We start from the raw sequence: 55,919 nt of genomic DNA, 5'->3' as shown, positions 1-55,919 counted from the left end.
GGACGACAGCGGTGATCAGACAGACAAGGCTCAGCCGGGCGAGCGTGGATCTCACACCGCTCAGCGACGCGGCCACGACGACGCTACCGCTTCCCGCGGAAGGCGTCTGTCCCGGTGGTGACCGCCGCGGGACCTGCGGCACCACGATCACCCGCCAGTTTCCGGGGCCCGCCTGCCCGGGCGTGTCGAAGGGCCGCCCGCCGAGCCGGGTGACGGCCTCGGCGTCGAGCGGTGGGAGCCGTGGGCTCTGGTCCTGTCCCCGCGCCGACAGGTTTCGCTGCTGCCGAGTCGTGCCGTCCGGAGCAAGGTAGGCGACATACACCTGGTCGATCAGGCCCATGCCCGGGATCCGCGGAGCCTGCGTGCCCTCTTCGGAAACGGGCGATCGAGTCAGCCCCGGGGGAACGCGCGACAACAGCGCCGCGAGTGGTCTCAGCTGCTCGTCCACCCGGCTGACCAGATGGGAGCGGAGGGTGGCGATCGCGACCACGCTGCTGACCATCAGGCCGGCCGTCAGCAGGGCCATCGTGATCAGCAGGAGACGGCCGCGGAGCGAAAGGCCCTTCGAACGTCGTCCCGGTTTCCTGGAATCCCCGGGTACGGCTGCGCCCACGGTCATGACCTGGGCCTGTGCAGTATGTATCCGACGCCGTGCATGGTGCGGATGAGCTTGGGCGGGGTGGTGTCGACCTTGCGCCGGATGTAGCTCACGTAGGTGTCGACGATGCTGGAGTCGCCCGCGAAGTCATACCGCCAGACGTGCTCCAGGATCTGGGCCTTGGAGACCACTTTCCCCGCGTTCAGGATCAGGTAGTGCAGCAGCCGGAACTCGGTGGGCGACAGGCGTACCGTATGACCGCCTTTCATCACCTGACGGCCGTCAGGATCAACCTCCAGATCGCCCACCCTCAACGTCCGGTCGTCGGGAAGAAGTCCCGTGCGGCGCAGCACGGCCTGGATCCGGGCGAGTAGCTCCTCCAGGTTGAACGGCTTGGTCACGTAGTCGTCACCGCCCAGCCGCAACCCGTTGATCTTGTCTTCCGCCGTGTCGCGGGCGGTGAGGAACAGGACGGGGACCTGACCCGGGTGGCCGCCGCTCAGCGGTCGGGGAAGCTCCCTGAGGCGGCGGATGACCTCGAAGCCGTCCATGTCCGGCAGCATCACGTCGAGCAGCACCAGGTCGGGCGGTTCGCGCCAGGCGACGTCCAGGGCCTCGGACCCGTTGGCGGCGGAGTTGACCGTGTAGCCGGCGAAACGCAGGGTGGCCGACAGCAACTCCCGCACCACGGGCTCGTCATCGACCACCAGCAGCCGGTACCCGTCCATTCGCCTTCTTCCAACGGCCGACATCTTCCAAGCGCGCTCCCTCCTGAGGATAAGGACCGGCGCGCCGCACTCGCCGTGCGAGATCGACGCCGCCACTCCGGCGAGCACACCGAGAGCCGTGAACCCCGTGATGACCGTGACCGTGGCCAGGACAATCCACGCGCATCAGATGTCCCGCGAGCGGAACAGGACGAGCGCGGCCAGCAGCAGGGCGAGCACGGTCGTGGCGAGCACGGTGAATCCCGCGGGGGCCGACAGACCGTCGATGACCGGGTTGAGCGTGAAGAGGCGCATGCCCGCGGCGGTCGGCCAGTATGTCAGAACCCACCTGGCCAGCCAGTCGGGGAAGAGGGACGCCATGGCAGGCAGCATCAGCAGGAATGATCCGAGGGCGATCGCTCCCGCCGTCCTGCGGAGCAGGAACCCCATGGCGACGCCGTACAGGCCGATCAACGTCATGTACAGGCCCGCGCCGGCGATCGCACCCGGTACGCCCGGATCCGTCAGGGCAGCGCTCGGGGCGCCCTGAGCGGCGAGCATCGTCTGGCTGATCAGGAAGGATCCGAGAGCGATGAGCGGCCCGCTGGGGAGCAGGATCATGGCGACGACGGCGACCTTGCCCGCGAGGAGACGTCCCCGTCGTGGCACGGCGGTCGCGCTGGTCCGCATCATTCCCGAGGCGTACTCGGAGGTGACGGTCAGCACGCCCACCGCGCTGACGAGCAACTGCGCGAGCATCAGGCCGCGGAACGCGGTCGCAACGGGGTCGAAGGACGTCTGATCTTCGGCGGAGGCACCCATGTAGGCTCTGCCGTTCGCCGTGCCGAACAGGAAGCCGTAAAAGAGAGCGGTCACGAACGCGCCGGCCAGCACGTATCCGGTGGCGCGGACGCTGCGGAACTTGGTCAACTCCGAGCGCAGGACATCGGCGGAGAACGTGGTCATCGCCCGGCCCCTTCGAGAACGCCGAACTCCACGCTGTCGCGGGTGAGTTCCATGTACGCCTCCTCAAGGGAGGTCCGGTGCGGAGTCAGCTCGTGCAGCACCACTCCGTGAACCATCGCGATCTTGCCGATCTCCGCGCTCTCCATCCCCGCCACCACCAGGGCACCTTCCGTTCCCGGCCGTACGGTTGCACCGGCGTCACGCAGCCGGTGGGCGAACTCCTCAGCGTCCGGTGTACGCACCAGGACGGTCCCCCGCGAGTTCGACCGCATGAACGCCTCGAGCCCGATGTCGGCGATCAGCCGGCCGCGGCCGATGACGATCAGATGATCGGCGGTCAATGCCATCTCGCTCATCAGATGGCTGGACACCAGCACCGTCCGGCCCTCGGCGGCGAGATCCCGCATGAGGGTGCGGATCCACACGATGCCTTCCGGGTCGAGCCCGTTGACCGGCTCGTCGAACATCAGCACCGGCGGATCCCCCAGCAGGGCCACGGCGATGCCGAGCCGCTGGCCCATGCCCAGGGACAACCCGCCCACTCGCCGACCGGCTGTCTCGTGGAGGCCGACGAGCCCGAGCACCTCCTCGATCCGGCTCCGCGCGATGCCGTTGCTCTGGGCCAGGCACAGGAGGTGGTCGAACACGCTCCTGCGCGGGTGTACGGCACGGGCGTCCAGCAGCGCCCCCACCTCGTGCATCGGTGAGGGAAGGTCCGCGTAGCGGCGCCCACGGATCGTCGCGGTGCCACTCGTCGGCGTGTCGAGGCCCAGGATCGCCCGCATCGTGGTCGTCTTGCCCGCGCCGTTCGGGCCGAGGAACCCGGTGACCGCACCCGGCCTGACCTCGAAGCTCAGATCGCTCACCGCCGCGACCTGGCCGTAACGCTTGGTCAACCGCCGTAACTCAATCATGTGACGGAGTCTGGACCAGGCGGCTGCGCGATCTCGGAGAGGATCTGTGAGTCTTCTGTGAATCATCCGGCTCGCGACGGCGTCGAGGCAGCGCTCAGGTGATGCCGGGTCCGGAGCTCACAGGATATTCACACGGGGTCGACGGCTTCGAGGAAGAGAACATGGTCGAGGACCCGCGCTCGTTCGGTGGTTCCCGGCGGCGGGCGGAATCGGGCCGGACGTCATCCTTGGACAGTCGTTGTGAGATCAACGCGGGCGTTCCCTGGTTCCGGGGGAGCACGGTCGCCGCGATGATGACGCTGTTGACGATGGTTGCGGTGACGGTTCGGCGGGAGGTGTGCCGGCTTCGTGACGTCGGGGGTCGAGGAACATCGGAGCGAGAAGCGGTGCCAAAGACACGTGATCATGGTCTTTGGCGTGACGATCAGCCGGGCCCGGTGGTTCCGGTGATCAGTGCGAACAGCGGCAGGCCCATGTTGTGGACGGTGTGGACGGCCACCGCAGGCCAGATCGACCCGCTGCGGCGCATCGCCTCGGCGGCGATGATGCCCACCACGAACGCCGTGGTCATGGCGATGTTGACGCCGTGGAAGAGGGCGAAGATCGTCGAGCTGGACAGGACGCCGACGACGGGCCCGTAGCGCAGCAGGGCGTTGGTGACGACACCGCGGAAGAGGAACTCCTCGCCGACGGGGGTGAGGACGGACAGGAAGGCGAAGGTCAGGATCAGGGGCAGCACGCCGCCGCCGGCCGCGTCGTGGTACGGGCCTTGGGGATTGGCGTCGAACCCGGTCAGGGTGATGACGGCGTAGTTCACCACGCCTTTGAGCACGAACGCGATCACGCCCGCGGCCGCGCCAATGCCCAGCTCGGCGGGCAGTGCGACCACGTCACGACCTCGTCATGACATTTCCTGGCCGGACGTATGACGCAGCGTCACCGGTGGCGCCACGAAACGCGGAGAACAACGGACACGCGGCGCTGCTCGCTCCTGGAGAGCCACCCATGGACACCGAAGCCCCGCGCATCCCGCCGACGGCCGCCGCGACCGTCTTCCTCTCGTGGACACCCCGGCGTGGCGTTCGAACGCGCCCGCGGGCGCACGCCACCCGGCGCCACTCCTCATGATCGATTGTAGGGTGAGGCGTTCGCTCCCATCCCCTCCGAATCCCCAGGAAGCGTCCCGTGTTACGTCGCCACCGCTCGGCCCTGCCCGCCCTGCTCGTCACCGGTCTGTACGGCGCCGCGCTGACGCTCGCCGTCATCGTCGCTATGGTCTCTGGTGACCTCGGCCCGTTGTGGTGGCTGACACTGTTCGCGACCGTGACCGAAGGCGTCGCGGCGACGGGGCAGAACCTGCTCCTCCTGGTCCTGGCCGGGCTGTCCTGGGCATGGGGGATCTGGCAGGTCCTGCGCGGGCCGCTGGGCGGGCCACCCCAGCAGGACCGGAACACCCTGCGGTTGCGGGTGGCGCTCTACGTCGCGACGGCCACGACGTGGCTGCTTTACGGCATCGAGTCGTGGATCTGGGCAGATGCGACGGTGATCGTCTCTGCGGTGATGTGGGTGGTCGTGCTGCTGTTCATGCGGGTGCTGGACGGCGACCGGCCGTACATGCGGGGCGCGGGGGTGCTGGGGTACGGCGGTTTCACCGTCATCGGCGTGCTCGACCTCGTCGGCCGGCCCGTCCCGGACGAGGTGGAAATGATCTGCGGCCTGGCCGACCTGGCCTGGACGGTGCTGATCCTGCGGGCCCAATGGCGCGACGACCGCTGGGAGACGGCGACCGTCGCATACGGTATCGCCGCCCTGGTAGTGCCCATCTTCCTGATGCTGGCGGCATTGCCGTTCCTGGAGGAGGAAAGCGGCGCCGAGGCTCTCGGTGCGGTCTCGAGCGTCCTGATGATGATCTGGCTGGCCCGCTCCGCCCACGACCTCGCCGCCCCGAACCACCGACCGGCCACCCGGACCGCGTCGGGGGCATGAGCCGACGAACGGCCGCGTTGCCGGCCATCGCCGCCGCGCTCGTGTCGGCGGCGATGGCCGATGTAGCCGCAAGCTCCGAGCCACCTGCAAGTCCTGCAACCGGGACCGCCGCCGCCGTGGCGCATCTCCGTGCTCCGGCGGCGAAACGATCACGGCCATCCCGGGAAGCGATCTTCACCAGGGCGTCATCGTCCCTGCTCGATCACACTCGTGAACGCCCACAAGACCGAAAGGCTCGACTCCAGATAGTGGAATCGGGCTTTCTTGCTGTATCTCCGGTTAGCTCCACCGGTCTTGTCCGGGCAGCTTGAGCCACATGTCGGCCTGACCGTTGATCGATCGATCGGTCGTCGGCCGGCCGCAGGCCCGCTCCGGCGAAGCAGTAGGCCTCGGCTTGGTGGTGGTAGAGGTAGGTGGCGAGGATCTCCTCCGCGGATTCCTCGGAGCAGACGCTGCCGCCGCCGGGGTGGGTGTCCCATTCCTCGATGGCGCCGTCACGGGCGACGGCCCCCTGGTTGCCGCTCTTGGGATTGGCGAACAGCCCGTGGCAGACGGTGCCCACCGACAGGCGTTTCATGACGCCGGGGTTGGACGCGGCGTATCCACACGGCTGAAAGACGACGCATCCGCCGGGCACGTCGGTGACACCGATGAGGGCCAAGCCGGCGTCGAGATCCGCCCAGGGATCCTCCATGATCTCTTCAACGTCGGCGTCATCGGCCGGTACGGCCTCCAGGCGCCGTACCGCCTCGGCAGCGGTGATGCCGGCGACGCAGGCGAGGCTGTGGCCGTCGTCGTCGAAGCGCCCCAACGCGGAGATCAGGCGTCTGGCCCCTGCCACGGCGGCGGCCTCCCAGGAGGCTGGAGTTTCGCGGTTCTCAGCGGGCGCGTCGGGCTCGCCGAGGGCTGGTGGGTGTGGCGCCACTGGTCGAGGAAGGGGTCGTTGGTGACGGTGACGAGCAGAGTGATCAGGATGGTCCGGGCGACGCGGCCGTGGGCGAGCCGGTTCTTCGCATCACCAAGGCCGAGGTCGTGGCCTTCGAAGCGGGTATCCGCCTGGCGAACCGCTCGCCTTGAAGGCGTGAGTCCACCCGGCGGTTCCAGGAAACGATCGATCTTCCTGCGGGAGGCGATCTCCCAGTGCGCCCGTTACGCCAGGTCGTCCACTCTCGTGAACACTCATGCAAGCCCTGGACGAGTGCTCATTCGCCTGGCGCGTGCTGCCGCAGGAAGTCTCGCGCCGCGGCCTGTGCCTGGCCCGCTTTCGGGCTGAGCCAGAAGCCCAGGTGATCGTCGTGTTCCATCCAGTGCCATTTTGCGCCGGGTATCCGCTCAGCCGCGAACTTCCCGTGGTCGAACGGCACATCGCCGTCCTGCGTGCCGTGGATCAGCAGTGTCGGAGCCGAGATCCGCTCCAGCGGCAGCCCTCCGCGTCGGGCCTGCACCGCGTCGTTGTCCGTGCCCTCCCAGCGCTTCTGGTAAGGGAACGTCGTATCGAACATCGCTTTGAAGAGCTCCCGCACCTGCGGCGTGTTCATGATGTGCGAGACGCGCTCCGCCCGTTGCCCGTCGGTGTAGGTACTGGTCTCGTTCAACGTCCCCGCGACGACGGTCTCGAACGAGACCTCCGCCGTCAGCCGGGCCAGCTTCTGGCCCACCGTGTCCAGGAACGCTCTCCGCAGCGGCGAGCCCGTCCCGGCAGGCCGCGGTTTGCTGACTCCGCCGACGGAGACCAGTGCCCAGATCCGATCCGGATGGCGCGCGGCGAAGGTGTAGCCCACCGGGCTTCCTGCCGAGACCGCGAGGACTCCGACCCGGTCGATGCCGAGCTCGTCCAGCAGCGCCGCGAGCAGGTCCGCCTGCTCCTCGTTGGTCCGGCCGCTCTCCAGCGGCGTTCCGAGGTAGCCGGGCCGTGAGGGGCTGAGAACGCGGAACCCGTCCTTCTGCAGCCAACCGGCGAACAGCCGTCCCTGGTCGGCTCCACCGAGCCCGGCGTGAACAGACAGCAGCACAGGGCCTTCGGTGCCGTACAGGTCGTACTCGATCGGGCCGAGTCGTGTCATGGCGGTCCGCAGATCGATCCGGATGTCACGGAGGATCGGCCGGCGTGGATCGGTGTGGATGCCGCCGTCCCAGAGGACGAGCCCGGCGACTCCCAGCGCCGGCACCCCGATCAGAACGGCGAGCGTCACCAGGACGATCCTGACGACTCTTCGTTTTCCCATGGCTTCACATCCTTCGGGTATCCGGGTGGGGGCGCCGCCGGTGCCGTGGTACCCGATGCCGGGGCGCGGTGGCGGCCCGAGACGGGGCTGCCCGCCGTATCTCCGGATCAGGTGAGTCGCTGAGCTCTTTCAACGGGTCTCGGGCCGGGCGAGGACGGCGATGCCGATTATCAGTGCGAAAGCCGACAGGGCGGTCAGAGTACGGATCGTGTGGAAGAGCTCCCACTTTTGCAGGATCTCGGAGTGACCGGCCGGGGCGGAGGCGGCGGCCCATCGCCTGATGTGGGCGTGCAGCGGGACGTTGCCGAAGACCGTCACCAGCAACGAAGCCACTGCCAGGGCACCGGCCCCGAGCGCCAGGCGCCGTGGCAGGCCGCGGCAGACGACGGCCAGGCCGAACGAGGTGAGGATCGCCAGAGCCATCGCACTCTGCATGACCGGCTCGTTGACCTCCATCATCGCGGTGTGGAAGGTCAGACGCACGTCCAGTGGGACGGTCCTGAAGGTGGGGACCACGTTGGCCGCGCCGTACCCGAAGGCTCCGGCGAGTATCCCGGTGGTCAGCAGCGCGGCCCCGTGGACGTACCTGGCTGGGGTTCTCATGGCCGTAATCGTCGCTCGCCCGCCGACGCCGGTCGTCGCACCGCGGGAGACTTCCACCCCTACGGCACCGGGAGGAGAAACCGTCCCTCTACGACAGCGGGAGTAGGCGCGCGCGCCATGGCGTCACGCGGATGGGAATGTTCCATCTCGCCCGTGAAGTGCGGGGGGTTCGATCCGAGCGGGCGTGTCAAGGTGTCCGATCAACCGAGGTCCGCGTCGTGTACCAGGATCGCCGCCTGCACCCTGTTGGCCACGCCCAGCTTGGCGAGCAGCCGGCTGACGTGCGCCTTCACCGTGGCCTCCGCCAGTTTGAGCTCCCGCCCGATCTCCGCGTTCGACAGGCCGCGGGCCAGTGCTCTGATCACGTCCTCCTCCCTGGCGGTCAGCGATGCGAGCCGGTTACGCGCGGACTCGGCGCGGGAGGGTGCCCTGCCGGCGAACGACGTGATCAGCCGCTTGATGACGGTGGGGGACAGCATCGCCTGGCCCGTCGCGACCGTGCGCACGGCGGCGGCCAGCTCCCGGGGCGGGGTGTCCTTGAGCAGGAATCCGACCGCGCCCAGTCGTAGCGCCTCGTGGACGTACTCGTCCAGGTCGAAGGTGGTCAGCATGATCAGCTTGGGGGCTTCGGGCGCGGCCAGGATACGTGCCCCGGCGGCCAGGCCGTCGGTGCCGGGCATGCGCACGTCCATCAGCACGACCTGCGGCCTGAGCCTGCCGGCGGCGGCGATCGCCTCGTCGCCGTCGCGGGCCTCCCCGACGACCACCATGTCGCCCGCCGCCTCCAGGATCATCCGCAGCCCGGACCTGACCAGCGCCTCGTCGTCGACGATCAATACACGGATCATGTGGCCGGGATCCCGGCCACGACCTGGAAGCCGCCCTCGTCCCGCGGCCCGGCCTCCAGCCTGCCGCCGACCAGCTCGACGCGTTCGCGCAGGCCGACCAGTCCCCAACCGGAGCAGGGCAGGTCGCCGGAGGCGCCGGCCGAGGGTTCGTTGCGCACGACGACCTCCAACTCGGCGGGCCGGTAGCGGACGAACACGTCGGTCCTGGCGTCGGCGGCGTGCTTGTGCACGTTGGTCAGCGCCTCCTGGACCACGCGATAGGCGGTGCGTTCCACCACGGGACCGAGCGGGCGCGCGGTCCCTTCGTCGTGACGGGCTACCACGATGCCCAGCGCGCGGGTCTGGTCGAGCAGCCGGTCGAGGTCGGCCAGCGTGGGTTGCGGGCCGCGTACGGAATCCTGCGATCGCAGCACGCCGAGCACCTCGCGCAGGTTGCTCAGCGCCTCCCTGCCGGTACCGCCGATCAGCGCCGCGGCCTCGGCCGTGCGCTCGTCAGGGGCGCTGACCTCCAGGGCGCCGGCGTGCAGGACCATCAGCGACACCCGGTGCGCGACCACGTCGTGCATCTCCCGTGCGATGCGCGCTCGCTCCTGAGCGCGTGCCTGCTCCGCGCGCAGCACCTGCTCGCGCCGCAGCTGTTCCGCTCGCTCGCGCAGCGCGGCGAGCACCTGCCGCCTGGCGCGGACCCACAGCCCCGCCACCAGGGGAAGTCCGAGCATCGCGCCGCTCGTCAGAATCACGTTGGCCGGAGTGCCCGCGACCAGCGCCCGGTACCCACCGCTTCGGTGGGAGACGAGAGCACTGAGCGCTAAGACGGCGACCGCGCTCCCGACGTAGAGCCACAGGTCACGGCGGCGCAGGCGGGTGCCCGCGTAGTAGGAGGCCGCGACGGCGGCGGGCCACATCACCAGCCACGCGTAGGCGACGGCGCCCACCGCGGCGAGCGGTCCCAGGGAGCGCCTGGCGCGGGCCGCGGCCACCGCCGACGCCGCGGCGACGGCCACGAGCACGGGACCGGGCAGCGTCGACTCGACGCCCACCGAACCGGCCGCCGAGGCCATGGAGAGAAGGAAGACCGCCGCGCCGAGCGCCCACGGTGTGATCCGCTCGATGATCCCGGCGTCGCCGTCCGTCATGATCAGAGGCTATAGGGCGACCCGGACAACGTCCCCCTACGAAAGTCGCGGGTGCCGGGTGACTTTCGCCGGGGACGGTACGGCCGCGCCATGCCGCATGGTCGGGGACATGAGGAAGACAGCCGCCGCGAGCGTGCTCGCGTTCTCCGTGTTCTCGGGGCTCACCGGTATCGGTACGGCGGACGCCGCCGCGCCCGCCCCCGCCCCCGTCCTGCCCGCGCCGACGGGCGGTCACGCCGTCGGGCGGTCGGTCATGCACCTGATCGACTCCAGCCGCCCCGACCCGTGGGTGGCCGGCAGGAAGGCGCGCGAGCTGATGGTCTCGGTCTGGTATCCGGCGCGGAAGGCCGTGGGCCGGCCGGCCCGGTACGTCACGCCTCGGGAATCGGAGTTGATCATCAAGAGTGTGCCGCAGCTGAAGGACGTGCCGCCGGACACGCTCGCCAGGACGAAGACGTACGCCCGCGTCGACGCGCCCCCGCTGAGGCGGAGGCAAGGATGGCCGCTGGTGGTCCTGTCGCCCGGCATGACGTTGCCTCGCGCGACGATGACCTCGCTGGCCGAGGAGTTCGCGAGCAGGGGATATCTGGTGGCGGGCATCGAGCACACCTACGAGTCCGTGGCCACCACGTTCCCCGATGGCAGGACCGTCACGTTCGAGGCGGGCAAGGGCGGCCAGACCCCGGAGCTGGGGGCGAAGGTCGCCCGGGTCAGGGCCGCCGACACGACGTTCGTACTGGGCCGGCTCGAGAGGAGCGAGCACTGGAACCGGCTGATCGACGAGACGAGGATCGCGATGGTGGGGCATTCGGTCGGCGGTCAGAGTGCCGCGCACCTCCTGCCCGTGAGCCGGAAGATCAAGGCCGCGGTCAATCTGGACGGCTCCTACAACCCGCCGACGCCGGCGAAGCCCCTCGAAAAGCCGTTCATGATGATCGGCAACCCCAGGCAGGAGCCGAACAGCGGTGGAAAGAAGGGTTCCTGGGACCTGTTCTGGCCGCATGTGACCGGTGACCGGAAGCGCTGGCTGACCGTGACAGGCGCCGAACACATGAGTTTCGTCGACTACGCGGTGCTGCAGGCACAACTCGGGCTGCCGGATCACCCGATCGACGGCGAGCGCTCCATAAGGATCACCCGCGCGTACGTCACCGCCTTCCTCGACCTGCATCTGAAGGGCAGGCGTCAGCCGCTGCTGGACGGGCCGTCCACCGGTTACCCCGAGGTGAGATTCTGGTAGACGGCGGACCACGACCGCTTCGACCTCCCCGACCGGGTATCACCCCAACCGTCCCGAACCGAACGCGTCCCGGGAAACGATCGCCTCCCGTACGAGGAGCGATCTTCCAAGATCCCGGATCTTGATTCGCGTGGGGGACAGGAATGACAGACCCCCGCCGGAAACCTCACCCGCGGACCGCTGTTGGACGCCGAGCGCCGCCCGGACCGTGCGCACGCCGCGGTGCGCCGGGCGCCCGAGCCCGGGGGCCGGACGCGTCCGTCGAAGCGGATCGAGCCGGCTACACCTGTGCGGACACGTGCGGGTCGCGGCTCGACACGTCAGCCGGCACGGTCGAGGCGGGCGCCGTCGTCGTACGACTCGCGGGCGTCGAGCAACTCGTCCCAGTGCTCCTGCGTCCAGGCGCAGGCGATCGCCATCGGCCCGAGCATGCTGTGGCCGAGTGGGGTCAGCTCGTACTCGACACGCGGGGAAGCGCCGGCGTGGGCGGTGCGCTTGACCAGCCCGTCCCGTTCGAGGGAACGCAGTGACCGGGTGAGGACCTTGGGCGTGACGCGGCTCAGCGGCACGCGGAGTTCGGAGAACCGGCGCGGCCCGTGTTCGAGGCAGCGGATGACGAGCGCCGCCCACTTGTCGCCGAAGCGGATCGGATTGAGCGAGGACGGGCACAGCTCGTCGAACATGTCGGCGGGCAGGGGTTCCCTCATGGCCTCACGATAGCCGGTATCCCGGCGGTAACCGCAGCCCCCGATAGCGTCCGCGAAGCGGCCGGGCGGATGGGATCCGGCCCCGGTGAAAGGTGGTCCACCATGAACATCGTGGTCTTCGGCGCTGGCGGCAGAGCCGGTAGGCAGGTCGTCGCCGAGGCGCACCGGCGCGGGCACCGGGTCACCGCCGTGGTGCGTGACCCCGCGGGCCACGGCGACCTGGCCGACGTACGGGTGGTGGCGGGCGACGTCACGGACGGGACGAGCGTCGCGGATGCGGCCGCGGGGCATGACGCGGCCGTCAGCGCCGCCGCGGACCTGTCGGTACCGCCTCACGAGTTCTTCACCGCGTCGGCCCGTGCCCTGACCGGCGGGCTGGCGAAGGCGGGCGTGCGCCGGCTGGCGGTGGTCGGCCTCGCGTCGATCATGCCTGGGGCGTCGGGTGCTCCCCTGATGGACGAGCCCGGTTACCCCGACGAGTACCGCGACTTCTATCTCGGCCACGCGGCGGGACTCGCCGTGCTCCAGGGCTGCGACCTGGACTGGACGTACGTCGCGCCGGCCGGCGACTTCGACCATGCGGGCACGCGCACCGGCCGGTACCGGATCGCCGATCACGCGGATCCGGCCAGCAGGATCACCTACGCGGATTTCGCGATGGCGCTGCTCGACGAGATCGAAGCCCCTCGCCACCACCGCGCCGCCGTCAGCATCCGGGAAGCGTGATGCCCGAGGTCCGCGACAGCCCGGATCCCTGGATCGCCGAGCACATCCGTCGTTTCCGGGAGACCGGCGGCCGGCCACGGCCAGGCGTGAACGATCTGCTGCTGACGACCCGGGGCCGGAGAACCGGCGAACTGCGCCGCACCGCGCTGGTCTACGGACTCGACGGCGAGCGCTACGTCCTGGTGGCCTCCAACCGTGGCGCGGACCGCCATCCGGCCTGGTATCTGAACCTGCTCGCCGATCCGTGTGTCACCGTGCAGGTCGGTACGGAGACCTTCGCCGCGCGAGCGCGTCCCGCCGCGGCCGCGGAGCGTCCGCCTCTGTGGAGCCTGATGGTCTCGGCGAGACCGGAGTACGCGGCCTACCAGGAGCGGACCGCCCGTGAGATCCCCGTGGTCCTCCTGGAACGCCGGTGACGACCGGGCACGGTGCTTCCGGGACGCTCCGGGCGGCGGCCGTCGTCCGACCGTGGACGGGTGCCGCGTGATCCGATGAGGCGATACCGTCCCATCATGGAATGGGCTGGCTGGCGGCGCGGTGGAAGGGACGTCACCGACGCGGCGGTGGCGGTCGCCGTGGCGCTGCTCATCAGATACGCCATCGTCGATCCGCCGGGGTCGTCGTCACCGTGGCCCGCGTGGTCGGCCTGGCCGGTGGCGGCGGTCCTGAGCTTCCCGATCGCCGTCCGGCGGCGTCGGCCGTGGGCCATGCTCGCCGTCGCGTGCGCCGCGGGCGCGGGGGTGACCGTGGCCGGCGCCGTCGCGGCGGGCGCGATCTGGCTGACCTTCGTGCCGACCGTGCTCGTGCTGTACCTGGTCGCCACCACCGTTTCGATCGCCTGGTCGGCGGCGGGCCTGGCGGCCTGCCTGTCCGCCGCGGTGACCGCGATCCTGATCTTCTACGCGCAGGTGTTCCCCGGTCTCGAGCTCGCGGCGACGCCCAGCGAGATGCCGGCGGCCTGGCCGATCGAGATCGGTACGATCGGTGTGCTCCTGACCGTCGCCTGGGCCGTCGGAACGGCCGTGCGCTGGAAGCGGGACACGACCGCCCGCCTTGTCCGTCACCTCGCCGACGCCGCGGTGACCGACGAGCGCAGGCGCATCGCCAGGGAACTGCACGACGTCATCGGCCACAGCATGAGCCTGATCGCCGTCAAGGCCACCGTCGCCAACCACGTCGCCGACGCCCGCCCGCAGGAGGTACGCGCCGCGCTGGCCGTCATCGAGCAGACCAGCCGCAGCACGCTCGCCGAGATCCACCGGGTGCTCGACCTGCTGCGCTCCGACGGCGATCCCCAGCAGGACCCCGTACCCGCGCCCGGCGTGGCGGACCTGCCCGAGCTGGCCGCCCACGCCCGCTCGGCCGGAGTCGAGGTGGAGCTGACCGTCCGTGAGGAGGCCGGCCTGCCCGCCGCGGTCGCGATGTCGGTGTACCGGATCGTGCAGCAGGCCCTGACCAACGTCGTCACCCACGTGGGGCCGACCCGCTGCGCGGTCACCGTGGACGTCGGCGGGCGGGAGGCCGTGATCGAGGTCGTCGACGACGGCCCTCGCCACGGCCGGCCGCCGCGCGCGGGCCACGGCGGACACGGCGGTCACGGCGGTCACGGCCTGATCGGCATGCGGGAACGGACCAAGCTGTACGGAGGCACGTTCGACGCGGGGCCCCGGCCCGAAGGGGGCTTTCGCGTGTCGGCTCGACTGCCCTACGCCCCGGACGGCACCGCGGCATGAGCACTGACGGCATGAGCACTGGCGGCATGAGCACTGACGGCATGAGCACTGGCGGCATGAGCATCGACGACATGAGCACCGACGACATGAGCACCGACGACATGAGCACTGGCGGCATGAGCACCGACGACATGAACACTGACGGCGTGAGTACCGGCCCCGCATCGCACGACTCGTCCCCGCCGGTCCGGGTCCTGCTCGCCGAGGACCAGGTCCTGATCCGCGACAGCTTCAGGATTCTCATCGACGCCACACCGGGGCTGGCCGCCGTGGGCGAGGCCGGCACCGGCACCGAGGCCGTGCTCCTGGCCCGCCGGCATCGGCCGGACGTCGTCCTCATGGACATACGGATGCCGGACATGGACGGCATCGAGGCGACCCGGCGTATCTGCGCCGACCCCGACTGTGCCGGGGTGCGCGTACTGATCCTCACCACGTTCGACCAGGACGAATACGTGTACGCGTCGCTGCGGGCGGGTGCGAGCGGCTTCCTGCTCAAGAGCGCCACGGCGGCCGAGCTGCTGGCCGCCATCCGGGTCGTCGCCTCCGGTGAGGCGCTGCTCGCGCCCACCGTCACCCGCCGGCTCATCACCGAGTTCCTGCAGGACCCTCGTCCCACCCAGGTCGTACGGGGCCTCGATGACGTCACCCCGCGCGAGCGCGAGGTGCTCGCCCTCATCGGCAAGGGGATGTCCAACGCCGAGATCGCCGAGCACCTGCATCTCACCGTCGGCACGGTCAAGACCCACATCGGCCGCCTTCTGGCCAAACTGCGGGCCCGGGACCGGGCCCAGCTCGTCATCGCCGCCTACGAAGGCGGGCTCGTCACCAATCCGCACGGCCGCCGGTGACCGGTTCGCCCTTCCCTGGACGAGGGCACGCCTCCGCGCGTTCGTCGGCTCTGTCGCCGCTCCTGGGGTGGCCGGCTTCGGGGCCGGAGCGGGATCCGCTTTCTGAGCGGACCGAAGCCGGCTCGCCCGCAGCCCCGCCGCTTGGTCGACTTCACTCGCGTGTTCCGTCTTTCGGCCTGGACCGAGTTCCAGGGAAGTCTTCCGGTATGGACTGAGATCCAGGGAAGTCTTCCGGTATGGACCGAGTTCCAGGGAAGCGATGTGCCGGCTCAGCGGCGTACCACCGGTCCGGATCGTCATCCTCTCGGGCCGAAGGCCGTCATGAGGACATGCACGCCGATGAGGACGGCGACCCAGATCATGGCGCGCCTGGTCGGCGGGGGACCGCCACGCAGCAGCGAGATGCCCAGGGGGATGAAGGCGAGGCAGAGGCCGCCCACGGCGATGAAGGACTGTGGTTCGGTGCCTTTGAGCGTCCCGAGCGCGAGCGCCGACATCAGGCCGAGCGCGATCGAACGGCCCAGCCCCAGGGCGCCGGAGCGGTAGGCGCCGATGGCCAGCACGACCCAGCCGAAGAAGGCCGGACCGGACATGGACCTGAACGGGTGCCAGACCGTGTCCCGCCATGCCAGGTAGTAGCCGTCGATGCCGGTGAGCATGGTCTGCAGGCCGAGGGTGTCGGTCAGGTGAAAGGCCAGGTGATCGGTGCCGAACTGGAAGGTCCGGGTGAACAGGCCGACGATCACCAGGCAACCGCCCCAGATTCCCCACAGCGGGTTGGTGGCGGCGATCCTCTGCGCCAGCGTCATGACCGCCGGCCACAGCAGCACGAACCCGCTGGCGAAACAGACGTAGGCGGCGGTGATGAGGGCGGGATGCTGGGTGTAGGCGGTGAGCTGGTAAGGGACGAAGTAGTAGAACGGGGAGCGCAGGAGAGTCCCGGCCATGATCAGGGTGGGGCCGCCGATCAGCGAGATGGCGCTCACCCATCGGCCGGGAAAGGGGGGTTGGCGGTCCAGGTTGGCGGCGGCGTTGGCGGCCCGCCGGTCCGCGCCGGTCTGCCGCCATCGCGTGACGCGTCCGCGAAGATCAGTGCTCATGGGTTGCTGCCCGTCCTGTCCGTGTCGGTGTGCCCGGACCGGTATGTCCGGGCACACCGAAATGGTGAGGGACGACGCGGGGGGCGCGCGTCTGGCTCGGGTCGCATCTTGGTGGGCGGGCACGAGCAGGGGGTGCGACCCCAGACGGATGCGGGTATCTGACCGTGGGCAGATGCCGAGTGATGCGTCGGGGCGATGACTTCGCGTCGTGGAGTGGCGGCGGGCCCATGTCGTAGCGGACGTCCAGGACAACCGGCGGGCGGGAGTCGATTCCCGGCCGCAACGCTACGGACCGGGCCGGAAACCGAGTTCGCTCTGCTCAGAGCAGATCTGCCGCAGGCAGATCGTGTCGACGCCGATCCGGATCGCCCCACATGATGGGCGCATGGGCGAAGAATCGAAACTTCCACTGTTCGACGCGCGGGTGAGACGTCAGCTTTACGATGGGCGCGTTCTCGTTCTCGACGGTCCTCTCGATGACGACAATGGGACATTGCTCGCCACGCAATTGATAGCACTCGCCACGCAGGACGAGTCGGCCGACATCGCATTGTGGATTCACTCCCCGGGCGGCTCGGTTCCGTCGATGCTTGCGATCCGTGACATCATCCGGCTCATTCCCTGTGATGTATCGACCCTCGCGATGGGCATCGCCTACAGCGCCGGGCAGTTCCTGCTCTCATCGGGTACCCGGGGGAAGCGCCGCGCCCTGCCGCACGCACGTGTCCTGATGCACCAGGGCTCGGCCGGAATCGGTGGCACCGCGGTCGACATCGAACTGCAGGCCGACGACCTTCGGCATACTCGTGACACGGTGCTCGGTCTCATCGCCGATGACACAGGTCAGCCCGTAGAGCGCATATTCGAGGATTCCCTGCATGATCGCTGGTACACGGCGCAAGAGGCGCTGGACTACGGCTTCATAGACGCGATCGTCCAGAGCTTCGACGAAATAGCGCCACACGATCGCCTGCGGTCCGGATTCGGCGTCACCGAAGGAGCCGGCCGGTGAGCACGTACACGATTCCCAACGTCATCGCCCAGAATCCTCGCGGTGAGCGGATCATGGATGTCTACTCGCATCTTCTCACCGAGCGAATCGTCTATCTGGGAACCGCGATCGATGCGGGCGTCGCGAACGCGCTCGTCGCGCAGTTCATTTTTCTGGAGTCAGAGAGTCCGGATGCCACCATACAGTTCTATATCAACTGTGAAGGCGGGGACCCGAGTGCGATGCTCGCGATATATGACACCATGCGCTATATCCGCCCGCAGGTTGAGACAACCTGCGTTGGACAGGCCGTCGCGGTGGGTGCGGTCCTTCTCGCCGCGGGCGCCGAAGGAAAACGTGCCGCTCTCCCGCACGCACGGGTGATCCTGCACCAGCCGGCTGCTCAGGGGCGCGGAACGATCCCCGATCTCATCTTGCAAGCCGACGAGGTCGTACGTGTCCGAGCGGACATGGAGCGCATACTGTCACGGCACACGGGCCAGACCGTCGAGACCCTACGTGCCGACACCGACCACGATCGCGTGTTCACCGCGACCGCGGCCTTGGAGTACGGGCTCCTCGATCAGATCATCGAGGAGCGTTCACAGGCTCGTGGATGATCCCGGCAGGCCGCGCTACGCGGCCAGAGCATACGCCGCCGAGCAGGTGGCACCTCTCGACGTGCTGCTCTGAGCGGACCGCAGGCTCGTGCCGCTCTGAGCGGACCGCAGGCTCTCGGCGACGGCAAGGGTCAGATCGACCAGGGTGACATCCAGCGCGCCGGCGACCGCAGCGATCATTTCGCTCGATGGCTCTTTGACGCCTCGTTCCATCTCGGAGAGATACTGCGGCGAGACGCCGGCGCGACGCGCCGTCTCGCTCAACTTCTCGCCCCGCTCGTGACGAAGACCTCTGAGACGCTCACCGAGCACGTGCCGCCACAATGGCTCGCGAGCCGGAGACGACGTGGGATCGGTCCGATCGATCGCCGGCCGTAGCGGCGGGACAGAGGAGGCCATATCTCACCATAGGTAGATGGCGCGTTCGAGTCTTGCCGACTTCGCGCAGAGCGGAACCGTCTCCGGCTCCTCCGTCCCGCCCTCGGGGGCGGTGAGGATCGCTCGTACAGACGTGCCCCGGATCAGAGGCCGTGCCCGAGAGATCGGGGGCGGCCTTCCGCATCGCTGGGTGACCGATCGAATGACCGGTCCCGCTACGGGGAGTCGCGTCCTGAGATCGCCATCACGACCGCGGTCAGGATCGGCCGACGTGAAGGCAAACCAGGATTGCCCGCCTTTTTGTCTGTTTCATGGTGATTGGTTCCACTTTGAGGGTGTACGCATGCCTTTACGGCCATGTGATCTGAACAGAACTCGGGAGGTGTCACCATGCGCGCAGCGCGGATGCACGGCTACAAGCAGCCACTGCAGATCGACGAGGTTCCGGTTCCCGAACCGGGCCCGAACGAGGTTCTCATCAAAGTCCGGGCCACCGGGATGTGCCGCAGCGACGTCCAGCTCGTCGACGGCTACTTCCCGCTGGAGCTGGAGTTCCCCTACATTCCCGGCCACGAGATAGCGGGCGAGGTCGCCCGGCTGGGCGCGGACGTTCCCGCTTCGGCCGGCCTGTCGGAGGGGGACCTGGTGGTCGTGAACCCCGCCTGGGGCGACGGGACCTGCCGGCAGTGCCACGAGGGCAACGAGCAACTGTGCACCGGCAGCGGGGGGTGGATCGGCTTCGGGCCACCCGGAGGCTTCGCCGAGTACGTCACCGCTCCCAGCCGCCATCTCATCCGCGTCGACCCGAGCGCGGGTCTGACGCCCGAGTACCTCGCGCCGCTGGTGGACGCCGGGCTGACCCCCTACCGGGGGATGAAGAAGCTCCGCGCCACCGGAAGGCTCGGACCGGGACGCACGGTGGCCGTCAGCGGCATCGGCGGCCTCGGAAGCTACGGCGTGCAGTACGCCCGGCTGCTCGGCGACGGAGCCACCGTGGTCGCCTTCGGCCGCAGCGACGACAAACTCGCGGTGGCGGAGCACAACGGCGCCGACCACGCGATCAACACCCGGGGCAAGGTGCCCGACCAGGTACGGGCCGAACTGGCGGAGCTGACCGGCCGCGGCGAGATCGACGGCGCCCTGGACTGCTCCGGAGCCTCGCAGTCCCTCGAGCTCAACGCCGCGCTCCTGGCGTCCGAAGGAAGCCTCGTGTCGGTGGGCCTGATGGGCCGGCGCGTCGAGTTCCCGATATTCCCGTTCGTCTCCGGTGAGAGAACCTTCTCCGGGTCCTTCTGGGGCAACCACAACGACCTCACCGAGGTCCTCGCCCTGGCCGGCCAGGGCCGGATCAAGCACACCGTCACACCGGTCAAGCTCGACGACCTCAACGACAGGCTCGACGCGCTGGCCCGAGGCGACGTGATCGGCCGCCAGGTCGTCGTCTTCGACTGACACCTGAAACGTCCTCCGCAGCCCTCTGCGAGGGGGTCACTCCGGTGACCTCGCGCGATCAACTGTCACCTGTTCGGCCGTGGTCGAGCTCGCGCTCGTCGCGGAGAGTGGTCGTCGCCCGGGGCACAGCGGTTCCAGGGGTCGCCGACAGCAGTAGTGGCAGTGGTCATGCGGCTGATCTGCCGGTCGGTGTGGCCAGGCATCCGGGCGAGTGGCCAGGCGTTCGGACGATGAGCGTCTGGCCTACACGATGGGGCGATCAAGCTCGATCAAGCCGAAACCGAGCTGGCTGTACAGCTCCAGCTGGTCGTAGTATTCCCGTTGCGCAATGATCACACCGTTGGCGACGTGGTACGCGCATGAAGCACGCATGGTGATGCGACGTCCGGTTCCTTCCACCTCACGCCCTCCAGGTATGAGGAGAGGTCCCATGTGGGTGCCGGTAACCGTCCATTCCGTGACCACGGGATCGCCATGGGCGACCTCGAGCCACGCCGTCTTGTGAAAGTCCGGGAAGGCCTTGAAGAACTGCTCGTAGAACCAGGCGATCTGCTCCTGTCCTTCTGCCATGCCCATTGGTGATATGAGAACAGCGTCCGGACTGTAATGCTGGAGCAATTGATATAGATCGTGAGCATTGATCGCTTCGGACAACCGGTCTTTGAGCTCCCAGGGTTCAGGCATGTAAGTGGCCCTTCGATGATGCTGGACGAGGCGTCGGGCTCGCCGAGGCCTTCGAAGTCATCGGGATGACGGATGTTTCGGTGCTCGGGCGGCGTCGAGTCGGGGCCGAAGCCTCGACGGCGCTCCTCCAACGCTACTCAGCATCGCGTCAGGCGCTGATCCTGATGGCGTTGTACGGACACCACGGAAAGTGTCGCTGTTTCTCGACAAACCCATGAAAATGACAACAATGCAAAAGGTTCGGAATCGCCCTGGCTCGTAGTGACGGCCGGCCGTCACGAGCGTGACGCCGGTTCCGCGGCCGCCTCTGGGCAGAGGGGGGATCCACGGCCTCGAGTGTGGCGACGGTGTGGAGGTATGGGGCAGGTAGCGTGCAAACCATCGTACGGATGAGGCATCGCCCCTACCGTCGCAAGGTATGCAGACAGTGGATGTACTGGTCGTGGGTGCGGGCCTGGCCGGCCTGCGCACAGCCCGCCTGCTCGCGCGACGGGGACTGAGCGTGATGGTGGTCGACCGCCGCAGGTCGCTGTCGGCGGGCATCCGCACGACAGGGATCTTCGTGCGCCGTACCCTCGATGACTTCGACGTGCCGGATCACCTGCTCGGGCCGGGGATCCGGGACGTGCTGCTGTATCCGCCGTCGCGGCGGGCGCCGATCCGGCTCACCAGCGACCGGGACGAGTACCGCGTGGCCGACATGGCGGCCGTCTACGAGCACGAGCACCGCGCGGCGGAGTCGGCCGGGGCACGGGTCCTCCTGGGCGTACGGTACGTCGGCGCGTCAATGGGTTTCGTACGGTTCGCGGATGCGGAACCGGTGACGGCCCGGTTCGTCGTCGGCGCGGACGGCGCCCACTCCCGGGTGGCCCGTGATCTCGGCCTCGACGTCAACCGGCGCTTCCTCACCGGTGCCGAGATCGTCCACCCGATCGCGTCGGGCACGACCACCCCGGCGTTCCACTGCGTGCTGGACCCCCGGATCGCTCCGGGGTACCTGGGATGGGTCGTCGACGACGGCCGGCATGCGCATGTCGGCGTCGCGGGGTATCCGAACGCGATGCGCACCGGCATCCGCCACCTGCTGGACGCCTTCGCCGCGGACGCGCCCGGCAGCACACCACCGGCCGGACCGGTCGAGCGCCGGGGTGGTCCGATCCCGGTCGGCGGTGTGCTGCGGCGGTTGGCGTGCCCCGCCGGCCTGCTCGTCGGAGACGCGGCGGGCGCGGTGTCGCCGCTGACGGCCGGTGGGTTGGACCCCTGCCTGCGCATGTCCGAACTGGCCGCGGCGGTCACCGCCGGGTACCTGCGTACTGGCGACCAGCGCATGCTCAGCCGGTACGACGGGAACGCGTTGCGGACCCGGTTCCGGGGCCGGCTGTTGCTGCGCCGCGTGTTCGCCGGCATCCGATCCCCCGCCGCGGCGGAGGCGGCGGTGGCCGCGCTGCGCGGTCGTGCCGGTCGTGCCCTGGCGGCGCGGATCCTGTTCGGCGACGGCTCGTTTCCCGAAGTCAGCTCACAACTCGCGGACCTGGCGATCGACCACCCTCACCGGTGACGCCGGCCGGCTCGCCTGTGACGGAGCGGGCGCACGTACGTCCGCGGTGGTCCTCCGCGGACGTACGTGCCTTTCGCGCGGTGGCCGCCGAGGCCGGAACCATGCCGGTCTGATCCGCTTCCACGCACGTCATCGTCCTTCGTGCCAGGCCCCGTCTCGTGCGAACCACGGCCCAGGACGGTCTGGACCGCCGGTTTCACCGGACAGCACACGGTCGACCGCCGCCACGAGCAGTCGCGCCCTGTCGGTGCCGGTGGGCCCCACGCGCGTCCTGCCGGTCTTCCCGGCTCGGTTGCCCCGATCGATGCGACTCAGAATCGCGTCCCCGAATTTTTCCGGTGTCCGCAAGCCGCCCAGGACCTCCGCACGGACGTCCTCGTCGAGAAAGTCGTCCCTGGCGATGACGGGTAGTCCCGCGAGGGCGGCCTCCCACACCGTGATTCCCTGTGTCTCCGTGACGGAGGCGGTGGCGAAGACGTCGACCCGGCGGTAGAGGTCCGACAGTGTCCGGCGCTCCACGGGGCCCACCACGAGCAGGTTCGCTCCCAGACGCAGCCGCGCCGCACGCAGCCGAAGCCATGTTCTCGGGTCTTCGCACGGGCCCACAAGGATGAGAGCCGCTCGTGGCCGGCGCTCCACAACGTGCCCGAACGCCTCCACGAGGAAGTCGATCCCCTTCTCCCGGCTCAGACGGCCGACGTAGACGATGCGGCTTCCCTCCGAAGTGGCTTCGATGGACTCGACCAGCCCTTCCGGCGGTGTTCCTCCCCTCAACTCCGATTCCTCGACGCCGGTGGGCAGCACGAAAACAGGCCGCTCGGCTCCCAGGCCCTTCAGGTAGGAGGCGGTTCCGGCGGACGGGGCGACCACCAGGTCGGCGGCATCGGCCACGTACGCGAGGATTTCCCGGATGACGCCGGACCCGCCGGCGCGGGCCGCCTTCCTCGTCAAATCGCGGCATGACCGGACACCTCCTCCCCTCAGAACGATGTATGCGGGAAGTATGAACAGCCACGCCAGCCGATATCTGTTGAGGTAGGACTCGAAATCCGTATGCCAGGAGAGCGCGACAGGCGATTCCAGCCGGTGCGATGCGCGCAGGGACGCCACCCCGAGAGAACCGATGGTCTGGACGGAGATGAAATCCGGTTCGAAAACGCGAATGATTCTGGCGATGCTTTTCGCGGAGGCCAGGGAGAGCGGATACCCGTCCAGCGGAGTCCTGAACGACGAGACGCGCCACCGCCGCGTGCCCGTTTCGTCCGCCCAGTACTCCGAGCGCCGCCCCGGAAAAACCACTCCCACGTCGTGGCCGGCGGAGACAAGGCCGTGAATCAGGGATTCGACGGAGACCGCCACCCCGTCCATCCTCGGCGAAAAAGAATCCGTAACGATGAGGACGCGCATTCCAGGCTCCAGTTGATGCGACACATACGCATGTCGCCCCGTCCAGGACGGTGATCGTCGATTCTACAATGCGTAAAGGCGGATCGCGCATTCTTCCCACGCGCATTCTTCCCATGCGTATTCGAAATCCTCGGGGCGCGAGCGGCGGTACCGGCCCACGGCGAACGGTCCCGCCGGCAGGCGACGGCCTGGATCGTGAGGGTCGGGGCCGGGCCGCTCGCCGTCGTGATCGGCGAGCGACATCAGGGTCTCCCGGGTGGTGGGCAACCGCCGGACCTGCTCTCCGGCTTCAGCGGACGACGGGAGGCCGGTCCGTGACACCGGGCCGGTGTCGCCGCGGGGGAGCCGGCGACAAAGCAGGGGCCGTACTGGCCGGGACCGGCCCTGTGGCCGGGCATGACGACAGGTGTCGCGCTGTTCCTGTCCCTCAGTACAACGAGCCGGTCTCCGGCGCGGCGGAGTACGCCATGATCGAGGCCGGCCGGTAGTCCGTAGCGAGCCGGTAGCCCGGCGGCCGGGCCGGCCGCCCTGCTCATGGCGGCATCTCCGCGTTCACTCGCCAGAGATCTTCACGGTCAATCGCCAGAGACCGCTGAGGCGCGTGGCCGCACGGCGGTGGTGGGCGGGGCTTGAGTCTCAAGCCGCTTGAGACCCCATAGTGACGGCATGGACGACAACGAGCTGTATCCGATCGGGGACGTGGCCCGCCGGACCGGTCTGAGTGTCAGCGCCATCCGGTACTACTCCGACGCGGGGGTCATCGCCCCCACACGTGTGACCGAGGTGGGCTACCGCCTGTACGACGTCCGGGCGATCGCCCGTCTGGAGCTCATCCGCACCCTTCGCGACCTGGACGCCGGCCTGGACGACATCCGCCAACTGCTCGACGGCGAGACGTCACTGCACGATCTCCTGGTGACACACCTGGAACTCGTCGAGCGTCAAGAGCGTGACCTCCGGGCCAGACGGGCCGTGCTGAGGACCCTTGTCAAGCAAGGTGGCACGGCCGCGCAGGTGGCCCTGATGCACAGACTCGTCTCGATGCCCGATGAGGAGCGCGAGCGGCTCGTCGACGATTTCTGGAACGAGGTCGGCGAAGACCTCGACGTACCCCCCGGTTTCGTCGAGCGGTTGCGGACGATGCGACCGCGGCTGCCGGAGGACCCCGCCGCCGTCCAGCTCGAAGCCTGGATCGAGCTGGCCGACCTGGTACGGGGCGAGGAGTTCCGCGGCGCGGTCCGCTCCTATCTCCGGGACACCTACGGCACGTTCCCGGGACGGCGCCTGGCCGCCGCGCCGGTGTGGGACTTCATCCACCGGGAGGGGGCGAAGGTCGGGGAGGAGGTCGTGGAGGCGTACCGTTCCGGGCTGCCGGCGGACTCCCCCCGGGCGCGGGAACTGGTCGTCCGCATGGCGAACGCGACCGCCGAGGTCTTCGGCGGGCAGGCCACGGCCGAGTCACGGGACCGATTGGCCGCGGCCTTCCTCCTCGTCGAGAAGGCCCAACGCGAGGACTCCCAGGAGGAGGCCCGGTACGACGCCACTCATGGCAGGTATCTGTCCCTGGTGTCCGTGATCAACGGGACGCCGCCCGATACGGGCGAGGAGGGTCCCGTGCTCTTCAGGTGGATCGCGGCGGCCCTTCGTGCCTCGGCCCGGCCCGCCGTCCGCGACGAAGCTTGAGCACCTCCACGCGGCGCCTCGGACGGATCGCGCGGAACCACATCCCGTTCGATCGCCTTGGTCGGGCGGGATCCCCTCGTTCCCCGGTCGGTGCGGTCGTCGACGAAGGATCGCCAGGCCGTCAGCGGATCACCCTTGACCGGATCACCCTTGACCGGCACGCCGGTGAGCCGGCCGCGGAAACGAACCTGGAATGCGCGGCCGAGGTGTTTGTGCGGCACCCCGCACTACCGCGGCCTGCCGTCAGCGCGCCCCGTCGACGAGAGCGCGGTCGGCGGGTTGCCGGACAGGTCCGTGGCCACTTGACCTCGACTCCGGTTGAGGTTGGAGACTTCTCTGCGCCGGTGTACGGGTGGGCCGAGTGCGGGGGAGCGATTGACATGCGGGTGGTGCAGGCGACGCGTTTCGGAAGTCCGGAGGTGCTGGTCCCGGGCGAGCTGCCGGATCCGGTCGCCGGGCCGGGCCAGGTGGTGGTCGACGTGTCCGTCGCGGGCATCACGTTCGTCGAGACGCAGATCCGGCGTGGTGTCGACAAGTGGCACGACAGGCCCGCACTGCCGTACGTGCCGGGGGGTACGGTGGCCGGCCGGGTGGCTTCGACCGGGGAGGGCGTGGACCCGAGCTGGTCCGGGCGGCGCGTCATCGCCGATGTCGGGGAGACCGGCGGCTTCGCCGAGCGTGCGGTGACCGTCGTGGAGAACCTGATCCCGGTGCCGGAAGGGCTGGGGCTGCCCGAGGCCGTCGCCCTGCACACCGACGGAGGCACCGCGCTGGGTCTGGTCGAGGGAGCCCGGATTCGTCCCGGGGAGTGGGTGCTGGTCGAGGCGGCGGGTGGCGGCGTCGGCAGCCTGCTGGTGCAGCTGGCCCGGGCGGCCGGTGCCAGGGTCGTCGGGGCCGCGCGCGGCGCGCGGAAGCTGGACCTGGCCCGTGACCTGGGCGCGGAGGCCGTGGTCGACTACTCCGATCCGGACTGGACGAAGCGGGTACGCGAGGCGACCGGCGGTCCGGGCCCCGACGTGGTGTTCGACGGGGTCGGCGGGGAGATCGGCCGGGCCGCGTTCGAGGCGACGGCGGACGGCGGCCGTTTCTCCGTCCACGGTGCTTCCAGCGGAGAGGTCACGGTGATCGATCCCGCTCGGGCGCGGCGGCACGGAGTCGAGGTGATCGGGATCGAGCAGCTCTTCGGCTTCGGGCCGAAGATGCGGCACTGGGCCGAGCGGGTGATGTCGGAAACGGTGGCGGGCCGGATCCGGCCGATCATCGGCCAGACCTTCCCCCTGGAACGCGCCGCGGACGCGCACGCCGCGATCGAGTCGCGCAGTGCCCTGGGGAAGACTCTGCTCCTGATCTGACGGTGTTCCAGGGCGATGTTCCAAGGCGGTGTTCCAAGGCGGTGTTCCAGGGCGATGTTCCAAGGCGGTGTTCCAAGGCGGTGTTCCAAGGCGGTGTTCCAGGGCGGTGCTCCGAGGTGGTGCTCCGAGGTGGCGTTCCGGGACGCCGCCCTGTCGTCGCGGTACCGGGGCGAGGGAATGCCACTCACGTCCCTCCGCGCCGACCGCGTCCTGCCGTGACCGGGCCCGCGCCGACCGCGTCCTGCCGTGACCGGGGAGACCCGTACGCTGCCCGCCCTCGCGGCGGGACCGGTCGGGACGCCGTTCTCATGTGCGGGCCGGCCGGTCCCGGTTTCCGCGCCCGTCGCACCGTCGCGGGCCGGCGGCTCCGTCCGATCCGGTGCGACGGGTGGTCACCCCAGGTGGATCGGGGTCACGCGCGGAACGCGGGGCTAGCGCTGGATGGCCTTGAGCTCCGTGAACTCCTCCACACCCGCGCGGCCCATCTCCCGTCCGTTGCCGGACTGCTTGTACCCGCCGAACGGGGCGAGCGGGTTGAACCGGGCGCCGTTGATGTACACCTGCCCGACCCGCAGCCGCCCGGCGATCCGCAGGGCGTGCTCGTCCTCGCCGAACACGGCGGCGTTGAGGCCGTAGATCGTGTTGTTGGCGATCTCGACCGCGTGGTCCTCGTCGTCGTAGGGGATGACGGACAGCACGGGTCCGAAGATCTCCTCCTGCGCGATCACCGAGTCCGGGTCGACGTTCGCGAAGACGGTCGGCCGGATGTACGCGCCGTGCTCCAGGCCGGGGATCCGGCCGGGGCCGCCGGCGACGAGGGTCGCCCCGTCCGCGATGCCGCGTTCGATGTAGCCGTTGACGCGGCTCCACTGCCGCTCCGACGCCAGGGGGCCGAGCCGGGTGGCCTCATCGGTGGGGTCTCCGACGGTGTAGGCCTTCGCCGCCGTGACGAGCATCCGCACGATCTCGTCATGCCGGGCCGCCGGGACGAGCATGCGGGTCCACGCTCCGCAGGCCTGACCGTTGTTGGTCCAGGCGTAGACGAGCGTCTCGTCGACCGCGTGGTCCAGGTCGGCGTCATCGAGCACGAGGTTGGCGGACTTGCCGCCCAGCTCGAGCCCGACCCGCTTGACCGTGGCCGACGCGACGACCGAGACGCGTTTGCCCACCTCCGTGGAACCGGTGAACGAGACCATGTCCACGTCGGGATGGGCGGCGATCGCCTCGCCGACGACGGGCCCGGATCCGTAGACCACGTTGAACACGCCCGCGGGCATTCCCGCGGCGCTCGCGGCCTCGGCGAACAGCCGCGCCGTCAGGGGGGCGAACTCGGCGGGTTTGAGCACGACGGTGTTCCCGGCCAGCAGCGCGGGTGCGATCTTCGTCATGACCTGCTGGAGCGGGAAGTTCCACGGCGTGATCGCGCCGACGACACCGACGGGCTCGCGGACGACGAGGGAGTTGCCGATCTCCTCGGTCCAGGGGAACCCGGCCGCGAGGCCGGCCGTCGCGGACGCGACCGCGACGGGGAAGCCCGCGTGGCCGAGGCGGGCCAGGGTGATCGGGGCGCCCATCTCGGCGGTCACGGCCTGCGCGATCTCCTCGTTGCGCGCGGCCAGCTCGTCGGCCAGCCGCTGGATGATCGAAGCCCGCTGTGCCGGTTCGGTCGCCGCCCATCCGGGAGAGGCGGCCCGCGCCGCCGCGACGGCGCGGTCGACGTCGGCCGCGGTGCCGGCCGGGATCGTCGCGACGACGTCGCCGGTGGCGGGGTTGACGACGTCGATGGTGTCGCCGTTCCCGCCGACGATCGCGCCGTCGATCCAGTGACCGGTCACGCTCAGGTGCTCATGTGTGGGTGTCATGGCCTCAACGATTCACCGCGTGGAGGACGACATCCAGGTCGAGATGATCCGCGGATAACGAGGAAGACCCTGGTCAGGGCAGGGACACGTTGTCCGTGGACACAGGGAGCACGGATGCCGTCGCGAAGCGCGAGGCTTGTCCGGTGGTTCGGCGGACCGGCCGGGAAGCGCCGGCCGGACGACCTCGGAACGGCCTGCCACCGCGTACCGGTCCCGCCCGGTCACGGCGGCCCCTTGAGTAGGTTGTGGTGATGCGGAGTCGTTCTCTCGCCGGGCGAGCCCTGGCCGGTTCGGGCGAGGGGGCACGGCCGCTCCCGGACATCCTGGCCGCGGTTCTCGTCGTCGGGATGTTCTGGCTGCCGCCGACGCTCGCCGTCGCGGACCGGTCGCGTCTGGTGGCCGGGCTGGCGCTGGCCTCGGTCACCGGCGGGGCGATGATCCTCCGGCGGCGTTTCCCGGCCGGATCGACGGTGATCGCCGGGATCGCGACGGTCGCGGGGAGCGTCCTGGGCGTGTGCCAGGATCCGCTGCTCGCCACGGCGTGGTGCCTGTACCCCCTCGCGATCGCGCACGCGGCCCGCACCCGTGCGCTCGTCCTCGTGCTCGTCTGTCTCCTCGCGGGGCTGGCGGCGGTGACGGGCGTCCCGGCGGGGGACGCGAGTGGGGCCGGGCAGCGGCTGGTCCTCGCCGTCGCCGCGTTGAGCGTCGCCTGGCTGCTCGGTACCGCGGCGGGCAGGCAGATCGCGGCCGCCCGGGAGGCGGAGCGAGCCCGGGTGCAGCTGGAGGTGGCGCGCGACGTGCACGACGTGGTCGGTCACGCGCTCGGGGTGATCAGCGCGGAGGCGGGCGTGACGCGGGCCCTTCCCGACGCCGGGGAACAGGAGTTGCGTGACTCGCTGGCCGACGTCGAGGCGCACGCGCGGAGGGCGCTGGAGGAGGTACAGGCTTTCGTACGGGCGCTTCGTTCCGCTCCCGGCTCGCCGGCGAGCGCGGGGTCGGGACCGGGCTCGGGAGGGACGGCAGCGGGACCGGCGGGCGCGAGGGCCGGAGGGGCGGCGGCGGGAGTCGCGCGGCTGCCCTCGGTGGTCGCCGCGACGCGCGCCGCCGGGGTGGGCGTCGAGGCCCGGATCGAGGTGAACGGTCACGTCGACGACGTGGTCGGAGCGGTGGTGTTCCGGATCGTCCAGGAGTCGCTGAGCAACGTGGTGCGGCACGCGCCGGGCGCGGGCTGCGCGGTGGACGTGCGCGAGGACGGGGAGACGGTCGTCGTGCGTGTCCGCGACCACGGACCCGGAGCCCGGAGCCCGGACGGAGGTTCCGGATTCGGCCTGCGGGGGATGCGGGAGCGGGCCCGGCTGGTGGGCGGCACCGTGACCTGGGGGAACCACCCGGACGGCGGGTTCGACGTCACCGCGCGCCTCCCCGCGGGAGGTGCCCGGTGAGCGCGGCGGAACGCGAGGTCATCGGCGTTCTCCTCGCCGACGACGACGAGCGTTTCCGCGGCGTGTACCGCAAGCTGTTCTCCAGGACCGAGGGGTTCCGGGTCGCGGGGGAGGCCGCCGACGGGGCGGAGGCGGCCAGGCTCGCCGGTGCGCTGAGACCGGCGGTTGCGCTGCTCGACGTGCAGATGCCGGGTACGAGCGGGCTGGAGGCGGCACGCCGCATCCTGCGGGACACGGGCACCCGTGTGATCATGCTGACGACCTTCGACCTCGACGAGTACGTGCACGAGGCGCTGACGCTCGGAGCATCGGGGTTCCTGCTGAAGAACGCGTCCCCGCCGGAGGTGCTCCAGGCGGTCCGTACCGTCCACGCGGGCAACGCCATGCTCGCCCCCGAGGTCACCGCGAGGCTGATGCACCGGTTCGCGCCGCGCCGCCCCGGCCACCGGCACGCGTTCGCGGGCCAGGTGCTCTCCGAGCGGGAGATACAGGTCATCCGGTTCGTCGCGCGCGGATACTCGAACCAGCGGATCGCGGACGAGCTGTTCCTGAGCCTGGAGACGGTCCGCACGTACCTGCGGCGCACGTTCGCCAAGCTCGGGGTGAACGACCGCACGCACCTGGCCGTGCTCGCCTACGAGGCGGGACTGCTGCACGAGCCCCGCTAGGTGTCTACTTTCGGGTGACGCGAGGGGGCGCTTCCCCGCCGCAGTCTGGAGCCGTCCATCCGGCGAGGCACGGCGAGGTGAACGGTGATCGAGATTTCCCGGCTCAGTAAGCGTTACGGAGGCAGGACGGCCGTCGACGACGTCAGCTTCACCGCGCGTCCCGGCCGGGTCACCGGCTTCCTCGGGCCGAACGGGGCCGGGAAGTCCAGCACACTCCGCGTTCTGCTGGGCCTGGACGCGGCGACCGGCGGTACCGCGCTGATCGGCGGGAAACGGTACCGCGACCTGAGGTGTCCGTTGCGCACGGTCGGGGCGCTGCTCGACGGGGCGGGCCCGGTGCCCGAGCGCCGGGCCGTCGACCATCTCACCTGGGTCGCCCGGTCCAACGGCATCGGCCGGAGCAGGGTCCGGGAGGTGCTCGACGTCGTGGGCCTGGGCGACGTCGCGAGACAGCGGGTGAAGAAGTACTCGCTGGGGATGGGGCAACGGCTCGGCATCGCCGCGGCGCTGCTCGGTGACCCGGAGGTCCTCGTCCTCGACGAACCCGTGAACGGGCTGGACCCGGACGGGATCCGCTGGATCCGGCGCCTCCTTCGCGACCACGCCGCGTCCGGCCGTACCGTGCTGCTCTCCAGCCACCTGATGACGGAGACGGCCGGCACCGCCGACGACGTGGTGATCATCGATCGCGGTCGTGTCGTCACCCAGGGCTCCCTCGCCGAGATCACCGCGGGGCACCCGTCGCTGGAGGAGGCGTTCTTCGCGCTCACCGGCGACCGGAACGCGCCGGGGCGGTGAGCGCCGTGCTGTACGCGACCCGCGCGGAACTGACCAAGATCCTTACCCTGCCCAGCGTGTGGATCTTCATGGGCGTCATGCTCGCCCTCGACGTGCTCGTCCTGGCCCAGCCGGCGAGGCTCTTCGCCGAGGCGGTGGCCGCCATCACGCCCGACGGCGTCATCGAGATCTTCGCCGGCGAGCCCGAACCGGCGAACGAGGCGATCCTCGGTCTCCTCGTCTCGTCCTCGCTGCAGATCAGCATGCTCCTGCCGGTCCTCGCCGCGATGATCGCCGGGCAGGAGTTCCGCTCGGGCCAGCTCGGGCTGACCGTGCTGGCGATGCCGCGGAGAGGCAGGCTGCTCGTCGCGAAGATCCTCGCCCTCACCGCGTTCCTGCTCTGCGCGGCGATCCTGATCGCGGGGATCAGCACCGCGTTCATGTACGCCGCCGTCAAGGACTGGAACCCGGGCCTGCTCCTGAGCGGCGACGCGTTCCTCGGTCACGGGAAGTTCGTCGTCTTCGCGGTGCTGTTCTCGCTGACCGGTTTCGCGATCACCGTCATCGCCCGCGGCACCCTCGCCGGCGTCACCGTCGTCGTCGCCCTGATCGCCCTCACCATGACGCAGGTGCCGTCCGGAGCCGCCCCGGCCCTGGACGCGCTGTTCCCGGCCAGCGCCGGCCGGAACCTGCTGCTGGACGCCGGGGTGAACCGGCTCAGCGCGGGCCCGGTACACGGCCTGCTGGTGCTCGTGGGCTGGGCGCTGGTCACCACGGTCGTCGCCGGGATCACGCTCGGCGGGAGGGACGCGCGGTGAGCGCCGACAGGACAGGCAGGACCGGCGCCACCGAGGATGCCGCCGGCGCCGTCGGGTTCGGTGACGTCTTCGCCGCGGAGCTCGCCAAGATCCGCACCCTGCCGGTCACCTGGGTCGCCCTGGCCGTCGCGTCCGCCGCGAACGCCCTGCTCGGCGTCCTCGCCGCGACGGACGCCGTGCGGATCGCCGGCCAGGACGGGCAGATCGCGGTCGGGCGGCTCGGCACGCTCGTGGTGTCGCCGGTCTACGTCTTCGTCGCGATCGCGGTCCACGCCGCGGGTGGCGAGTACCGCGCAGGGCAGCTCCGCGTCACCCTCGCCGCCGTCCCCGACCGGAACCGGCTCTTCACCGCCAAACTCGCCGCGACCGCGGCGACCGGCCTCCTCGCGGCGATCCCCGCGGTCCTGCCCGGCCACCTCGTCGGGCACGCTCCCGCGATCACCGGCGGGCACCTCGGGATCGGTGCCGCGGCCGTCGGCCTCGCGGCGGTCCTGGGGGCCTATCTCCTGCTCAGCCTGATCGGTCATGGTTTCGCCGTCATCGCGAGGGGTGTCGTCACCCCGCTCGCCGTGCTCCTCGTCACGCCGGTCCTCATCTCGCCGGCACTGCGGGGCGCCCTGCCGGACCTGGTGAGGTTCCTCCCCCACGAGGCGACCCTCAGCCTCCTCGACACGGCGGGCGACCCGGGCGCCGCCCTCGGCCGGGCCGGCGGACTGCTCGTGCTCACCGCCTGGGCGGGACTGTCCGTCGGCGGCGCCTGGCTGGTCTTCGCCAGGCGGGACGTATAGGGGGGCGCTCTCCCCCGGGGGACGGCGCTCTCCGCAGGGGGCGCTCTCCGTGGGAGCGCGGGTGACGTCAGAAGAAGGACGGAGCGTCCGGCTCGACGCGCCTGTCGAACAGCCGCCACGCCCATACCTGCACGACGACGACGAGGACGAGCGCGCCGAGCCCGTAGGCGGTCAGCACCGCGAGGGCCTGCCCGCTCGCCGGGTGGGCCAGCAGGCCGGGTGCGGCGACCAGCCCGGCCGCGGCGGCCGGGGCGCCCACCGCGACGGCGCTGAGCGCGAGGATCCGGCCGCCCCCGCCGAACGGGCGGGACCGGATCCACCACAGCGCCGCCACGGCGGTGAGGAGGGGGAGCATCGCCGGGACGTCGCCGAGCCCCCGGGTGACGACGGTCACCGCCAGGCCGCCGCCCGTCGCCACGGCGGTGAGCACGAGGGCGAGCCCCGTGACCCTGGCCCCGAGCCGCCGGACGTCGGGACGGAGACGGCCGGGCAGGCGGCGGGCCAGGAAGGCCGTGCCGTGCGCCGCGAGCAGCGCGGGCAGGGTCACCGCCCACAGCACCGCGTAGGGGGCGAACAACCTTCCGGGTGACAGCGGCGTCCCGGGCAGGCCGAGGAGCAGGTTGCCGATGACGAACCCCCACGCGACGGCCAGCAACCCGCTGCCGACGACGATCGCCCTCGCCCACAGGCGCCGCCAGGCACCCCCCGTGCGGCGGAGCCTGAACCACAGCCCCGCGTCACGGACGACCCATCCGACGAGGCCGGTGACGACGAACGGGTAGAGCCCTGAGATGATCTCTCCTTCCACGAGCGGGAACGCGCCCATCAGCACGCCCGCCACGGCGACCAGCCACACCTCGTTGGCCAGCACGAACGGTGCGAAGGCGGCCACGGAGACGTCCGTGTCGTCGCGCGTGCCGTACCTGCCCAGCAGCAGCCCCGCGCCGAGGACGAACCCCTCCAGGACGAAGTAGCCGACCAGGACCAGCCCCAGGATCAGTAGCCAGACGACGTCCATGGCGTTTCCTCCCTTTCCGGCGACAGGCGAGCGGTGGCGGTGACGGCGCCGGCCTCCGGCGCCGGCAGGGTACTGGCGCCGAGCCTGAGCACGTCCTCGTCGGGGCCGCGCCGGACGAGGTGGGCGATGAGCGAGTAGTCGACGGCGGCCAGCAGGAGCAGGACCGCGGTGAACGCGACCAGCGATCCGGTGATGGCCACCGTGCCGATGTCGCCGAGCGCCTCCTCGGTTCTCAGCAGGCCGTAGACGGCCCACGGCTGGCGGCCCACCTCCCGGACCACCCATCCGCAGATGACGGCGACGAACGGGAGCGGGATCAGGAACACCATCACGTGCAGCAGCGGCCGCAGGCGGACGCTCCAGCGCCAGACCATCAGCGGGAGGAGGATCAGGGAGAACAGCGCCAGTATCTGGCCGATGTAGATCATGACCTGGCTGACCTCGTAGATCCACGTGGGCGGGGTGAGGTCGCCCGGCCCGAACCGGGCGGCGAGCAGGCTCCGGGCCTTCGCGAGCTCCTCGGCGCTGCCGGCGGTCAGCGCCGTCTTGGCGGGCTGGAAGCCGCCGATCACCGGGAACTGCGCGATGCCGGTGACCATGACCGACGGCGCGGTCACGGCCGCCACCACCAGGCCCACGCGCATCGAGCGGCGGAAGAACTCGACGTCCCGCGTGCGCCGGACGAAGTGGTGGGCACTGACACCGGCCACGAAGAACGCCCCGACGCTGAGCGCGGCCGGCAGCAGATGGGCCAGGGCCACCGTCAGGGCGGGGTTGCTCACCAGCGCGCCGAAGTCGGTCAGGCGGATGCCCGCCCCGTGCCTCTCGTACCCGACCGGGTGCTGCATGAAGGAGTTCGACACCATGATGAAGAACGCCGAGGCGTAGGCCGTCAGCGTGACGACGGCGAACGCGCCGAGGTGCGCGATCCGGGGGAGCCGGTGCCATCCGAAGATCCACAACCCGAGGAAGGTGGACTCCAGGAAGAACGCCACCAGGGTCTCCAGCGCGATGGACGCGCCGAAGACGTCCCCCGTCAGCTTCGCCAGGCCGCTCCAGTTGAGCCCGAACTGGAACTCCATCACGATGCCCGTGACGATGCCGAGCGCGTAGTTGACGAGATAGATCTGCCCCCAGAACCGGGTCATCCGCTCGTACACCGGCCTGCCGCCGAACACCCATCTGGCCTGCATGTACAGGATCAGGGGCGCGAGACCGAGGGTCAGCGCGACGAAGAGGAAGTGCAGGCTCGTCGTCAGCGCGAACTCAAGCCTGGCGAGGTCGAGTGGCTCCATGGTCTCGCACGCTAGAGGCGCGTGCAGGGGCCGGTCGTCATCCCGTGGGGGCGCAGGGAAGCGCCGCTGGACGTATGCGGCCCGCTCACCGTACGCAGGGAGGCGTCGCCGGACGTGTGCGGCCGCTCACCGCAGGCCGGGAGGCGCCGCCGGACGTGTGCGGCTCGCTCACCGTACGCCGGGAACGACCAGTCCCGTCTCGTAGGCGATCACCACGAGCTGCGCGCGGTCCCGCGCCCCCAGCTTGAACAGGGCACGGCCCACGTGGGTCTTCACGGTCGCCGGGCTGATGAAGACGCGCCGGGAGATCTCCTCGTTGGACAGCCCGCCGCCGACGAGTCCCACGATCTCCTTCTCGCGTTCTGTCAATACGCCCAGAGGCGTGTCGTCGAGCCGGTGGGGGCGCTCTCCGGTGACGAAGCCCTCGATGAGGCGGCGCGTGACGCCGGGGGAGAGCAGCGCCTCCCCCCCGGCCACCACGTGGACGGCCCTGCGCAGCTCGTCGGGGTCGGTGTCCTTGAGGAGGAAACCGCTGGCCCCGGCCCGCAACGCGTCGAAGACGTACTCGTCGACCTCGAAGGTGGTGAGCATGACGATCCGCACGTCCCGCAGCGAGGCGTCGCCCACGATGGCCCGGGTCGCCTCGATGCCGTCCAGGACCGGCATGCGGATGTCCATCAGCACGACGTCGGGCCGCTCCCCGCGTGCCAGCTCGACGGCCTCGGCCCCGTCGGACGCCTCCCCGACGACGACGATGCCGGGGTCGCGTTCGAGCAGCGCGCGGAAACCGGCGCGTACCAGCGTCTGGTCGTCCACCAGGGCGACGCGCGTGCTCACCGGTGCCCCTCCTTCGTGGGCAGCCAGGCGTGGACGCGGAATCCCCCGCCGGGGGCGGGGCCCGCGGCGAGGTGGCCGCCGAGCGCGGCGACGCGCTCCCGCATCCCGGTCAGGCCGTGGCCGGGCGGCCGCTCCTCGGGCCCTCCCGGTCCTCCGCCGTCGTCGACGACCTCGATGGAGACACCCGACGGCTCGTAGGAGACGGTCATCTCGACCACGCTCGCCCCCGAGTGCCGAATCACGTTCGTCACCGACTCCTGGATGATGCGGTACGCACTCGCGTCGACCGCCGCCGGAAGGTCGTACGGTTCCCCGCGAGTGTTCCAGCCTACGTGGAGTCCCGCCCGTTCCGCCATCGTGGTGAGGTCCCGCACGCTCGACAGGCGGGGTACGGGAGCGCGGGGCTCCCCGCCCGGATCGAGGTGGCGCAGCAGGCCGATCGTCGACCGCAGCTCCCTCATGGCCTCGACACTCGCTTCGCGGATCACCGCCACCGCCTGCCGGCTCCGCTCGGGTCTCTCCTCGAACAGCTCGTGGGCCACCTGGGCCTGCACCTGGATCACCGTGACGGTGTGGGCGATCACGTCGTGGAGCTCCCGGGCGATCCGCAGCCGCTCTGCCTCGATACGGCGCTCGGCCTCGGCCTCCCTGGCCTCCTGGGCGATCCGCAGCCGCTCGCGCACCTCCTCCGCGAGCGCCTGCCTGCTCCGCGCCGCCTCGCCGAGGAAGAGCACGGCCGCCAGCAGCGCCGCCTGGAGCGCCGCCTTCTCGACGAGGAGGCTGAGCACCGGGTCCCGGACGACGATCGCGCGGTAGCCGACGCTGTAGACGCTGAGCGCGCCCACGACCGCCGCGGCCCAGCCGAAGTGCCCGCGCTCCGCGGCCGTGTACGTGGCCACGCCCAGGACGATCGCGACGGACAGGCTCGGATAGGCGAGGGAGTGGTAGACCAGCACCAGCGCGCAACTGGCCACCAGGACCGGCAGCGGCCAGGTGCGGCGGGCGAGCAGGACCAGGCCCATCCCCGCGCCGATGGCGTAGGCCGCTGCGTCCGGGGGCCTGGCGCCCGGCTCGGCGGACACGCCGATCATCGTTGTCGCGGCGACGGCGACGAGGACGGCGAGCGTCCCGTCGAGCAGGCTGGGCGGGACACCTCGCAGCAGCGCCCGGAGGGCTCGTACCGGCATAGCGTGACCATAGGACGGCGGAGCCTTTCCCGCGTCATCCTCAAAGACGCTTTCGTCATCTTCAACGACGCTTTCGACATCTCAAGGACGCTTTCGACGCCGACCGGCCCGGGCCGGGGCCCCGGTGGCGAGACCTGAGAACGGCGGGATCCCGCCCGATCATGTAGATCGGACGGGATCCCGCCGTTCTCGCGCCCGCGCCCTCAGCCGGCGAGCAGTGCCGCGACCGTACCGGCGTCCGCGCCTTCAGCCGGCGAGCAGTGCCGCGACCGCGCCGGTCGTCGCCGGGTGCCGGGCGAGCAGCTCGCCCGCCGCCGCGCCGCCGGCGCCCGTCGCCGTGCCGTCGCCGGATGACGGCCACTCCGCCGGGTGGCCGAGCAGCGCGGCCACGGCGTCGCACGCCTGCGGATGTCCGGCCAGCAGGGCGGCCACCGGCCCGCCCGGTGCGCGCCGGACCGCCTTCGCGGGCGCGGGCGCCGATCTCTCCCACGGCGGGACCCACGCGTCGAGCTCTGCCAGCCCTCCGGGGAACGTCCGGCCCGCCTCGCGGACGAGGACGGGCACCAGCTCCAGCGCGTGCCGCCGCAGCGTCGTGATCAGCGTCGGCAGCCACGGCAGCAGGACCGGGTCGGGCAGCCGGGCGAACGCCTTGGACAGTACCTCGACCACGAACGGCGCGAGGGCGGGAACCGGCTCCAGAGCCTGGACGAACCCGCTCAGGTAGAGCGGGAAGGAGGGGATGACGAGCGGGTTGGCCAGCAGCTCGTCACAGCGGGCGCGCAGCTCGGCCTGCGAGAGCAGGCCCAGCTGGGTTCTGGCCGCCCACAGCAGCGCCACCTTGGCGGGGGCCTCCGGGTGCGACTGCCGCACCGCCAGCTCCAGCTGGGTCCGGTCACAGCCCAGCGACAGCGCGAGGCTCTCCATGCTGAACAGGAAGCCGAGCGTGGCGCCGACCTGGCGGACACCGGTGTCCTCGTCCACGAAGGCGGTCGGCAGCAGCGTGCAGTAGTGCGCGTAGCCGGCCGTGACGAACGCCTCGCACCAGGCCGGCAGGTCCGGCTGGGTGGCCCGGTAGTGGGCCAGCAACCTGCGGATCCGGTGCAGCACCTCGGGGGCGTCGTCCACGGTGCGTTCGGCGGCGAGCAGTTCCACCGCGCGGTCGCCGAGCTCGTCGGTGAGGCGGCGGCTGCCCAGGTAGAGGATGGCGTCCTCCACGGCGGCCAGGGCGGTTCCCGCGGTGGCCCGCGGCTCCCACACCTTGCGGCGCAGCCGCTGTTCCAGCACCTGCTCGACGGTGACGCCCTCGTAGCCCAGCTCGATGATCGCCCGCTGGTGGCGGCCGATCGCGATGTCCCAGCTCTCCTGGATCGGCCGCTCACCCAGGCGGCGCGTCCCCATGATGGGCCGGACCGCGTCCTCGGGCAGCAGGTAGCGCAGCTTCCACAGCAGATCCGAGCACGGCACCAGCTCGGGATCGACGGTGAGGTCGAGCAGCGCCCGCTGCAGGGTGCGCCTGCTCAGGTCCAGCCCGAGCGGTTCCAGCCGGTCGTACACGTCGCGGGCCAGCGGCGGGAGCGCGTGGTAGCCGACCTGGCCGATCCGGTCGCCGCCCAGCAGGATCTCGCACAGCCGGCGGATGTCGCGTCGGCCCGGCACCGCGTCCTTCTCGATGCACGTGACGGCGGCGTCCTGGAAGTCGTACGGCGTCGGCCTGGCCCGGTTGCGCAACCCCGCGAGCAGGATCGAGGTCTCGAACACGGCGATGGCGTCGGCCGTGCTGGCCAGGTAGCCGTTGCGGCGGGCCAGCCGCACGATGTCGACGCACCATCCGCGCAGCTCGGCCTCGTCCAGGCCGTCCAGCGCGGGCGGGGTGGCGAGGAATCCCGACAGCCGGTCGGTCACCGGCTCCGGCAGGACCGGTTCCACGGCCCGCGCGGCCCGCGCGGTCTTCGCGCGCGAGCGCGTGCCCTGCTGCCCTCCCAGCCGGTACGGGGTGACGCCGCCGCGCGTCGCGGCCTTGGCCCAGGTCGCCGCGGCGATCGACACCGACCCCTGGGCCAGGCCGAACTGGGCCTCGATGGCCGAATGGCTGGAGGGGATGAGCCCGTACAGCCAGCGGGTGGCCGTGCGGGGGGTGACGACGTAGTCCCGCACGGTGGACGCCAGCCCGAACTCGGGCACCGTGCTGACCGCGTGGAAGGCGCCGCACACGTACAGGCAGTGTGCGGGGTCGGCGCCGGAGGAGGCGAGGTGCTCGTGGATCCGGGTCCACATGTAGCGCTCGCGTTCCTCGTCGTCGGCCAGCCGGTCGCCCCCGGGGCCCAGCCGCCGGAACAGGCTGCCGACCAGTGCCATGGCCTGCCGGTAGGTGTCGTGGTCCGCGCCGGTCAGCGGCTGCTCGACGTACTGGTCCCACCACTCCGACCAGTGCCGGACCTTGCCGTGGCGCAGCAGGTGCTCCTCCAGCTCGGCGAAGCGCGGGCGCAGGTCGCCCACCTCCACGCCCACGGCGTCGCCGTGCAGGTCACCGGCACCCTCGCCGGTACGGCCGGGGGCGGCCGGTTCTGCCGGTTCCCGGGGGAGCCACTGGAAGACGTGGTCCGACGAGCGGTCGACCAGCACCAGCTCGACGTCCGGCGTCTCCAGCGCGTAGGCGATGGCCTGGTACTCCGCAGACGCCTCGGTGACCGGCGCCACCACGCTGAGCGGGCCGGAGCCGGGCGGGAAACCCTCGAGCTCGGTGGCGAACGCCTGCAGTGCCACCGGCAACCGGCAGTTGCGCAGCTCCTCCAGCAGCGGCCGCAGGTCCTCGCACAGCTCCAGGTAGATCACCTTGGGCCGCTTCTCGCGCAGCCGCCGCGTCATGGCCAGCGCGGAGGCCGGCGAGTGGTGGCACACCGGGAAGATCTCGAGCTCCTCGCCCAGCGCCCGGTCGACGTCGTCGACCAGGCCCGTCAGGATCTCCGGCAGCGCGTCCGGGCCACCGGCGAACGCGGCGGCGGCGCCGAGGAGCTGCTCGCGCAGAGCGGTGAAGGTGCTCATGCCAGTGCTCATGTCAGTGCTCACAGCAGTGCTCACAGCAGTGCTCGTGCCAGCGCTCATGTCAGCGTTCACGACAGCGTGGAGATGGCCTGGCGGCCGCCTTCGAGGAAGGCCGTCCACTCCCCGCCCTCCCGCTGGCTGCGCGGCTCGACGACCCCGTGCCAGTACTTGTTCAGGATGGCCAGGTCCTCGGGGGCGCGCCTGGCCAGCGAGCCCACCAGGGCGCCGGCCAGCGTCTGGGCGCGCAGGGTGCGGTCGCCGAAGAAGTTGCTGTGCAGGATGGCGTCCTCCAGCACGCCGATCTGCTCGGCGGTGGAAAGCGCCGACTCCAGCTTCTCGTCCTCGCTGCCGGCCGAGGCCGCCGCGGCGCGCAGGTCGGCGAAGCTCTGCAGCAGGATGTCCAGCAGCGTGGGCGGCAGGTCCAGCTCGATCCGGTGGCGGCGCAGCAGCTCCTCGGTGCGGAACCGGACGATCTCCGCCTCGCTGGCCTTGCTCGTCACGACCGGGATCCTGACGAAGTTGAACCGGCGCTTCAGCGCCGAGGACAGGTCGTTCACCCCCCGGTCGCGGCTGTTGGCCGTGGCGATGATGGAGAACCCGGGCCGGGCGAACACGATGTTGTCGGTGTCGAGCTCGGGGATGGACATGTACTTCTCGGACAGGATCGAGATCAGGGCGTCCTGCACGTCGCTGGTCGAGCGGGTCAGCTCCTCGAAGCGCCCGATCACGCCCTGCTCCATCGCCGTCATGATCGGTGAGGGGATCATCGACTCGCGGGACTGGCCCTTGGCGATCACCATGGAGACGTTCCACGAGTACTTGATGTGGTCCTCGGTCGTCCCGGCCGTGCCCTGGACGCCCAGGGTGGAGTTGCGGCAGATCGCCGCGGAGAGCAGTTCGGCCAGCCAGCTCTTGCCGGTCCCGGGGTCGCCGATCAGGAGCAGGCCCCGGTCGGAGGCGAGCGTCACGATGCTGCGCTCGACGAAGCTGCGGTCACCGAACCACTTCTGCGGGATCTCCCGCTCCAGCCCGTCGGAGCGCTCGGATCCGAGCACGAACAGCCGTACCATCCGGGGGCTGAGCCGCCAGGAGAACGGCTTGGGGCCGTCGTCGACCGACTCCAGCCAGTCGAGTTCCTCGGCGTACTTCACCTCGGCGGGGGCGCGCAACATCTCGTTGGTCATCGGGGGTCTCCTAAGCGAGGAAGTTCTTCAGTTCGAGGACGAGCTTGCGGATGTGACCGGAGATCACCGGGGTGCCCAGGTCCTTGAATTTCTGCCGGAACCACGGGTCGACGCTCTGCTGGCCGCCGCTGTTCACCGAGCCCACCGGGATGAACCGCACGCCGGAGCGGTGCACCGCCTGGATGCCGTCGAACAGCGGCTGGGACCGGTCGAACTCGTAGAAGTCGGAGATCCACACCATCACGGTGTTGCGCGGGTCGGCGATCTTCGGCATGGCCATGGCCATGGCGACGGGACCGTCGTTACCGCCCCCGAGCTTCGTCCGCAGCAGCACCTCGAACGGGTCGTGCACCCACGGGGTGAGGTCGAGCGCGCGGGTGTCGTACGCGATCAGGTGCACGTCCACCTTGGGCAGCCCGGCGAAGATCGACGCCAGGATGGTGCAGTTGACCATCGAGTCGACCATCGAGCCCGACTGGTCGACGACCACGATCAACCGGGCGGGGGTGGTGCGCCTGGCGGTGCGCCGGTAGTACAGCCGGTCGACGTAGAGCCGCTGGTCCTCGGGGTTCCAGTTGACGAGGTTCTTCCAGATCGTGCGCTCGACGTCGAGGTTGCGGAAGACCCGCTTGGGCGGCACCGACCGGTCGATGACGCCCGCGCCGGCATTCTCGACCTGCGTGCGGAGCACCTCGGCGACCTCGTCGACGAACCTGCGGATCAGCGCCTTGGCGTTGGCCAGCGCCACCCCGGAGAGGTTGGACTTGTCGCGCAGCAGCTGCTCGACGAGCGACATGCTCGGCGTGAGCTGCCTGGCCAGCGCCGGGTCGGCCAGCACCTCACGCAGCCGCATGCGGCTGACCAGGTCGGCCTCCAGACCGGCCAGCACCCCGGCCAGCTCGCGGTCACTCTCGGTGCCGCCGCCGACGCCGCTCTCCCTGCCCCCCGAGCGCCCGTTCCCGTCCTCGCGCCTGAGGCCGTTCCCGTCGCCGTTCCCGTGAGCGGGGCCGCCTTCGGGGCCGCGCGTACCGCCCAGGGCCTGCCTGAACCAGCCCGCGTCCTTCTGCCAGGCCGCGAGCCGGGTGGCGGTGACCTCTCCCGTCCCGGTGGCGAAGACGTTGAGCAGCAGTTTCGACACCAGGGCCGCCCTGCGCACCTCCGCACCGGACGTGTCGGATTCACCGGTCGCGTGCTCCGGCGGTGTCATCAGGGCCTGGAAGTCGGCGGCCAGCTCGGGGAAGCGCTGCACCAGGGTGTCGACCGACACCGAGGGGTCGAGCAACGCCGCGGGCAGGCCGAGGTCGTCGAGGACGGCCGCGCTCGCGGTCTCCAGCGCGGGCTGCTCGTCGCTGTCGAAGAGGCGGGCGAGCAGCCGCCAGTAGAGCACCTGGCGGCGGTTCCGCTCGGCACTCGTCACGGTGTCGTGGCTGTTCTCGCTCATCGTCGCAGCAACCGTCCGGCCCGCTCGCGCAGGATGGTGACCGCGTCCCCGGTCCTGGCCTCGGCCTTCACCACCTTGGGGTCGGTGGGCCCCAGCGCCCAGTCGCCGGTGTGCACGTCGAGCGTCTCGCGCTTGACCTTGGTCTGGACGGCCAGCGGCTGCAGCAGCCAGTGGCCGTCGTCCCAGCGGACCAACCCGATGCACGCCGAGGAGCCCGCCACCAGCTTCGGGGTGAGCGGCCCGCAGGCGGGCAGCAGGCCGGTGTCGACGGTGAGCACGGCGCCGCCCAGGTCGAACGAGCCGTCCGCGGTGACCTTGTAGCCCTCCACCAGCACGGGCTCGGCGATGCGCACCGGATGGCGGTCGAGGGGCGGTACAGCGGGCGCGAGCACGCCGCCGAGCCGGAGCCTGGCCACGGCGAAGGGGTCGGCCGGTTCTCCGGCTCTCGCCCGGCCGTCGTCCCACAGCAGGTCGCCGCCCGCCAGCACCGGCATGTCGGTGATCTCCAGGCCGCGCCGTCCGGCCAGCGCGCCCAGCAGCAGGGGGTGGCGGTGCAGCAGCTTCCACACGGCGGGACCGGTGATGGTGTCCACCTTGGCGGCGGCGACGGTGGCGCGTACCAGCCGGGCCTGGCCGCCGCCGGCCGGTTCCAGCACCCCGTGCACCTGCGCCTGGACGGCGGTGGAGTGCTCGTGCACGTCGACGCCGAGGATCAGCAGCCGTCCGGACAGTTCAGAAGGACGGCCGGCCGGGGCGGGCTCGCCGGTCCGGCCGCCCGTACCGGTCAGGAGGAGGGCCCGGGTCCACAGATCGGCCCAGCGCCGTACCGGCAGCCGCTCCATCGTGCCGACCGGGCAGGAGGCGCGCAGCTCGGCCGCGAGGCCGTCGAGCAGCACCGCCGGCCTGCGGTGTCCCGGCACGGCCAGCAGCGCCTCGATGACCTGGTCGGCGGCGGAGACGAGCCCGTGGTCGACCCCGCGCCAGCCGGTGATGGCCAGCTCGCACAGCCAGGACCGGGCGGCGCCGAGCAGGTTGCCGGAGTCCGTCCCGGGGGCGGGCGCGGCCTGCCACGTGTCGCGTTCGCGCCCGAGCGCCCCGTCCAGGCCGGCCAGCAGGGCGTCGTGCACGGCGCCGAGCAGCGCGGCCCGGCCGCCGGCCAGCGTCGTCAGCGACTCCTCGGTGATGGAGCCTGCGGTGATCTTGGCCGTGGCCTCCGCCAGTCCCTCGCCCAGCGGGGTGAGCGCGAAGGCGTCGGCGAGCGCGGTCAGCGCGGCGGCGCGCTCCTCGGCGAGCCGGGCCAGCCCGTGCACCAGGGCCTCGTCGAGGCCGGTCACCAGGTCCAGCGCCTCCCCGAGGCCCGCCGGGTCGCCGTCGAGCAGCTCGGTCAGCTGCACGGGGAGCATCAGCGCACCGTCCCCGTGGACGGGGACGTGGCAGGGAACCAGTGGAGCTCGGGGATCGGCTCGGTGCTGTCGGGCAGCTCCAGATAGGCCAGATGGCGCAGGAAGCGGCTGAACACCATGGCCGCGGGGGCGGGCTCGTGGCCGCCCCGCAGGCAGTCGATCAGCTCGGCTCCCTCGGAGACCTCCGCCCGCAGGTAACGGGCCACCCGGTCGGTGCCGTACTGCAGGACGGCCTCGGCGGCGAGGGCCCGCAGGTGCTTGCACGGCGAGCCGTACAGGCCGCCGCACGGACGGTTGTTGTTGGTGCTGCAGTTGTAGGCGTGGGTGCCTGCGGCGATGGAGGAGACGTAGACGCGGCTGATGTCCGAGCCGCTCGACACGACACCCTGCAGCCGCCCGTCCGCCAGCTCGGCGAAGGGCACCTTCGCGAGCTTGCGGGGCTGGACGGGTGGCACCACCCGCACCCTGCTGCACTGCTCCCATGCGGCCCTGCCGGCCGCTGAACGGTCGATCATGATCGGGAACCTAGCGTCATACACCGACAGAAAAACGGCGAAGGCGGGAATCGACCCGCGCGGGCGACGAACCGGTCGCCGGGTGCGCCGGCTATGAGGGTTCGCGTTCACCGGGCGCCCTCGTTTCCGTCGGGAGACGGGAGACGGGAGGCCCAGCGGGGTCATCGAGAGCCGGTGTCGCGGGCACGGGGGATCGCGAGATCGCCGAGAGCCGGTGTCCGGACGAGGAGGGCCCATGGGATCACCAAGCGCCGGAGTCCCGGACGAGGAGGGCGATCTGGACGCGGTTGGCCAGCCGGAGCTTGGCGAGCGAGCGGCTGACGTGGGCCTTGACCGTGGTCTCGCTCATGTCGAGTTCACGGGCGATCTCGTTGTTGGCCAGCCCCCGGGCGACGGCACCGGCGACCTGCCTCTCCTTGCCGGTCAGCACGGCCAGCCGCTCCCGGGCGGCGTGGGCGTCCGGTGACCGCCGGTCGGCGAACGCGTCGATCAGCCGTCTGGTGACCGTCGGGGCGAGCATGGCGTTGCCCTCGGCGACCGTGCGGACGGCCGTGATCAGGTCGCGGGGCGCGGTGTCCTTCAGCAGGAAGCCGGCCGCTCCCAGCCGCAGGGCGGCGTGGACGTAGTCGTCGAGGTCGAAGGTGGTCAGCATCACCACCTTCGGCGCGCCCGGCGACCGGTTGATCTCCTTGAGCGCGGCCAGGCCGTCCACGCCGGGCATCCGGACGTCCATGAGCACGACCTGGGGCCGGCACCCGAGGACGGCGGTCACCGCCTGGCCGCCGCCCTCCGCCTCGGCGACGACGTCGATGTCGTCGGCCGCCTCCAGGATCAGGCGGAGCCCGGCCCGTACGAGGGCCTCGTCGTCGACGACGAGAACCCGGATCACGCCGGAAACCATGCCCGCACCAGGAAGTCCCCGTCCGCCCCCCGCCGGGCCGTGAACTCCCCGCCCAGCAATTCGACACGCTCCCTCAGGCCGACGAGACCGAACCCGCCGCCGGGCAGGACGCGGCCGTCGTCTCCCGGGGCGTTGCCGACCGTCACCTCCAGCGCGGAGGGGAGGAACCGTACCGTCACCCGGGTCGCGACCGCGCCCGCGTGCTTGTGGACGTTGGTGAGCGCCTCCTGCACGACACGGTAGGCGGCGTGTTCGACCATCGCGGGAAGCGTGCGAGCCGTGCCCTCGTCCCGCCGTTCGACGGGGACGCCCGCCGACCTCGACCGGTCGAGCAGCCGGTCGAGCTCCGCCAGCGAGGGCCGCTCGACGAGGGGGTCTCCGGCGGGGCGGGGGTGTTCGGCAGAGGATCCGTTCAGCACCCCGAGGACCGCTCTGAGCTGCGTGAGCGCCTCCACTCCCGTGGTGCGGATGAGCTCCGCCCGCGTCGCGGTGTCATGCTCCACCGCGTTGATCTCCAATGCTCCCGCGTGCAGCACCATCAGCGAGACGCGGTGTGCCACCACGTCGTGCATGTCCCTCGCTATCCGGGCCCGTTCCTGCGCGCGTGCCCGCTCGGTACGGGCGAACTGCTCGCCCTCCAGCCGGTCGGCCCGCTCGCGCAGCCCTTCCAGCACCTGCGCGCGGGCGGTGGCCCACAGCCCGAGCGCCATCGGGAGCCAGACGAACAGGGCCACGCCGCCGCCCGCGGAGGCCAGGGCCGCCCCGGGCGGCGGCACCAGGAAGAGGAGGCTCGCGGACATCGCGTAGATCGCCAGATGGGACCGGCGCCGGCAGGTCGTCGCCACGACGTAGGAGGTCACCGCCACCAGGAGGCCCGGCGACCGCAACGCCGCGTCCACGGCCGTGACCGCCAGCAGCGGCCACATCCGCCTCGGCGCCACCGCGACCCCGAACGCGGCCAGCAGCCCGACCGCCGTGGCCTGCGCGTAGTCATGGACCAGGGACAGTTGCAGCAGGTTCTGGACGTACGACCGCGACCCGCTGACAACCGGGAAGAACGCGGCGCAGAAGGCGAGAACGGGCAGCGATCGAGGGGCCAGGCGATCGCGTGGCGACCACACCCATGACGTATCCACCACGGAGTCCAGGGTAGGGCGGTCCGTCACCAGATCAGCGGTCGCGACGGCACGCGGTCGGCCCGCTCCGTCCACGTCCGGACGTCAGGCAGGCGGCCGCGCAGCACCTGGACGCCGAGAGGGACGAACGCGAGACAGGCGAGGCCGGCCACGACGACGTCGGAGAGAAGGCTCTCCTTGAGCACCCCTCCCCACAGCGTCCCCCACCCGAGCACCAGAAGGCACCGGGCCGGCCCGAACGTCCCCGACCGGTAGGCGCCCACGGCCAGGAGCAGCGTCCCCGGATACGCCCCGGCGGAGCAGAGGACGGGAACCAGCCACGGCCCGTAGGAGATGTCCACATAGGCATCCATCGCCAGCCCGGTCGTCCGGTCGAGGCCCAGCCGCTCCGTCAGCTGGAACAGGGTCTGCTCGACTCCGGTGAAGTACAGCCGCGCGCACAGGCCGAGGACGAAGAGCCCGGCACCCCAGAACGCGAGCCCGGGACACCGGGTGGCGACGACGCGCGCGAACATGATGATCGCGAAAAGCAGCAGCACGGCCCCCGCGCAGAAAACGGCGTAACCGGCCGTGACCAGCGACGGGTCGCGGGCGTACGCGGCCAGCTGCGCGGGGGCGGCGAACGGCTGCTCGCCGAACCGGGCGAGCTGCTCGGAGGTGAAGGCCCCCGAACGAAGGATCAGATGGCGCAGCAGCAGACCCGCGAACCACACGATCGGCCCGATGACGAGCGCCACCCCTCCGATCAGGCGGCCGGGAAACCACGCGTTACGGTGCACGGTGCCAGGGGTGGCTCGTCTTTCCCTCGTCATGCGGAGCATCCTCGCCGCGCGCACGGCGGGGTCACATCGTCCGATCGATACGGCCGGATGTCTCTTTGGAGAGGCGTTCCCCTCAGGTGTCCCGCGAGGAAAGGCGGGCCCGGGCGGTGACGGCGCCGTCGCCGTCGCGGTAGGCGCTCGGGCTCACGCCCAGGACGCGTTTGAACGCCGAGCTGAAGCCGAACGCGTCGGAGTAGCCCACCCTGCGCGCCACCGTGGCGACCGTCGCGGCGGGCTCGGCCAGCATGTCGGCGGCGAGCGCCATCCGCCACTCCGTCAGGTACGTCATCGGCGGCTCGCCCACGAGTTCGGTGAACCGCCTGGCCAGGGTGGTGCGCGAGACGCCCGCGGCGGTCGCGAGGGAGGCGAGCGTCCACGGCCTGGCCGGGTCGTCGTGGACGGCGCGCAGGGCCGGTCCGGCCACGTCGTCGCCCAGGGCGGCGTACCAGCCGGGACTGACCGTCTCCGGCCGGTCGAACCAGTCGCGCAGCGTGCACACCAGCAGCCAGTCGAGCAGCCGGTCCAGCACGATCTGGTGACCCGGGCGGCCGGAGAGGAGCTGCGCCTCGAGGTAGGCGCCCATGGTGGCGCAGTCATGGTCGTCCGGCACGACGAGCACGGGGGGCAGCACCCGGACCAGGCGGCGGGCGACCTCGCCGTTGACCCGGTACGACCCGGCCAGCAGGACGGTGTGGCCGGTCAGGTCGCCGGCGACGGCGTCGTCGCGGCGGACGTCCCGCGCCGGACGCGGCGTGTCGGTGTCCGCGAACACGAAGGGCTCCGGCCCGCGCACGATCGCCGCCTCGCCCGTCCGCACCCGCCGGGCGTCGTCTCCCTGGACGATCCACCCCTCGCCGCGCAGGGGGACGCAGAGCGTCAGGGAGGGACCGTCGGTGAACCTGAGCGCCCACGGCGGCGACAGCACCGACGCGCCGAAGACGGAGCCCTCACCGCGCACCCCCCGCAACAGGTCGTCGTACGGGTCCATGCCGCTCACGATAACCGGACGATCGGGCGGGCGCGGCGTACGTCCGGGGTACCGCGACGACGGGACGATCGGACAGGTGCGGCGTACGCCCGGCCATGGGCGGCCGGCTCCCCGCGCGGTTGGCTCTGTGACATGAGAGAGATCCTGATTCTGGGCGCGACGGGCAAGACCGGCCGCCGGGTGGTGCGGCTGCTGCGCGCGGAGGGAGAGCGGGTACGGCCCGCGTCCCGTTCCGGCGAGGTGCGGTTCGACTGGTCGGAGCCCGCCACCTGGGAGAACGCGCTGCGAGGCGCCGAGGCGGTGTACCTGGTGGCGCCCGACGACCCCGCCCCGGTCCACGACTTCGTCAAGCGGGCCACGGCCGTCAGGCGGTTCGTGGTGCTGTCCGGCCGGGGCCTGGACCTGGTCGGCGAGGACTTCGGGCAGGGCATGGCCGCCGCGGAGCGGGCCGTACGCGACTCGGGGGCGGAGTGGACGATCCTGCGGGCGAACAACTTCGACCAGAACTTCGACGAGGACCTGTGGCACGCGCCGCTGCGGGCGGGGCGGCTGGCGCTGCCGATCGGCGACGTGCCCGAGCCGTTCGTCGACGTCGAGGACGTCGCAGCGGTCGCCGCGGCCGTGCTGACGGGGGACGGGCACGCGGGACGGACGTACGACCTGTCGGGGCCGCGCGGTCTGACCTTCGGCGCGGCCGTCGAGATCATCGCGCGGGCCGCGGGCCGGTCCATCGAGTACGCCGAGCTGACCCCGGAGGCCTACCGGGCCGAGCTGCTCGCCCAGGGGTACCCGGAGGCCGCGGTCGCCGCGCTGGACGCCCTGTTCGCCCTGCACCGCGCCGGTCACACCGCCGAACCCGCCGACGGGGTCCAGCGGGTGCTCGGCCGCCCCCCGGTCGCGTTCGAGGACTACGCGACCCGGATCGCCGCCACCGGCGCCTGGTCGTGACACCCGGCCGGACCCGGTCGTGAACTCCGGCCGGGTCCGGCCACGGCCCCCGGCGGTCCGGGGTATCAGGGGGCGCTGTGGTGCGGGGAGGATCGCAGGGCGTTCAGCAGGGCGTCCGGGGTGTCGGTGAAGAAGCGGATCGTGGTGGCCTCGGCGCGGCGGCCGAGGGGGCGGACCACGGTGACCGGCTCGGTCAGCTCGACGACCACGTTGGTCTGGGAGGACACCACCACGCTGAGCCGCGAGCCCGTCACGGTGATCATGCCGCTCTCGTTGTAGGCGCGCGACAGCCGCACCGAGGAGATCAGCTCGCGGGGGACGCGCAGGTCGAAGTACACCCCGGAGCGGATGCGCAGTTCCCCGGGAGTCACGACGTGGGGCCGGGTGACGCCGGCCGCGCCGAGCATGAACACGTACAGGATCCCGTAGAGGTCGGCCACCAGCACGGCGAGGCGCACCCCGTGCGGCACGTCGAGCGCCTTCAGCAGCAGATCGAGCCCCACCGTCTCCACGACCATCACGAACAGGAACACCAGCAGGATCGACGACTGCTCCCGCGAGTACGGCGCGGCGGTGGCGCCGGGCGGCACGCCGTCGCGGCGGCGCGCGATCCACAGGGCGATGCTCACCAGGCCCTTCAGCTCGAACCCCACGAGCCTGCGCACCTGCACGGGCACCAGGAGGTGGAAGGTCGCCACGAGTGCCGCCCGCCGGTCGGCGCCGCCCCGGCGCTCGGCCCTGAACAGCCGGTACGCGGTCACCGCCTCCAGGACGAGCATCGACGCGACGGCCAGCTCCGCCGCCACGATCACCGGGCCGGGCAGCGGCACCCCCGACACCAGCAGGATCACGAGCAGCATCTCCGTGGGGATGACGGCGAACAGCGCGGCGCGGGCGGCCCGAAGCATCAGGCTCTCTCCTTCAGTGTCGTCATGACCAGCTGGAACACCTCGGCCTGGGCGGGGGACACCTCGGCGTACATCGTCTCCAGCCACCGCCCGCCGTCCGGCCGCTCCGCCGGGCCGGGGCCGGGCGGGCGCGAGGGGTCGGGAGGCGGATCCAGGTTCGCGACCATCACCGCGGCCATCTCGCCGGGGATGTGGGCGACGAGGTCGGCGGCGAGCGCGGCGACGCGGGGATCGCCGGGATCCGCGTCCGCGAGCTCGTCCAGCCGCCGGTAGAGGTCGTGTCCCCGCGCGAGCGCCTCGGGTTCGGTGAGCGGGCGCATCAGGTCGAGCAGCTGCGCCCGGCTCGACGGGCCGGCCACGGTGTCCAGCAGGGCCAGCAGCTCGCGGTCGATCTCGGCGAACCTCGAACCCGTGGCGGGAAGGTCGCGCAGCACCGCCGCCATGGCGGGGGAGACCATCGAGTCGGGATGCGGGTCCGCCTCCGCCAGCAGGGCGGCCAGCCGGTCCCGCCTGGCGCCGATCGCCTCCTGCTGCCTGGCCAGGTCCGCGTCCAGCTCCAGGAGCACCTCGCGCAGCTCCTTGCCCCGGTCGTCGGCGAGCACGTCGCGGATCTCGTCCAGCGACAGGCCGAGTTCGGCCAGCCGCCGCACCCGGGCCAGGACGACCGCGTCGCGCAGCCCGTACTCCCGGTAGCCGTTGGCCAGGCGCACGGGCTCGGGGAGAAGGTCAAGGTGGTGGTAGTGGCGCACGGTCCGGGCGGACACCCCGACCAGCGCGGCGAGCTCGCCGATCCGCATGCCCTCATTAGAAACGTTGACGCTACGGCAAGGTCAAACCCGGTGGTTGATGCCCGAGTGGGTGCCCGGCCGTTCGCATCACCCCCTGAGGTCCCGGGGGAAAGGGACGGGAGCCGGCCGGGGCGCGCAGGGAGGGCGGGCCCCGGCCGGGGGTGGGTCAGATGTCGCCGTTCTCGATGGCCTGCTTCAGGCCCGCCTGCGTCGCCTGGTGGGAGGAGACGCCGCCCGCGACGACGAAGTCGATCAGCGCGGTGTCCGCGTCGAAGGTGAGGTACTCGGTGACCTCGGTCTTCCCGGAGGACAGCTTCTTGAAGACGATCTTCTGGTGCGTGACGACGCCGGGCAGGGACCAGGTGTCGGTCTCGTAGGAGAGGGTCGCGTAGTCGATGCGCTGCTGCGCGTGCGTGTTGCTGACGACGATCGAGCCCTCGTAGGGGATCTCCTCGACCGCGGTGAAGTTGACGTGGCGCTCACCGTCCTGGAAGCAGTCCTTGTGGGTGACGACCCGCTTCAGGAACGAGTGCATGCCGAGGTGGTTGTTGATGTTCGAGTACGCCGGGAACACGCGGCTGACGGGAGCGTCGATCGTGATCGAGATGCTCTCCTGCGCCCGGCTCCGCCCCGACCCCGGGAGGGGCGGGGTGTTCTCGTAGAACTTGTGGGTGTCCCAGGCGACCTGCCACTCGGCGGCGAGCTGGGGGTCGGTGTCGGAGGTGGCCGCGCCGGCCGGGCCGGAGAAGGCGGTAAGGACGAGGACCGCAGCGAGCAGCTGGGCCGCGAGGAGTCGGAGGTGCTTCTTCACGTGTACCCCAAAGGGAGGCATTAAGTACAAGTGATCTTTTACCGCATGTTGTCGCGATCTCTGTACTTTTGAGGCGAAGAGGCGAAAAAATCTTTTTGTGTCGTTATGTACGTATGGGTGTGCCGAGAAACCCGGCTCCTGTCCCGTGCCGGTCAGGCACGTTCCTGCCGGGGCAGGACCACCTCCCGCAGGATGAGCAGGACGGCCGCGGCCATCGGGATGCCCAGCAGCGCGCCCACCACGCCGAGCAGCGCGCCGCCCAGCAGGGCGCCGACGATCGTGGCGAGCGGCGGCACGTCGACCGAGCTCTTCATCACGGCCGGGGCGATCCAGTAGTTCTCGATCTGCTGGTAGATCGTGAAGAAGACGAGGCAGACGATGCCGACGGTCGGGGAGACGAAGAACCCCACCAGGGAGGCGACCCCCGCGCCGATGAAGGCGCCGACCAGGGGGATGAGGTCGGTGAGCGCCACGATCAGGGCGAGCGCCAGGGCGTACGGGACCTGCATGATGCTCAGGAAGATGAAGGTCGTCACACCGGCGATGAGCGAGATGATCAGGTTTCCGGCGACGTAGCCGCCGATGCTGTCGATGATCTGGTCGCCGAGCAGGGTCGCGCGGGTGCGGCGGGTCCGGGGGACGAGGCGGTAGGCCATCCGCTTCAGGGACTTCAGCGAGCCCAGGAAGTAGAGCGTCAGCACCAGCACCGTCAGCGAGTTGAAGACCGCCCCGATGAGGACCGTCCCGATGCCGAGCACGCCGCCGAACATCTGGGTGCCGAAGTCGCCGCTCGTCACGTACGTCTGGAGCTTCTCCAGCAGCTGGAAGCGCTGGTCCAGGTCGCGGATCACCGGGTTGTTCTGCAGCTCCTGGACGTACTGCGGGAGCTGGTCGACGAACTGGGCGGACTGCGTGGTCAGCGGGGGGACCACGGCCAGGCCGAAGACGACGAAGACGAGGATGACGCCCAGGAAGACGATGGTGATGGCGATCGCGCGCGGCACGTTGCGCCGCTGGAGGAACTCCACGGCCGGGTTCAGGCCGATGGCCAGGAAGAGCGAGACGACGATGAGGATCAGCACCGAGCTCGCGCTCGCGACGGCCTGAACCAGCCACCAGGCGGTGAGCACGCCCAGGGCGGCGGTGAAGCCGAACACGAAGGGGTTGTTGCTCATCGAGCGCCCTGGACGGCCGAACGGGAGGTTCGGCGCCACAGCCGAGGGCGGGGCCGCACCGGAGGACGCGGTGGCCGTGCTCGCGGGTACGGCCCCGCTCCCGGGGCCGCCGGGGTTCGCGGGCGGGGTGGGCGGCAGGACCAGGGGGCCCGCGGAGGTCAGGATCGGTTCGGGCGCCGTGGGCGTCGCGGGGTCCGCGGACTCGGCGGCCGGTCCGGCCGGGGTGGCGGGCTCTGCGGTTCCGGCCGACGAAACCGGTCCGGCCGACGAAACCGGTCCGGCCGACGAAACCGGTCCGGCCGGTGAGGTCGGTCCGGCCGGTGTGGACGCCTCCGCGGACGGAACGCCGGGGGCGGGCGGGGACGCTGCCGCCGCTGTGGCGCGGTCAGCGGAGATGGGCTCGGGCACCAGCGGCCACTGCCCTTTCCGGAGAGGGATAGTCGGCTTCCGCCACCTTACTTTCCCTGGTCACCGCACGGTTCGGAGCACCGGGGGACGGGAGGGGCGAAAGGAGTGACGGATGGTGCCGTCAGGGCATGTTGACGTACTGGCGGGGCCGCAGGGCGTGGCTGCGCAGGGCGGCCAGGGCGGCGGAGCGGCCCGCGGGGGTGAGGCGGCCGTCGACGCGGAGGCCGAAGGCGTCCAGGCGCCTGCCCAGCTCGGTGAGCGAGGCGTCGACCTCCACGGTCTGCCACTCCGCGCAGTCGATCACGGCGGTGACGTGGTCGCGGTCGGCGGGGGCGCCGTCGGCGAGCAGCATCAGCGCCACCTCCCTGGCCGAGGCGCGGAAGCCGTTCTCCCCCGACGCGGGGGCGAGCAGGGCGGCGGCCGCGGTCTCCCAGAGCAGATCGGCGTCGCCGAGCAGGCGCTCGCCGGCCGGGGTGGTCACCAGGCGCCTGCCGGCCTGGCGCAGCGCGCCCATCTGGTCCTGGGCCACCTCGCGGACGGCCGCCAGCTCCGCGCCGCTCCAGGTGCTCTCGGCGAGCACGGAACGGGCGAGGTTGTGCCGCTGGGTCAGCGGGATGCCTCCGGGGCGGCGGCCCACGGTCAGCAGCCAGCGCAGCGCACCCAGGTGGTCCTCGTCCGGGGCGGGGATGGGCGCGTGCAGCCGCACCTCGAAGGGCTGGGCGAGCTCGCGCCAGGCGGTGCCCCGGCCGAGGACCCAGCGGTTGAGCCGCTCGCCCTGGACCCGGTGCAGCCAGTTGTCGCCGCCCAGCTCGGGACGGGGCGTGGTGAGCCAGTGGCTGGTGAGCTTCTGCCGCTCCTCGGGGCCGGGGACGAGCTCACCGGAGACGATGGCCAGCTCCAGCGCGGCCGAGCAGGCGCCGTGCGCGCCCAGCTCCTCGGGGCCCATGATCGAGCTCCACCGCAGCTCGGGGACGTCGGGCGGGAGCACGCCCGTCGCGTCCAGGGCGGTCTGGTACGCGGCCATTCCCGCGTCCTCGCCCAGCCGGGCGTAGGTGCGCAGGATCTGGGTCGTCGTGGCCGACGAGCACAGGGCGGCGTAGCGCTCGAGGCCGCCCAGCCGCAGCAACCGGCCCAGCGCGCGGGCGATCGCCGGGCGGTCTCCGGTGACCTTGGAGGGCAGGGTGTACCAGAGGAACTCGCACACGTTGAGCTCGGTGATCGTTTCCAGTGGCTCGCCGCCGGTCAGCCAGTCGATCGCGCTACGGGCGTGCTCGGCGGAGGCGGGCTCGGAACGCTCCAGCTCTGACAAGAGTGCGGCCACGTCCGGTGCAGGCATGCTTCGAAGTCTGCCGTATGCGGGCCTGCTCTGACGATGGACGTGACGTAATGGATCCTGCACGGTGCCTACCCTAGGAAATGTCTTCTAAGTGGCTCATATGCGGGCGCTCAGATCCAGCCCTTCTTGAAAAGCATTCGTGAACTCCACTCGGCGTACGGGACGATCTCGGCGACGAGCACCGGGTAGAGCCACCAGAAGTTGACGAGCGCGAGCAGGGCGAAGGCTCCCACGGCCGCGGCGCCGACGACCCGGCGTCCCTGCGGGGCGCTCGCCGGGCCGATGATCAGCCCGGCCGAGAGCACGATCGCCAGGATCATGAAGGGGACCATGGGGATCGCGTAGAACAGGAACATGGTGCGGTTGTCGGCGATCGCCCAGTAGAACCAGGGGAGCCAGCCGGCGGCGTAGCCCAGGAGCACGGTCCCCGCGCGCCAGTCGCGGGTGGCGGCGTACCAGGCGATCATGGCGATGAGGGCGGCGAGACCCCCGTACCAGATGACCGGGGTGCCGACCCCGAGGACGGCCTGCGAGCAGCTGTCGGCGCCGCAGGCGCCCTGGGGGCTCTCGTAGAAGAACGCGACCGGGCGCAGCAGCAGCGGCCAGGTCCAGGGGTCGGACTCGTAGTTGTGCCCGGTGCTCAGCCCGGTGTGGAAGCCCAGCACCTGGAAGTGGTAGCTCAGCCACGACCGCAGCGAGTCGAAGACGAAGAACCCCGGGCCCTGCGAGGTCGCCTGCGCCCAGTTGCGGCCCCAGCCGCCGGCGGAGGCGAACCAGCCGGCCCAGGAGACGACGTAGGTGACCACGGGCAGCAGGCCCATCGCCGCCAGGGCGCTCGGCAGGTCCTTGCCGAAGACTCCGGCGTACGGCTTGCGCAGGCCGATCGCGCGGCGGGCGCCGGCGTCCCAGACCAGGGACATCACCGCGAAGGCGACCAGGAAGAAGACCCCCGACCAC

The 55,919-nt window shown here is 71.0% G+C and carries 54 protein-coding genes and 1 pseudogene (1 of these 55 running past the window's edge); 19 read left to right on the top strand and 36 right to left on the bottom strand.

Annotated features, from left to right (window positions below; genetic code table 11):
- From AB0G15_RS30570 to AB0G15_RS30550, 5 genes are all read right to left on the bottom strand, one after another.
- Positions 1-526, bottom strand: partial view of a HAMP domain-containing sensor histidine kinase gene (locus AB0G15_RS30570; protein WP_362846400.1) — the start only. The gene continues 923 nt to the left of window position 1, outside the view; only the first 526 of its 1,449 coding nucleotides appear in the window; it begins with the start codon at positions 524-526; its stop codon lies beyond the left edge, outside the window.
- A gap of 89 nt (positions 527-615) precedes the next feature.
- On the bottom strand, positions 616-1,326 hold the full coding sequence (locus AB0G15_RS30565; protein ID WP_362846398.1) for a response regulator transcription factor: 711 nt from the start codon (positions 1,324-1,326) through the stop codon (positions 616-618).
- Positions 1,327-1,491: 165 nt separating this feature from the next.
- Entirely contained in the window at positions 1,492-2,271 is a 780-nt protein-coding gene (locus tag AB0G15_RS30560) for a hypothetical protein (RefSeq protein WP_362846396.1), read from the bottom strand.
- A complete protein-coding gene (locus tag AB0G15_RS30555) occupies positions 2,268-3,185 on the bottom strand; it encodes an ATP-binding cassette domain-containing protein (RefSeq protein ID WP_362846394.1) in 918 nt (305 codons plus the stop codon). The genes AB0G15_RS30560 and AB0G15_RS30555 overlap by 4 nt, the downstream gene beginning before the upstream one ends.
- Before the next feature lie 424 nt (positions 3,186-3,609).
- Positions 3,610-4,074: a CPBP family intramembrane glutamic endopeptidase gene (locus tag AB0G15_RS30550; RefSeq protein ID WP_362846392.1), complete on the bottom strand. Its 465-nt coding sequence runs from the start codon at positions 4,072-4,074 to the stop codon at positions 3,610-3,612.
- 296 nt (positions 4,075-4,370) lie between these two features.
- Here AB0G15_RS30550 and AB0G15_RS30545 point away from each other — a divergent pair, with 296 nt between their 5' ends.
- Entirely contained in the window at positions 4,371-5,171 is an 801-nt protein-coding gene (locus AB0G15_RS30545) for a hypothetical protein (RefSeq protein WP_362846390.1), read from the top strand.
- A gap of 202 nt (positions 5,172-5,373) precedes the next feature.
- On the opposite strand, the gene AB0G15_RS30540 is transcribed toward AB0G15_RS30545, so the two are convergent.
- A complete protein-coding gene (locus AB0G15_RS30540; RefSeq protein WP_362846388.1) occupies positions 5,374-6,012 on the bottom strand; it encodes a DUF6461 domain-containing protein in 639 nt (212 codons plus the stop codon).
- A 74-nt stretch (positions 6,013-6,086) separates the two neighbouring features.
- On the opposite strand from AB0G15_RS30540, the gene AB0G15_RS30535 reads away from it, so the two are divergent.
- Positions 6,087-6,248: a hypothetical protein gene (locus AB0G15_RS30535; protein ID WP_362846386.1), complete on the top strand. Its 162-nt coding sequence runs from the start codon at positions 6,087-6,089 to the stop codon at positions 6,246-6,248.
- Positions 6,249-6,373: 125 nt separating this feature from the next.
- On the opposite strand, the gene AB0G15_RS30530 is transcribed toward AB0G15_RS30535, so the two are convergent.
- From AB0G15_RS30530 to AB0G15_RS30515, 4 genes are all read right to left on the bottom strand, one after another.
- On the bottom strand, positions 6,374-7,396 hold the full coding sequence (locus tag AB0G15_RS30530) for an alpha/beta hydrolase (protein WP_362846384.1): 1,023 nt from the start codon (positions 7,394-7,396) through the stop codon (positions 6,374-6,376).
- A 129-nt stretch (positions 7,397-7,525) separates the two neighbouring features.
- A complete protein-coding gene (locus tag AB0G15_RS30525) occupies positions 7,526-7,999 on the bottom strand; it encodes a DUF1772 domain-containing protein (RefSeq protein WP_362846382.1) in 474 nt (157 codons plus the stop codon).
- Positions 8,000-8,199: 200 nt separating this feature from the next.
- Positions 8,200-8,847 carry a response regulator transcription factor gene (locus AB0G15_RS30520; protein ID WP_362846380.1) on the bottom strand — a complete coding sequence of 216 codons (648 nt, stop codon included), beginning with the start codon at positions 8,845-8,847 and terminating at the stop codon, positions 8,200-8,202.
- A complete protein-coding gene (locus AB0G15_RS30515) occupies positions 8,844-9,983 on the bottom strand; it encodes a histidine kinase (protein WP_362846378.1) in 1,140 nt (379 codons plus the stop codon). Before AB0G15_RS30515 ends, AB0G15_RS30520 begins: the two co-directional genes overlap by 4 nt.
- Positions 9,984-10,092: 109 nt before the next feature.
- Here AB0G15_RS30515 and AB0G15_RS30510 point away from each other — a divergent pair, with 109 nt between their 5' ends.
- Positions 10,093-11,223: an alpha/beta hydrolase gene (locus AB0G15_RS30510; RefSeq protein ID WP_362846376.1), complete on the top strand. Its 1,131-nt coding sequence runs from the start codon at positions 10,093-10,095 to the stop codon at positions 11,221-11,223.
- Between the two features lie 320 nt (positions 11,224-11,543).
- On the opposite strand, the gene AB0G15_RS30505 is transcribed toward AB0G15_RS30510, so the two are convergent.
- Positions 11,544-11,930, bottom strand: a complete 387-nt coding sequence (locus AB0G15_RS30505; RefSeq protein WP_362846374.1) for a helix-turn-helix domain-containing protein — start codon at positions 11,928-11,930, stop codon at positions 11,544-11,546.
- A gap of 102 nt (positions 11,931-12,032) precedes the next feature.
- Between AB0G15_RS30505 and AB0G15_RS30500 the strand changes: the two genes are divergently transcribed.
- The 4 genes from AB0G15_RS30500 (at position 12,033) to AB0G15_RS30485 (ending at position 15,240) form a co-directional block, all read left to right on the top strand.
- Positions 12,033-12,656, top strand: coding sequence for an NAD(P)H-binding protein (locus AB0G15_RS30500; RefSeq protein WP_362684718.1), 624 nt, complete (start codon positions 12,033-12,035; stop codon positions 12,654-12,656).
- Entirely contained in the window at positions 12,656-13,072 is a 417-nt protein-coding gene (locus AB0G15_RS30495) for a nitroreductase family deazaflavin-dependent oxidoreductase (protein ID WP_362846372.1), read from the top strand. The genes AB0G15_RS30500 and AB0G15_RS30495 overlap by 1 nt, the downstream gene beginning before the upstream one ends.
- 96 nt (positions 13,073-13,168) lie before the next feature.
- On the top strand, positions 13,169-14,389 hold the full coding sequence (locus AB0G15_RS30490; protein WP_362846370.1) for a histidine kinase: 1,221 nt from the start codon (positions 13,169-13,171) through the stop codon (positions 14,387-14,389).
- A 131-nt stretch (positions 14,390-14,520) separates the two neighbouring features.
- A complete protein-coding gene (locus tag AB0G15_RS30485; RefSeq protein WP_362846420.1) occupies positions 14,521-15,240 on the top strand; it encodes a response regulator transcription factor in 720 nt (239 codons plus the stop codon).
- Positions 15,241-15,536: 296 nt separating this feature from the next.
- Here AB0G15_RS30485 and AB0G15_RS30480 read toward each other — a convergent pair whose 3' ends face one another.
- On the bottom strand, positions 15,537-16,340 hold the full coding sequence (locus AB0G15_RS30480) for a hypothetical protein (protein WP_362846368.1): 804 nt from the start codon (positions 16,338-16,340) through the stop codon (positions 15,537-15,539).
- 385 nt (positions 16,341-16,725) lie between these two features.
- Here AB0G15_RS30480 and AB0G15_RS30475 point away from each other — a divergent pair, with 385 nt between their 5' ends.
- Both AB0G15_RS30475 and AB0G15_RS30470 read left to right on the top strand, forming a co-directional pair.
- Positions 16,726-17,352 (top strand): ATP-dependent Clp protease proteolytic subunit, encoded by a 627-nt coding sequence (locus AB0G15_RS30475; RefSeq protein WP_362846366.1) that lies wholly within the window; start codon positions 16,726-16,728, stop codon positions 17,350-17,352.
- Positions 17,349-17,951, top strand: a complete 603-nt coding sequence (locus AB0G15_RS30470; RefSeq protein ID WP_362846364.1) for an ATP-dependent Clp protease proteolytic subunit — start codon at positions 17,349-17,351, stop codon at positions 17,949-17,951. Before AB0G15_RS30475 ends, AB0G15_RS30470 begins: the two co-directional genes overlap by 4 nt.
- A gap of 15 nt (positions 17,952-17,966) precedes the next feature.
- On the opposite strand, the gene AB0G15_RS30465 is transcribed toward AB0G15_RS30470, so the two are convergent.
- The gene (locus AB0G15_RS30465) at positions 17,967-18,263 is read right to left on the bottom strand and encodes a helix-turn-helix transcriptional regulator (protein WP_362846362.1); all 297 of its coding nucleotides are present in this window, start codon (positions 18,261-18,263) and stop codon (positions 17,967-17,969) included.
- Between the two features lie 456 nt (positions 18,264-18,719).
- On the opposite strand from AB0G15_RS30465, the gene AB0G15_RS30460 reads away from it, so the two are divergent.
- Entirely contained in the window at positions 18,720-19,781 is a 1,062-nt protein-coding gene (locus tag AB0G15_RS30460; protein ID WP_362846360.1) for an NAD(P)-dependent alcohol dehydrogenase, read from the top strand.
- Between the two features lie 243 nt (positions 19,782-20,024).
- Here the strand turns inward: AB0G15_RS30460 and AB0G15_RS30455 are convergent, their stop codons facing one another.
- Positions 20,025-20,465, bottom strand: coding sequence for an ester cyclase (locus AB0G15_RS30455; RefSeq protein WP_362846358.1), 441 nt, complete (start codon positions 20,463-20,465; stop codon positions 20,025-20,027).
- A 418-nt stretch (positions 20,466-20,883) separates the two neighbouring features.
- Between AB0G15_RS30455 and AB0G15_RS30450 the strand changes: the two genes are divergently transcribed.
- On the top strand, positions 20,884-22,023 hold the full coding sequence (locus AB0G15_RS30450; RefSeq protein WP_362846356.1) for an NAD(P)/FAD-dependent oxidoreductase: 1,140 nt from the start codon (positions 20,884-20,886) through the stop codon (positions 22,021-22,023).
- Between the two features lie 129 nt (positions 22,024-22,152).
- Here the strand turns inward: AB0G15_RS30450 and AB0G15_RS30445 are convergent, their stop codons facing one another.
- Entirely contained in the window at positions 22,153-23,430 is a 1,278-nt protein-coding gene (locus AB0G15_RS30445) for a glycosyltransferase (RefSeq protein WP_362846354.1), read from the bottom strand.
- A 63-nt stretch (positions 23,431-23,493) separates the two neighbouring features.
- Positions 23,494-23,673, bottom strand: a complete 180-nt coding sequence (locus AB0G15_RS30440) for a hypothetical protein (RefSeq protein ID WP_362846352.1) — start codon at positions 23,671-23,673, stop codon at positions 23,494-23,496.
- Between the two features lie 423 nt (positions 23,674-24,096).
- Between AB0G15_RS30440 and AB0G15_RS30435 the strand changes: the two genes are divergently transcribed.
- Positions 24,097-25,113: a MerR family transcriptional regulator gene (locus tag AB0G15_RS30435; RefSeq protein WP_362846350.1), complete on the top strand. Its 1,017-nt coding sequence runs from the start codon at positions 24,097-24,099 to the stop codon at positions 25,111-25,113.
- A 380-nt stretch (positions 25,114-25,493) separates the two neighbouring features.
- Entirely contained in the window at positions 25,494-26,465 is a 972-nt protein-coding gene (locus AB0G15_RS30430; protein WP_362846348.1) for a zinc-binding dehydrogenase, read from the top strand.
- 431 nt (positions 26,466-26,896) lie between these two features.
- On the opposite strand, the gene AB0G15_RS30425 is transcribed toward AB0G15_RS30430, so the two are convergent.
- Positions 26,897-28,327, bottom strand: coding sequence for an aldehyde dehydrogenase family protein (locus AB0G15_RS30425; protein ID WP_362846346.1), 1,431 nt, complete (start codon positions 28,325-28,327; stop codon positions 26,897-26,899).
- Positions 28,328-28,578: 251 nt separating this feature from the next.
- On the opposite strand from AB0G15_RS30425, the gene AB0G15_RS30420 reads away from it, so the two are divergent.
- From AB0G15_RS30420 to AB0G15_RS30400, 5 genes are all read left to right on the top strand, one after another.
- A complete protein-coding gene (locus tag AB0G15_RS30420; protein ID WP_362846344.1) occupies positions 28,579-29,769 on the top strand; it encodes an ATP-binding protein in 1,191 nt (396 codons plus the stop codon).
- A complete protein-coding gene (locus tag AB0G15_RS30415) occupies positions 29,766-30,437 on the top strand; it encodes a response regulator transcription factor (RefSeq protein WP_362846342.1) in 672 nt (223 codons plus the stop codon). Before AB0G15_RS30420 ends, AB0G15_RS30415 begins: the two co-directional genes overlap by 4 nt.
- A gap of 84 nt (positions 30,438-30,521) precedes the next feature.
- Positions 30,522-31,235 (top strand): ATP-binding cassette domain-containing protein, encoded by a 714-nt coding sequence (locus AB0G15_RS30410; protein WP_362846340.1) that lies wholly within the window; start codon positions 30,522-30,524, stop codon positions 31,233-31,235.
- Positions 31,232-32,032, top strand: a complete 801-nt coding sequence (locus tag AB0G15_RS30405) for an ABC transporter permease (protein ID WP_362846338.1) — start codon at positions 31,232-31,234, stop codon at positions 32,030-32,032. The genes AB0G15_RS30410 and AB0G15_RS30405 overlap by 4 nt, the downstream gene beginning before the upstream one ends.
- Entirely contained in the window at positions 32,029-32,820 is a 792-nt protein-coding gene (locus tag AB0G15_RS30400) for an ABC transporter (RefSeq protein WP_362846336.1), read from the top strand. The genes AB0G15_RS30405 and AB0G15_RS30400 overlap by 4 nt, the downstream gene beginning before the upstream one ends.
- Positions 32,821-32,887: 67 nt before the next feature.
- Here the strand turns inward: AB0G15_RS30400 and AB0G15_RS30395 are convergent, their stop codons facing one another.
- The 13 genes from AB0G15_RS30395 to AB0G15_RS30335 form a co-directional block, all read right to left on the bottom strand.
- A complete protein-coding gene (locus AB0G15_RS30395; RefSeq protein WP_362846334.1) occupies positions 32,888-33,838 on the bottom strand; it encodes a cytochrome d ubiquinol oxidase subunit II in 951 nt (316 codons plus the stop codon).
- A complete protein-coding gene (locus AB0G15_RS30390) occupies positions 33,817-35,133 on the bottom strand; it encodes a cytochrome ubiquinol oxidase subunit I (RefSeq protein ID WP_362846332.1) in 1,317 nt (438 codons plus the stop codon). Before AB0G15_RS30390 ends, AB0G15_RS30395 begins: the two co-directional genes overlap by 22 nt.
- A gap of 168 nt (positions 35,134-35,301) precedes the next feature.
- Complete coding sequence (locus AB0G15_RS30385) at positions 35,302-35,970, bottom strand: response regulator transcription factor (RefSeq protein WP_362684768.1); 669 nt, start codon at positions 35,968-35,970, stop codon at positions 35,302-35,304.
- Positions 35,967-37,157, bottom strand: a complete 1,191-nt coding sequence (locus AB0G15_RS30380; protein ID WP_362846330.1) for a histidine kinase — start codon at positions 37,155-37,157, stop codon at positions 35,967-35,969. Before AB0G15_RS30380 ends, AB0G15_RS30385 begins: the two co-directional genes overlap by 4 nt.
- A gap of 246 nt (positions 37,158-37,403) precedes the next feature.
- On the bottom strand, positions 37,404-40,211 hold the full coding sequence (locus AB0G15_RS30375; protein ID WP_362846328.1) for a hypothetical protein: 2,808 nt from the start codon (positions 40,209-40,211) through the stop codon (positions 37,404-37,406).
- Between the two features lie 56 nt (positions 40,212-40,267).
- Positions 40,268-41,383 carry an AAA family ATPase gene (locus AB0G15_RS30370; RefSeq protein ID WP_362846326.1) on the bottom strand — a complete coding sequence of 372 codons (1,116 nt, stop codon included), beginning with the start codon at positions 41,381-41,383 and terminating at the stop codon, positions 40,268-40,270.
- A 10-nt stretch (positions 41,384-41,393) separates the two neighbouring features.
- Positions 41,394-42,824, bottom strand: a complete 1,431-nt coding sequence (locus AB0G15_RS30365; protein ID WP_362846324.1) for a VWA domain-containing protein — start codon at positions 42,822-42,824, stop codon at positions 41,394-41,396.
- The gene (locus tag AB0G15_RS30360) at positions 42,821-44,227 is read right to left on the bottom strand and encodes a hypothetical protein (protein ID WP_362846322.1); all 1,407 of its coding nucleotides are present in this window, start codon (positions 44,225-44,227) and stop codon (positions 42,821-42,823) included. The genes AB0G15_RS30365 and AB0G15_RS30360 overlap by 4 nt, the downstream gene beginning before the upstream one ends.
- Complete coding sequence (locus tag AB0G15_RS30355; protein WP_362846320.1) at positions 44,227-44,742, bottom strand: hypothetical protein; 516 nt, start codon at positions 44,740-44,742, stop codon at positions 44,227-44,229. The genes AB0G15_RS30360 and AB0G15_RS30355 overlap by 1 nt, the downstream gene beginning before the upstream one ends.
- 241 nt (positions 44,743-44,983) lie before the next feature.
- Positions 44,984-45,631, bottom strand: a complete 648-nt coding sequence (locus AB0G15_RS30350) for a response regulator transcription factor (protein WP_362846318.1) — start codon at positions 45,629-45,631, stop codon at positions 44,984-44,986.
- On the bottom strand, positions 45,628-46,782 hold the full coding sequence (locus tag AB0G15_RS30345) for a histidine kinase (protein WP_362846316.1): 1,155 nt from the start codon (positions 46,780-46,782) through the stop codon (positions 45,628-45,630). Before AB0G15_RS30345 ends, AB0G15_RS30350 begins: the two co-directional genes overlap by 4 nt.
- Before the next feature lie 23 nt (positions 46,783-46,805).
- On the bottom strand, positions 46,806-47,591 hold the full coding sequence (locus AB0G15_RS30340) for a hypothetical protein (RefSeq protein ID WP_362846314.1): 786 nt from the start codon (positions 47,589-47,591) through the stop codon (positions 46,806-46,808).
- 82 nt (positions 47,592-47,673) lie between these two features.
- Entirely contained in the window at positions 47,674-48,588 is a 915-nt protein-coding gene (locus AB0G15_RS30335; RefSeq protein ID WP_362846312.1) for an AraC family transcriptional regulator, read from the bottom strand.
- Between the two features lie 132 nt (positions 48,589-48,720).
- Here AB0G15_RS30335 and AB0G15_RS30330 point away from each other — a divergent pair, with 132 nt between their 5' ends.
- Entirely contained in the window at positions 48,721-49,536 is an 816-nt protein-coding gene (locus AB0G15_RS30330) for an NAD(P)H-binding protein (RefSeq protein WP_362846310.1), read from the top strand.
- A gap of 65 nt (positions 49,537-49,601) precedes the next feature.
- On the opposite strand, the gene AB0G15_RS30325 is transcribed toward AB0G15_RS30330, so the two are convergent.
- From AB0G15_RS30325 to AB0G15_RS30300, 6 genes and pseudogenes are all read right to left on the bottom strand, one after another.
- Positions 49,602-50,444 (bottom strand): hypothetical protein, encoded by an 843-nt coding sequence (locus AB0G15_RS30325; RefSeq protein WP_362846308.1) that lies wholly within the window; start codon positions 50,442-50,444, stop codon positions 49,602-49,604.
- On the bottom strand, positions 50,444-51,241 hold the full coding sequence (locus tag AB0G15_RS30320) for a MerR family transcriptional regulator (RefSeq protein ID WP_362846306.1): 798 nt from the start codon (positions 51,239-51,241) through the stop codon (positions 50,444-50,446). The genes AB0G15_RS30325 and AB0G15_RS30320 overlap by 1 nt, the downstream gene beginning before the upstream one ends.
- 157 nt (positions 51,242-51,398) lie before the next feature.
- On the bottom strand, positions 51,399-52,043 hold the full coding sequence (locus AB0G15_RS30315; protein ID WP_362846304.1) for an SRPBCC family protein: 645 nt from the start codon (positions 52,041-52,043) through the stop codon (positions 51,399-51,401).
- Positions 52,044-52,195: 152 nt separating this feature from the next.
- Positions 52,196-53,218 carry an AI-2E family transporter gene (locus tag AB0G15_RS30310; protein WP_362846302.1) on the bottom strand — a complete coding sequence of 341 codons (1,023 nt, stop codon included), beginning with the start codon at positions 53,216-53,218 and terminating at the stop codon, positions 52,196-52,198.
- Positions 53,219-53,747: 529 nt separating this feature from the next.
- On the bottom strand, positions 53,748-54,962 hold the full coding sequence (locus AB0G15_RS30305) for a hypothetical protein (RefSeq protein ID WP_362846300.1): 1,215 nt from the start codon (positions 54,960-54,962) through the stop codon (positions 53,748-53,750).
- Between the two features lie 110 nt (positions 54,963-55,072).
- Positions 55,073-55,919: pseudogene (locus tag AB0G15_RS30300) on the bottom strand (phospholipid carrier-dependent glycosyltransferase); the annotation flags it as partial.

It is taken from the genome of Streptosporangium sp. NPDC023825, assembly GCF_040639575.1.
Classification (GTDB): Bacteria; Actinomycetota; Actinomycetes; order Streptosporangiales; family Streptosporangiaceae; genus Streptosporangium.
The sequence above is the reverse complement of the archived record's forward strand: the minus strand, read 5'-3'. Positions and strand labels throughout refer to the sequence as shown.

Coding starts and splice junctions, on each gene's coding strand:
- AB0G15_RS30355 (WP_362846320.1), bottom strand. CDS start 44,742: ATGATCGACCGTTCAGCGGCCGGCAGGGCCGCATGGGAGCAGTGCAGC.
- AB0G15_RS30425 (WP_362846346.1), bottom strand. CDS start 28,327: ATGACACCCACACATGAGCACCTGAGCGTGACCGGTCACTGGATCGAC.
- AB0G15_RS30305 (WP_362846300.1), bottom strand. CDS start 54,962: ATGCCTGCACCGGACGTGGCCGCACTCTTGTCAGAGCTGGAGCGTTCC.
- AB0G15_RS30330 (WP_362846310.1), top strand. CDS start 48,721: ATGAGAGAGATCCTGATTCTGGGCGCGACGGGCAAGACCGGCCGCCGG.
- AB0G15_RS30505 (WP_362846374.1), bottom strand. CDS start 11,930: ATGAGGGAACCCCTGCCCGCCGACATGTTCGACGAGCTGTGCCCGTCC.
- AB0G15_RS30530 (WP_362846384.1), bottom strand. CDS start 7,396: ATGGGAAAACGAAGAGTCGTCAGGATCGTCCTGGTGACGCTCGCCGTT.
- AB0G15_RS30515 (WP_362846378.1), bottom strand. CDS start 9,983: ATGACGGACGGCGACGCCGGGATCATCGAGCGGATCACACCGTGGGCG.
- AB0G15_RS30495 (WP_362846372.1), top strand. CDS start 12,656: ATGCCCGAGGTCCGCGACAGCCCGGATCCCTGGATCGCCGAGCACATC.
- AB0G15_RS30555 (WP_362846394.1), bottom strand. CDS start 3,185: ATGATTGAGTTACGGCGGTTGACCAAGCGTTACGGCCAGGTCGCGGCG.
- AB0G15_RS30560 (WP_362846396.1), bottom strand. CDS start 2,271: ATGACCACGTTCTCCGCCGATGTCCTGCGCTCGGAGTTGACCAAGTTC.
- AB0G15_RS30475 (WP_362846366.1), top strand. CDS start 16,726: ATGGGCGAAGAATCGAAACTTCCACTGTTCGACGCGCGGGTGAGACGT.
- AB0G15_RS30520 (WP_362846380.1), bottom strand. CDS start 8,847: ATGATCCGTGTATTGATCGTCGACGACGAGGCGCTGGTCAGGTCCGGG.
- AB0G15_RS30480 (WP_362846368.1), bottom strand. CDS start 16,340: ATGAGCACTGATCTTCGCGGACGCGTCACGCGATGGCGGCAGACCGGC.
- AB0G15_RS30395 (WP_362846334.1), bottom strand. CDS start 33,838: ATGGACGTCGTCTGGCTACTGATCCTGGGGCTGGTCCTGGTCGGCTAC.
- AB0G15_RS30460 (WP_362846360.1), top strand. CDS start 18,720: ATGCGCGCAGCGCGGATGCACGGCTACAAGCAGCCACTGCAGATCGAC.
- AB0G15_RS30365 (WP_362846324.1), bottom strand. CDS start 42,824: ATGAGCGAGAACAGCCACGACACCGTGACGAGTGCCGAGCGGAACCGC.
- AB0G15_RS30310 (WP_362846302.1), bottom strand. CDS start 53,218: ATGAGCAACAACCCCTTCGTGTTCGGCTTCACCGCCGCCCTGGGCGTG.
- AB0G15_RS30490 (WP_362846370.1), top strand. CDS start 13,169: ATGGAATGGGCTGGCTGGCGGCGCGGTGGAAGGGACGTCACCGACGCG.
- AB0G15_RS30375 (WP_362846328.1), bottom strand. CDS start 40,211: ATGAGCACTGGCATGAGCACCTTCACCGCTCTGCGCGAGCAGCTCCTC.
- AB0G15_RS30320 (WP_362846306.1), bottom strand. CDS start 51,241: ATGCGGATCGGCGAGCTCGCCGCGCTGGTCGGGGTGTCCGCCCGGACC.
- AB0G15_RS30435 (WP_362846350.1), top strand. CDS start 24,097: ATGGACGACAACGAGCTGTATCCGATCGGGGACGTGGCCCGCCGGACC.
- AB0G15_RS30340 (WP_362846314.1), bottom strand. CDS start 47,591: ATGACGAGGGAAAGACGAGCCACCCCTGGCACCGTGCACCGTAACGCG.
- AB0G15_RS30500 (WP_362684718.1), top strand. CDS start 12,033: ATGAACATCGTGGTCTTCGGCGCTGGCGGCAGAGCCGGTAGGCAGGTC.
- AB0G15_RS30510 (WP_362846376.1), top strand. CDS start 10,093: ATGAGGAAGACAGCCGCCGCGAGCGTGCTCGCGTTCTCCGTGTTCTCG.
- AB0G15_RS30450 (WP_362846356.1), top strand. CDS start 20,884: ATGCAGACAGTGGATGTACTGGTCGTGGGTGCGGGCCTGGCCGGCCTG.
- AB0G15_RS30420 (WP_362846344.1), top strand. CDS start 28,579: ATGCGGAGTCGTTCTCTCGCCGGGCGAGCCCTGGCCGGTTCGGGCGAG.
- AB0G15_RS30360 (WP_362846322.1), bottom strand. CDS start 44,227: ATGCTCCCCGTGCAGCTGACCGAGCTGCTCGACGGCGACCCGGCGGGC.
- AB0G15_RS30525 (WP_362846382.1), bottom strand. CDS start 7,999: ATGAGAACCCCAGCCAGGTACGTCCACGGGGCCGCGCTGCTGACCACC.
- AB0G15_RS30325 (WP_362846308.1), bottom strand. CDS start 50,444: ATGCTTCGGGCCGCCCGCGCCGCGCTGTTCGCCGTCATCCCCACGGAG.
- AB0G15_RS30335 (WP_362846312.1), bottom strand. CDS start 48,588: ATGGACCCGTACGACGACCTGTTGCGGGGGGTGCGCGGTGAGGGCTCC.
- AB0G15_RS30440 (WP_362846352.1), bottom strand. CDS start 23,673: ATGTCGCTCGCCGATCACGACGGCGAGCGGCCCGGCCCCGACCCTCAC.
- AB0G15_RS30565 (WP_362846398.1), bottom strand. CDS start 1,326: ATGGACGGGTACCGGCTGCTGGTGGTCGATGACGAGCCCGTGGTGCGG.
- AB0G15_RS30380 (WP_362846330.1), bottom strand. CDS start 37,157: ATGCCGGTACGAGCCCTCCGGGCGCTGCTGCGAGGTGTCCCGCCCAGC.
- AB0G15_RS30485 (WP_362846420.1), top strand. CDS start 14,521: ATGAACACTGACGGCGTGAGTACCGGCCCCGCATCGCACGACTCGTCC.
- AB0G15_RS30445 (WP_362846354.1), bottom strand. CDS start 23,430: ATGCGCGTCCTCATCGTTACGGATTCTTTTTCGCCGAGGATGGACGGG.
- AB0G15_RS30430 (WP_362846348.1), top strand. CDS start 25,494: ATGCGGGTGGTGCAGGCGACGCGTTTCGGAAGTCCGGAGGTGCTGGTC.
- AB0G15_RS30455 (WP_362846358.1), bottom strand. CDS start 20,465: ATGCCTGAACCCTGGGAGCTCAAAGACCGGTTGTCCGAAGCGATCAAT.
- AB0G15_RS30390 (WP_362846332.1), bottom strand. CDS start 35,133: ATGGAGCCACTCGACCTCGCCAGGCTTGAGTTCGCGCTGACGACGAGC.
- AB0G15_RS30370 (WP_362846326.1), bottom strand. CDS start 41,383: ATGACCAACGAGATGTTGCGCGCCCCCGCCGAGGTGAAGTACGCCGAG.